At 50.1% G+C, this 55,991-nt stretch carries 56 protein-coding genes, 7 tRNA genes, 1 other RNA gene, 2 pseudogenes and 1 other annotated feature (1 of these 67 running past the window's edge); of the genes and pseudogenes, 53 read left to right on the forward strand and 13 right to left on the reverse strand.

Annotation, left to right across the window (positions count from 1 at the left end):
• The first annotated feature begins 186 nt into the window (after nucleotides 1-186).
• Nucleotides 187-1,062, forward strand: coding sequence for an RNA methyltransferase (locus Q0J41_RS00080; protein ID WP_296224518.1), 876 nt, complete (start codon nucleotides 187-189; stop codon nucleotides 1,060-1,062).
• 47 nt (nucleotides 1,063-1,109) lie between these two features.
• On the opposite strand, the gene asnB is transcribed toward Q0J41_RS00080, so the two are convergent.
• A complete protein-coding gene (asnB, locus tag Q0J41_RS00085) occupies nucleotides 1,110-2,702 on the reverse strand; it encodes an asparagine synthase B (RefSeq protein WP_296224519.1) in 1,593 nt (530 codons plus the stop codon).
• Nucleotides 2,703-3,232: 530 nt separating this feature from the next.
• On the opposite strand from asnB, the gene Q0J41_RS00090 reads away from it, so the two are divergent.
• The 14 genes and pseudogenes from Q0J41_RS00090 (at nucleotide 3,233) to Q0J41_RS00155 (ending at nucleotide 11,144) form a co-directional block, all read left to right on the forward strand.
• A tRNA-Asn gene (locus tag Q0J41_RS00090) sits at nucleotides 3,233-3,305 on the forward strand.
• A 3-nt stretch (nucleotides 3,306-3,308) separates the two neighbouring features.
• Nucleotides 3,309-3,382 (forward strand) — tRNA-Pro (locus Q0J41_RS00095).
• A gap of 13 nt (nucleotides 3,383-3,395) precedes the next feature.
• A tRNA-Gly gene (locus Q0J41_RS00100) sits at nucleotides 3,396-3,467 on the forward strand.
• Between the two features lie 30 nt (nucleotides 3,468-3,497).
• Nucleotides 3,498-3,571: transfer RNA gene (locus Q0J41_RS00105), tRNA-Arg, on the forward strand.
• Nucleotides 3,572-3,573: 2 nt separating this feature from the next.
• Nucleotides 3,574-3,646 (forward strand) — tRNA-Val (locus Q0J41_RS00110).
• Nucleotides 3,647-3,649: 3 nt separating this feature from the next.
• Nucleotides 3,650-3,721: transfer RNA gene (locus tag Q0J41_RS00115), tRNA-Glu, on the forward strand.
• Nucleotides 3,722-3,747: 26 nt separating this feature from the next.
• A tRNA-Asp gene (locus tag Q0J41_RS00120) sits at nucleotides 3,748-3,821 on the forward strand.
• Nucleotides 3,822-4,026: 205 nt separating this feature from the next.
• On the forward strand, nucleotides 4,027-4,401 hold the full coding sequence (locus tag Q0J41_RS00125) for a GntR family transcriptional regulator (RefSeq protein WP_296224520.1): 375 nt from the start codon (nucleotides 4,027-4,029) through the stop codon (nucleotides 4,399-4,401).
• Complete coding sequence (locus Q0J41_RS00130; RefSeq protein WP_296224521.1) at nucleotides 4,388-5,293, forward strand: ABC transporter ATP-binding protein; 906 nt, start codon at nucleotides 4,388-4,390, stop codon at nucleotides 5,291-5,293. Before Q0J41_RS00125 ends, Q0J41_RS00130 begins: the two co-directional genes overlap by 14 nt.
• Entirely contained in the window at nucleotides 5,265-7,043 is a 1,779-nt protein-coding gene (locus Q0J41_RS00135) for a DUF6449 domain-containing protein (RefSeq protein ID WP_296224522.1), read from the forward strand. The genes Q0J41_RS00130 and Q0J41_RS00135 overlap by 29 nt, the downstream gene beginning before the upstream one ends.
• A 116-nt stretch (nucleotides 7,044-7,159) precedes the next feature.
• On the forward strand, nucleotides 7,160-8,548 hold the full coding sequence (locus Q0J41_RS00140) for an amino acid permease (RefSeq protein ID WP_296224523.1): 1,389 nt from the start codon (nucleotides 7,160-7,162) through the stop codon (nucleotides 8,546-8,548).
• Nucleotides 8,549-8,626: 78 nt separating this feature from the next.
• A complete protein-coding gene (locus Q0J41_RS00145) occupies nucleotides 8,627-8,875 on the forward strand; it encodes a hypothetical protein (RefSeq protein ID WP_296224524.1) in 249 nt (82 codons plus the stop codon).
• A 209-nt stretch (nucleotides 8,876-9,084) separates the two neighbouring features.
• A pseudogene (locus Q0J41_RS00150) lies at nucleotides 9,085-10,464 on the forward strand (aldehyde dehydrogenase family protein); the annotation flags it as partial.
• Between the two features lie 176 nt (nucleotides 10,465-10,640).
• Nucleotides 10,641-11,144 carry an ECF transporter S component gene (locus tag Q0J41_RS00155; protein ID WP_296224527.1) on the forward strand — a complete coding sequence of 168 codons (504 nt, stop codon included), beginning with the start codon at nucleotides 10,641-10,643 and terminating at the stop codon, nucleotides 11,142-11,144.
• A 98-nt stretch (nucleotides 11,145-11,242) separates the two neighbouring features.
• Here Q0J41_RS00155 and Q0J41_RS00160 read toward each other — a convergent pair whose 3' ends face one another.
• Nucleotides 11,243-14,230: an EAL domain-containing protein gene (locus tag Q0J41_RS00160; RefSeq protein WP_296224528.1), complete on the reverse strand. Its 2,988-nt coding sequence runs from the start codon at nucleotides 14,228-14,230 to the stop codon at nucleotides 11,243-11,245.
• Nucleotides 14,231-14,387: 157 nt separating this feature from the next.
• A pseudogene (locus tag Q0J41_RS00165) lies at nucleotides 14,388-14,864 on the reverse strand (MFS transporter); the annotation flags it as partial.
• A 192-nt stretch (nucleotides 14,865-15,056) separates the two neighbouring features.
• On the opposite strand from Q0J41_RS00165, the gene Q0J41_RS00170 reads away from it, so the two are divergent.
• Both Q0J41_RS00170 and Q0J41_RS00175 read left to right on the forward strand, forming a co-directional pair.
• Nucleotides 15,057-16,763 carry a transposase gene (locus Q0J41_RS00170; protein WP_296224530.1) on the forward strand — a complete coding sequence of 569 codons (1,707 nt, stop codon included), beginning with the start codon at nucleotides 15,057-15,059 and terminating at the stop codon, nucleotides 16,761-16,763.
• Nucleotides 16,764-17,074: 311 nt separating this feature from the next.
• Complete coding sequence (locus Q0J41_RS00175) at nucleotides 17,075-17,644, forward strand: M24 family metallopeptidase (protein WP_296224532.1); 570 nt, start codon at nucleotides 17,075-17,077, stop codon at nucleotides 17,642-17,644.
• 56 nt (nucleotides 17,645-17,700) lie between these two features.
• Here the strand turns inward: Q0J41_RS00175 and Q0J41_RS00180 are convergent, their stop codons facing one another.
• Nucleotides 17,701-18,225, reverse strand: coding sequence for an NUDIX hydrolase (locus tag Q0J41_RS00180; RefSeq protein WP_296224535.1), 525 nt, complete (start codon nucleotides 18,223-18,225; stop codon nucleotides 17,701-17,703).
• 131 nt (nucleotides 18,226-18,356) lie between these two features.
• Entirely contained in the window at nucleotides 18,357-19,976 is a 1,620-nt protein-coding gene (locus Q0J41_RS00185) for a peptide ABC transporter substrate-binding protein (RefSeq protein WP_296224537.1), read from the reverse strand.
• Nucleotides 19,977-20,351: 375 nt separating this feature from the next.
• Between Q0J41_RS00185 and Q0J41_RS00190 the strand changes: the two genes are divergently transcribed.
• The 4 genes from Q0J41_RS00190 to gltX all read left to right on the forward strand — a co-directional run bounded on the left by Q0J41_RS00190 (nucleotide 20,352) and on the right by gltX (nucleotide 23,903).
• Nucleotides 20,352-20,720, forward strand: coding sequence for a GntR family transcriptional regulator (locus Q0J41_RS00190; RefSeq protein ID WP_296224538.1), 369 nt, complete (start codon nucleotides 20,352-20,354; stop codon nucleotides 20,718-20,720).
• A 1-nt stretch (nucleotide 20,721) separates the two neighbouring features.
• A complete protein-coding gene (locus tag Q0J41_RS00195) occupies nucleotides 20,722-21,420 on the forward strand; it encodes an ABC transporter ATP-binding protein (RefSeq protein WP_296224539.1) in 699 nt (232 codons plus the stop codon).
• Entirely contained in the window at nucleotides 21,420-22,256 is an 837-nt protein-coding gene (locus tag Q0J41_RS00200; protein WP_296224541.1) for an ABC transporter permease, read from the forward strand. Before Q0J41_RS00195 ends, Q0J41_RS00200 begins: the two co-directional genes overlap by 1 nt.
• A gap of 144 nt (nucleotides 22,257-22,400) precedes the next feature.
• Entirely contained in the window at nucleotides 22,401-23,903 is a 1,503-nt protein-coding gene (gltX, locus tag Q0J41_RS00205; protein ID WP_296224543.1) for a glutamate--tRNA ligase, read from the forward strand.
• An 82-nt stretch (nucleotides 23,904-23,985) separates the two neighbouring features.
• Here the strand turns inward: gltX and Q0J41_RS00210 are convergent, their stop codons facing one another.
• Complete coding sequence (locus tag Q0J41_RS00210; protein ID WP_296224544.1) at nucleotides 23,986-25,011, reverse strand: YeiH family protein; 1,026 nt, start codon at nucleotides 25,009-25,011, stop codon at nucleotides 23,986-23,988.
• 117 nt (nucleotides 25,012-25,128) lie between these two features.
• Here Q0J41_RS00210 and Q0J41_RS00215 point away from each other — a divergent pair, with 117 nt between their 5' ends.
• A complete protein-coding gene (locus Q0J41_RS00215) occupies nucleotides 25,129-26,004 on the forward strand; it encodes a LysR family transcriptional regulator (RefSeq protein ID WP_296224547.1) in 876 nt (291 codons plus the stop codon).
• Between the two features lie 48 nt (nucleotides 26,005-26,052).
• Here Q0J41_RS00215 and Q0J41_RS00220 read toward each other — a convergent pair whose 3' ends face one another.
• Nucleotides 26,053-26,901 carry a M20/M25/M40 family metallo-hydrolase gene (locus Q0J41_RS00220; protein ID WP_296224549.1) on the reverse strand — a complete coding sequence of 283 codons (849 nt, stop codon included), beginning with the start codon at nucleotides 26,899-26,901 and terminating at the stop codon, nucleotides 26,053-26,055.
• Nucleotides 26,902-27,166: 265 nt separating this feature from the next.
• Nucleotides 27,167-27,733, reverse strand: coding sequence for an NUDIX hydrolase (locus Q0J41_RS00225; protein WP_296224550.1), 567 nt, complete (start codon nucleotides 27,731-27,733; stop codon nucleotides 27,167-27,169).
• A 144-nt stretch (nucleotides 27,734-27,877) separates the two neighbouring features.
• Between Q0J41_RS00225 and cysS the strand changes: the two genes are divergently transcribed.
• The 5 genes from cysS to Q0J41_RS00250 all read left to right on the forward strand — a co-directional run bounded on the left by cysS (nucleotide 27,878) and on the right by Q0J41_RS00250 (nucleotide 31,439).
• Nucleotides 27,878-29,302 (forward strand): cysteine--tRNA ligase, encoded by a 1,425-nt coding sequence (cysS, locus tag Q0J41_RS00230; RefSeq protein WP_296224551.1) that lies wholly within the window; start codon nucleotides 27,878-27,880, stop codon nucleotides 29,300-29,302.
• Nucleotides 29,295-29,738, forward strand: a complete 444-nt coding sequence (locus Q0J41_RS00235) for a ribonuclease III domain-containing protein (RefSeq protein ID WP_296224553.1) — start codon at nucleotides 29,295-29,297, stop codon at nucleotides 29,736-29,738. Before cysS ends, Q0J41_RS00235 begins: the two co-directional genes overlap by 8 nt.
• Nucleotides 29,725-30,474: a 23S rRNA (guanosine(2251)-2'-O)-methyltransferase RlmB gene (rlmB, locus tag Q0J41_RS00240; protein WP_296224555.1), complete on the forward strand. Its 750-nt coding sequence runs from the start codon at nucleotides 29,725-29,727 to the stop codon at nucleotides 30,472-30,474. The genes Q0J41_RS00235 and rlmB overlap by 14 nt, the downstream gene beginning before the upstream one ends.
• Before the next feature lie 111 nt (nucleotides 30,475-30,585).
• Entirely contained in the window at nucleotides 30,586-31,155 is a 570-nt protein-coding gene (locus tag Q0J41_RS00245) for a sigma factor (protein WP_296224557.1), read from the forward strand.
• A gap of 68 nt (nucleotides 31,156-31,223) precedes the next feature.
• Entirely contained in the window at nucleotides 31,224-31,439 is a 216-nt protein-coding gene (locus tag Q0J41_RS00250; RefSeq protein ID WP_296224559.1) for a hypothetical protein, read from the forward strand.
• 120 nt (nucleotides 31,440-31,559) lie between these two features.
• On the opposite strand, the gene Q0J41_RS00255 is transcribed toward Q0J41_RS00250, so the two are convergent.
• Nucleotides 31,560-33,311, reverse strand: a complete 1,752-nt coding sequence (locus tag Q0J41_RS00255) for a 1-deoxy-D-xylulose-5-phosphate synthase (RefSeq protein ID WP_296224561.1) — start codon at nucleotides 33,309-33,311, stop codon at nucleotides 31,560-31,562.
• A 175-nt stretch (nucleotides 33,312-33,486) separates the two neighbouring features.
• Between Q0J41_RS00255 and rpmG the strand changes: the two genes are divergently transcribed.
• The 6 genes from rpmG (at nucleotide 33,487) to Q0J41_RS00285 (ending at nucleotide 36,957) form a co-directional block, all read left to right on the forward strand.
• Complete coding sequence (gene rpmG, locus Q0J41_RS00260) at nucleotides 33,487-33,636, forward strand: 50S ribosomal protein L33 (RefSeq protein WP_296224563.1); 150 nt, start codon at nucleotides 33,487-33,489, stop codon at nucleotides 33,634-33,636.
• Nucleotides 33,637-33,642: 6 nt separating this feature from the next.
• Nucleotides 33,643-33,813: a preprotein translocase subunit SecE gene (gene secE / locus Q0J41_RS00265; protein WP_296224565.1), complete on the forward strand. Its 171-nt coding sequence runs from the start codon at nucleotides 33,643-33,645 to the stop codon at nucleotides 33,811-33,813.
• Between the two features lie 91 nt (nucleotides 33,814-33,904).
• On the forward strand, nucleotides 33,905-34,459 hold the full coding sequence (gene nusG, locus Q0J41_RS00270; RefSeq protein ID WP_270449138.1) for a transcription termination/antitermination protein NusG: 555 nt from the start codon (nucleotides 33,905-33,907) through the stop codon (nucleotides 34,457-34,459).
• A 125-nt stretch (nucleotides 34,460-34,584) separates the two neighbouring features.
• Complete coding sequence (gene rplK, locus Q0J41_RS00275) at nucleotides 34,585-35,010, forward strand: 50S ribosomal protein L11 (RefSeq protein ID WP_296224571.1); 426 nt, start codon at nucleotides 34,585-34,587, stop codon at nucleotides 35,008-35,010.
• Nucleotides 35,011-35,093: 83 nt separating this feature from the next.
• Nucleotides 35,094-35,789 (forward strand): 50S ribosomal protein L1, encoded by a 696-nt coding sequence (gene rplA, locus Q0J41_RS00280; protein WP_296224573.1) that lies wholly within the window; start codon nucleotides 35,094-35,096, stop codon nucleotides 35,787-35,789.
• 163 nt (nucleotides 35,790-35,952) lie between these two features.
• A complete protein-coding gene (locus tag Q0J41_RS00285) occupies nucleotides 35,953-36,957 on the forward strand; it encodes a glycosyltransferase family 2 protein (protein ID WP_296224576.1) in 1,005 nt (334 codons plus the stop codon).
• Nucleotides 36,958-37,028: 71 nt separating this feature from the next.
• Here Q0J41_RS00285 and Q0J41_RS00290 read toward each other — a convergent pair whose 3' ends face one another.
• On the reverse strand, nucleotides 37,029-37,430 hold the full coding sequence (locus tag Q0J41_RS00290) for a hypothetical protein (protein WP_296224578.1): 402 nt from the start codon (nucleotides 37,428-37,430) through the stop codon (nucleotides 37,029-37,031).
• 98 nt (nucleotides 37,431-37,528) lie between these two features.
• Nucleotides 37,529-37,658: a sequence feature (ribosomal protein L10 leader region), on the forward strand.
• Between the two features lie 34 nt (nucleotides 37,659-37,692).
• Between Q0J41_RS00290 and rplJ the strand changes: the two genes are divergently transcribed.
• From rplJ to Q0J41_RS00320, 6 genes are all read left to right on the forward strand, one after another.
• Nucleotides 37,693-38,202 carry a 50S ribosomal protein L10 gene (rplJ, locus tag Q0J41_RS00295; protein WP_270449132.1) on the forward strand — a complete coding sequence of 170 codons (510 nt, stop codon included), beginning with the start codon at nucleotides 37,693-37,695 and terminating at the stop codon, nucleotides 38,200-38,202.
• Nucleotides 38,203-38,254: 52 nt separating this feature from the next.
• Nucleotides 38,255-38,620 (forward strand): 50S ribosomal protein L7/L12, encoded by a 366-nt coding sequence (gene rplL, locus Q0J41_RS00300; RefSeq protein WP_002876509.1) that lies wholly within the window; start codon nucleotides 38,255-38,257, stop codon nucleotides 38,618-38,620.
• Between the two features lie 256 nt (nucleotides 38,621-38,876).
• A complete protein-coding gene (locus Q0J41_RS00305) occupies nucleotides 38,877-39,077 on the forward strand; it encodes an RpiB/LacA/LacB family sugar-phosphate isomerase (protein WP_296224618.1) in 201 nt (66 codons plus the stop codon).
• A gap of 152 nt (nucleotides 39,078-39,229) precedes the next feature.
• Nucleotides 39,230-39,502 (forward strand): HU family DNA-binding protein, encoded by a 273-nt coding sequence (locus Q0J41_RS00310; RefSeq protein WP_002876514.1) that lies wholly within the window; start codon nucleotides 39,230-39,232, stop codon nucleotides 39,500-39,502.
• A 178-nt stretch (nucleotides 39,503-39,680) separates the two neighbouring features.
• Nucleotides 39,681-40,781 (forward strand): serine hydrolase domain-containing protein, encoded by a 1,101-nt coding sequence (locus Q0J41_RS00315; RefSeq protein WP_296224640.1) that lies wholly within the window; start codon nucleotides 39,681-39,683, stop codon nucleotides 40,779-40,781.
• Between the two features lie 101 nt (nucleotides 40,782-40,882).
• Entirely contained in the window at nucleotides 40,883-42,013 is a 1,131-nt protein-coding gene (locus Q0J41_RS00320; RefSeq protein WP_296224642.1) for a serine hydrolase, read from the forward strand.
• A gap of 114 nt (nucleotides 42,014-42,127) precedes the next feature.
• On the opposite strand, the gene Q0J41_RS00325 is transcribed toward Q0J41_RS00320, so the two are convergent.
• Entirely contained in the window at nucleotides 42,128-43,075 is a 948-nt protein-coding gene (locus Q0J41_RS00325; RefSeq protein WP_296224645.1) for a glycoside hydrolase family 3 N-terminal domain-containing protein, read from the reverse strand.
• On the opposite strand from Q0J41_RS00325, the gene Q0J41_RS00330 reads away from it, so the two are divergent.
• Nucleotides 43,074-43,265, forward strand: a complete 192-nt coding sequence (locus Q0J41_RS00330) for a hypothetical protein (protein ID WP_296224647.1) — start codon at nucleotides 43,074-43,076, stop codon at nucleotides 43,263-43,265. The genes Q0J41_RS00325 and Q0J41_RS00330 overlap by 2 nt on opposite strands.
• 386 nt (nucleotides 43,266-43,651) lie before the next feature.
• Here the strand turns inward: Q0J41_RS00330 and Q0J41_RS00335 are convergent, their stop codons facing one another.
• Entirely contained in the window at nucleotides 43,652-44,839 is a 1,188-nt protein-coding gene (locus Q0J41_RS00335; RefSeq protein ID WP_296224649.1) for an SLAP domain-containing protein, read from the reverse strand.
• Between the two features lie 133 nt (nucleotides 44,840-44,972).
• Nucleotides 44,973-46,076 carry an SLAP domain-containing protein gene (locus Q0J41_RS00340; protein ID WP_296224651.1) on the reverse strand — a complete coding sequence of 368 codons (1,104 nt, stop codon included), beginning with the start codon at nucleotides 46,074-46,076 and terminating at the stop codon, nucleotides 44,973-44,975.
• A 181-nt stretch (nucleotides 46,077-46,257) separates the two neighbouring features.
• On the opposite strand from Q0J41_RS00340, the gene Q0J41_RS00345 reads away from it, so the two are divergent.
• The 13 genes from Q0J41_RS00345 to Q0J41_RS00405 form a co-directional block, all read left to right on the forward strand.
• Entirely contained in the window at nucleotides 46,258-46,536 is a 279-nt protein-coding gene (locus Q0J41_RS00345; protein ID WP_296224654.1) for a hypothetical protein, read from the forward strand.
• A 56-nt stretch (nucleotides 46,537-46,592) separates the two neighbouring features.
• Complete coding sequence (locus Q0J41_RS00350; protein ID WP_296224656.1) at nucleotides 46,593-49,460, forward strand: hypothetical protein; 2,868 nt, start codon at nucleotides 46,593-46,595, stop codon at nucleotides 49,458-49,460.
• Nucleotides 49,461-49,550: 90 nt separating this feature from the next.
• Nucleotides 49,551-50,081, forward strand: a complete 531-nt coding sequence (pyrR, locus tag Q0J41_RS00355) for a bifunctional pyr operon transcriptional regulator/uracil phosphoribosyltransferase PyrR (RefSeq protein WP_296224657.1) — start codon at nucleotides 49,551-49,553, stop codon at nucleotides 50,079-50,081.
• A gap of 1 nt (nucleotide 50,082) precedes the next feature.
• Entirely contained in the window at nucleotides 50,083-50,685 is a 603-nt protein-coding gene (locus Q0J41_RS00360; RefSeq protein ID WP_296224659.1) for a class I SAM-dependent methyltransferase, read from the forward strand.
• Entirely contained in the window at nucleotides 50,685-51,194 is a 510-nt protein-coding gene (gene tadA / locus Q0J41_RS00365; RefSeq protein WP_296224661.1) for a tRNA adenosine(34) deaminase TadA, read from the forward strand. The genes Q0J41_RS00360 and tadA overlap by 1 nt, the downstream gene beginning before the upstream one ends.
• Nucleotides 51,195-51,206: 12 nt before the next feature.
• Nucleotides 51,207-51,304, forward strand: an RNA gene (ffs, locus tag Q0J41_RS00370) — signal recognition particle sRNA small type.
• 49 nt (nucleotides 51,305-51,353) lie between these two features.
• The gene (gene dnaX / locus Q0J41_RS00375; protein WP_296224663.1) at nucleotides 51,354-53,177 is read left to right on the forward strand and encodes a DNA polymerase III subunit gamma/tau; all 1,824 of its coding nucleotides are present in this window, start codon (nucleotides 51,354-51,356) and stop codon (nucleotides 53,175-53,177) included.
• Nucleotides 53,178-53,248: 71 nt separating this feature from the next.
• Nucleotides 53,249-53,578, forward strand: a complete 330-nt coding sequence (locus Q0J41_RS00380; protein ID WP_296224665.1) for a YbaB/EbfC family nucleoid-associated protein — start codon at nucleotides 53,249-53,251, stop codon at nucleotides 53,576-53,578.
• 1 nt (nucleotide 53,579) lies between these two features.
• Nucleotides 53,580-54,179: a recombination mediator RecR gene (gene recR, locus Q0J41_RS00385; protein WP_296224667.1), complete on the forward strand. Its 600-nt coding sequence runs from the start codon at nucleotides 53,580-53,582 to the stop codon at nucleotides 54,177-54,179.
• 1 nt (nucleotide 54,180) lies between these two features.
• Nucleotides 54,181-54,417, forward strand: a complete 237-nt coding sequence (locus tag Q0J41_RS00390; protein WP_296224670.1) for a YaaL family protein — start codon at nucleotides 54,181-54,183, stop codon at nucleotides 54,415-54,417.
• 129 nt (nucleotides 54,418-54,546) lie between these two features.
• The gene (tmk, locus tag Q0J41_RS00395; RefSeq protein ID WP_296224671.1) at nucleotides 54,547-55,185 is read left to right on the forward strand and encodes a dTMP kinase; all 639 of its coding nucleotides are present in this window, start codon (nucleotides 54,547-54,549) and stop codon (nucleotides 55,183-55,185) included.
• Between the two features lie 11 nt (nucleotides 55,186-55,196).
• Complete coding sequence (locus Q0J41_RS00400; protein ID WP_296224673.1) at nucleotides 55,197-55,523, forward strand: cyclic-di-AMP receptor; 327 nt, start codon at nucleotides 55,197-55,199, stop codon at nucleotides 55,521-55,523.
• Nucleotides 55,523-55,991, forward strand: partial view of a DNA polymerase III subunit delta gene (locus tag Q0J41_RS00405; protein ID WP_296224675.1) — the 5' portion only. The gene runs 404 nt beyond the window's last position; 469 of the gene's 873 nt are visible here — the first part of the coding sequence; it begins with the start codon at nucleotides 55,523-55,525; its stop codon lies beyond the right edge, outside the window. Before Q0J41_RS00400 ends, Q0J41_RS00405 begins: the two co-directional genes overlap by 1 nt.

Raw genomic sequence — 55,991 nt, forward strand, 5'->3', positions numbered from 1 at the left:
CCCATGCCGAACACAGCAGTTAAGCTTCTTAACGCCGAAAGTAGTTGGTGGGAAACTGCCTGCGAGGATAGGAAGCTGCCGCGCGAGTCAAGAGTCAGACGGAAGTCTGGCTCTTTTTGTTTTCCATAGTAAAATAGGTAAGAGTAAAAATACTAAGAGTAGAAGCACAAGGAAAGATATATAGACATGGCCAGAATCGACAGAGAAAATAATCTGATTAGAATTAGTGCTTTTGATGATCCCAGACTGAAGCTATTTACGGACTACAATGAAGCCCAGCTATTTCATTATTATGAGCCAGAAGTTGGTATTTTCATCGCTGAGAGCCCGAAAGTAATCGAGCGGGCAATTAGGGCTGGCTATGAGCCAATCGCCATGCTGGTGGAGGAGAAGGCCTTAGAACGTGATTTAGCCGACTTCGACAGGGAGCTGGCCGTTAACCACGATCACTTACCCGCTTTCCCGATCTTTGTCGCCCAGTCTGACCTTTTGGGCCAGCTGCCAGGCTATAATCTGCTGCGGGGTGCCATCTGTGCTTTTAGAAGAAAAAGGCGGCCAAGTCTGCGTGAATTTGCGACTGCCTTGCCCGAGCATGCCAGAGTCGGTGTCTTAGAGAGCGTCGTTAATCCCACAAACGTTGGGGCCATTTTCCGCTCAGCGGCGGCTTTAGGCATGGACGGGGTCTTGATCACGACCGACTCCAGTGACCCTTTATACCGGAGAAGCGGCCGGGTCAGCATGGGGACGGTCTTTCAAGTGCCGTGGACTTATCTGGATCAAAAACTTTGGCGGGAAAAAGGCGTGGCTAGCCTGCAGGAGTTGGGATTTAAGACCGCGGCTATGGCTTTAAGAGACAATACAGTAGACATTGATGACCCGGTCTTAAAAGAAGCAGACCGCCTGGCTGTCATTTTAGGTTCTGAAGGACCAGGCCTGTTGCCGCAAACAATCGCTGAGAGCGACTATACGATCAAGATTCCGATGGCTGAGGGGGTAGACTCTTTAAATGTTGCCGCCGCTAGTGCTTTAGCCTTTTGGGAAGTCAAAAAAGGACTGGATTAAGTTCCAGTCCTTTTTCTTTGTGTCTTGTATCTTACTTTGATTTTGTCTTATTCGCCGCTAGCACCGTAGTTGCTTAATACCCGGGCACTTGGGTCAGTGACGCCTTCCAGGCTCTTCCAGCTTCTGTTTGGCATCCAGTAGTCCTTGATCCAGTCCGCCTTACCTGGATAAAATTCTTCAAAAATCTCCCGGTAAAGAAGGGATTCCTTGGTAAATGGCGTCCGGTATGGGTACTTTTCGCCTGCTTTAGCCAGGTCTTCATCGTTGTACTTGCTTTCAGCATATTCCTTAAGGTCATCAACCATGGAGTGGCCCACGGCATCACTGAAGGCCGCTTTTTCCCGCATGAGGATGTCCCGCGGCAGCCAGTCGCCTTCTTCAAAGGCCTTTCGGAGCAGGTACTTGCCCTTGTGGTAGTGGTTCATCTTCAGGTCTGGGTCAACGCTCATGACATAGTCGACAAATTCCCGGTCTGCAAATGGCACTCTGCCTTCCAGGGAGTTGGCGGAAATGCAGCGGTCTGGCCGCAGGACGTCGTACATGTAGAGCTCTCTAAGCCGCTTAGCTGCTTCTTTTTGAAATTCTTCCGGGCTTGGAGCGAAATCAGTGTATTTGTAGCCAAAAAGCTCGTCAGAGCATTCACCAGTCAAGATGACCTTCAAGTCGGTTGTTTCATGGATCTTCTTGCAGAGGATATACATCCCGATTGAAGCCCGGATGGTGGTGATGTCCCAAGTTTCCAAAGTATAGATGACTTCCCTTAAAACTCCCAGCACGTCTTCTATGGTCATGATGAATTCCGTGTGGTCGGTCCCTAGGTAGTCAGCCACTTCCCGGGCATACTTAAGGTCGATTGGGTTTTGGTTCATCCCGATGGCAAAAGTTCTGATCTTGGTATCTGGCTGCAGGCGGGCAGCGATAGAGCAGACCAGGGAGGAGTCCAGGCCGCCTGAAAGGAGGTAGCCGACCGGAGCGTCAGAAGCCAGGCGCTGGTCAACTGATTCAACCAGAAGGTCATGGATCTTGTGAGTCGCCGTCTCAAAATCGTCAGTACTCATCTTCGGGGTGAGGTCTGGTTCATGGTAGGCTACGATCTTTTCCCCGTCATAGTAGTGGCCAGGCAGGAAGGGATGGATTTCGCCGCAGAGGTCAAGCAGGTTCTTGCCAGTTGAGGCAAAAGCAATCCTGCCGTCTTTTTTGATAAAGCCGTAGAACATTGGCCGGATACCGATGATGTCTCTGGCCGCGTAAATCGTCTTTGAGAGGTGATCATAGAGGACAAAGGCAAATTCCCCATCCAGCATCTTAACCATCGTCTTAATCCCGTATTTGCGGTAGAGGGGGATCAAAACTTCGCAGTCACTGCTAGAAGTAAATTCGTAGTCGGTTTCCAGGTTCTTTTTCAGTTCCGGGTAGTTGTAGATTTCCCCGTTGCAGACCAAGGTGCAGTCCAAGCTTTCAAAAGGTTGCATCCCGCTTTCCGTCAAGTCCATGATGGCCAGGCGGTTAAAGCCAAAAGTAACTTCCCGCTCATCAAAGACCCTGGTCATATCCGGTCCCCGGTCCTGGCACTTGGCCAGTGCTTCGTCAAAGATCTTTAAATCAAATTCTTTGGAGTCGATCGCTAAAAATCCGCACATGTTTGCTGCCTCTTTCTTTTTAAGCAAAAAATAATTTAAGTGACTGAAAAATGCTAGTTTATGAAAAAGGGGGCGCCAAGCAAAGAAAAAGCCCTTCGCTCCCCGGTAAGGGACGAAAGGCTTTGTTCCGCGGTACCACCCAAATTGCTCTGATAATAGAGCCTGCTTTTTGGGCACAAAGATGCTCATCCGGCGGTAACGGACCAGAACCGGCCAAGCCTACAGGAGCTAAGTCTTTCGGTTGGCAGCTGAAAAAGTGTTTTTCAAGGGGGGCAGAGCCTGCTAAATTTCCACTCTCATCAGCTCACTGAAGGTTGTCCGCCTTTACTCGTCTTTTTATGGCTTTTTTTAATTTAGAACTATTGTAATCATGATGAGAAATAAATCAAGACTAAATAAAAATGAATTTAAAAAGAAAAGTGGAGAAGGCTTTTCAATAAAGCTTTTGATTTTTTCGCTGAAAAGTGTTGACATTTTCCCTAAGCCCTGTAAAATATTAATTGTTGCGTCGCCGAGGCGCGACAGAAAATTCCGCCTTAGCTCAGTTGGTAGAGCGCTTGACTGTTAATCAGGATGTCGTCAGTTCGAGTCTGACAGGCGGAGTATCGGGAAGTGGCTCAGTTTGGTAGAGCACCTGGTTTGGGACCAGGGGGTCGCAGGTTCAAATCCTGTCTTCCCGATCAAACGAAAGATGCGGAAGTAGTTCAGTGGTAGAACATCACCTTGCCATGGTGGGGGTCGCGGGTTCGAATCCCGTCTTCCGCTTAGTATCAAGAGATGCTTAATTGAATAGATGCACCCATAGCGCAACTGGATAGAGTGTCTGACTACGAATCAGAAGGTTGTAGGTTCAAGTCCTACTGGGTGCATTGGAGGATTAGCTCAGCTGGGAGAGCATCTGCCTTACAAGCAGAGGGTCACAGGTTCGAGCCCTGTATCCTCCATCTGGCCCGTTGGTCAAGTGGTTAAGACACCGCCCTTTCACGGCGGTAACATGGGTTCAAATCCCGTACGGGTCATTGCCGGAAGGCAAAACAGAATATTTGGTCCATTGGAGCAGTGGTCTATCTCGCCTCCCTGTCACGGAGGAGATCGCGGGTTCAAATCCCGCATGGACCGTCACTGAGAAGCAGGTAGATACCTGCTTCTTTTTTGTCTTTGCATTTATTTTTTCTTTCTGGCTTATTCTGTTCTTTCTAAATTTCCTTAGCCACTTATTTTACTTTAGAAAGAAGCTATTTTCTTTTTGCGAAGTGCTTGTTATTTCGTTTTTAGTGTACTAGAATAAATAGTACAGTATAGACAGCTAGAAAGGAGTGAGCTAGTGGACTTTATTGACTATTTGGACAGCCGGCCGATTTACCAGCAGATCGCGGACAGGTACAAGCAGCTGATTCTGACCGGAGTCATGCTGCCAGATGAGCAGCTGCCGTCAGTGCGGAAGTTGGCCATGGAATTGTCGACTAACCCTAATACAGTGCAGAAGGCATACGCCGCGCTGGAACGGGAAGGATACGTATACAGCGTCAAAGGCCGGGGGAATTTCGTCCGGGCCAATGAAACGCTAAAGAGCAAGCAAAAAGAAGAGCTGAAAGGGAAAATGATTGATTTAATTAAGGAGATTCAAGCTGTGGGCCTGGATCCGCAGGAATTGTTTACTGAAGCCATGGAGGAGGCGGTAGAAGATGATCGAGATTGATGCACTAAAGAAGGATTATGGGCAGACAGAGGCCATTAAGAGCCTTAACCTGACCATTGAAGAAGACCGGGTCTTTGGCTTGATCGGGACCAACGGGGCCGGCAAGAGCACCCTCTTGCGGATGATCGCTGGCATCCTGCGGCCGACTTCTGGCTATATCACTATTGACGGGTTGCCAGTTTATGACAATCCTGCCGCAAAGAAAAAGTTTTGCTTCATTCCAGATGACCCCTACTTCTTCCAAAATGCCACGGCGGAGTCTATGGCCAGAGATTACGCGGCGGTTTACCAGAACTTTGACCAAGAACGTTTTGCCAGACTGCTGGCGGACTTTCGCTTAGAGCCTAAACGCCGTATACACGACTATTCTAAGGGCATGAAGCGGCAATTGGCGATCCTGCTAGGATTATGTACTAACACCAAGTACCTGCTCTTAGACGAAGTTTTTGACGGCTTAGACCCGGTTATGCGGCAGAGCATGAAGAGCCTTTTCGCCGAAGACATGGACCGGCGGCAATTGACTCCAATCATTGCCTCGCACAACTTACGGGAATTGGAAGATATTTGTGACCACATCGGTTTCCTGCACAGCGGCGGTCTGCTTTTATCAGAAGACCTGGCCGACATGAAACTGGAAATCCAGAAGCTGCAGTGCGTCTTTAAAGACGACCGGGACATGGAGGAAGTCCTGGGCAAGCTGAAGCTGGTTGACCACAGCAGCCGGGGCCGCCTGCACACTTTGGTCGTGCGGGGGAGCCGGAGCGAAGTCGAAGCGGTCTTTGACCATGTGCCGATGACCTTCTTCGAAATCCTGCCGTTGACCTTGGAAGAAATCTTTATTGCAGAAGCGGAGGCAGTTGGCTATGACACGCGCAAACTTATCCTTAAATAAATACGGTCTGCCGCAAAAAGAAATCCTGCGGCACCGGAAAGTACCCGTAGTCTTGGCGATCTTGATCATGGCCATGTTCTATATCATCGGGCCGGTTCTGGTTTTGATCAGCAACAAGGGTGTTGAGACAGCTTCCTTGCTGCATGACGCCCGGACATATTATATTTTTCAAAATACGAGCATGTCGGCTGCGCTGGCCGGGATCTTCGGCATCTACCTGGCCTTTGAAGGCTTCCGCTTCTTGCACGTGCCGCGGCAAGTGGACTATTACGAGAGCCAGCCGGTCAGCCGCAAGACCCGCTTCATCGGAATTACGGTCAACAGCTTGCTTATTTATAGCTTGCTTTACTTACTCTTTTTCCTGGCCGGAATGCTGATCTTGGCTACAGGCGGGGCTAATTTCCTGGCTGACGGTGAGGTCTGGCGGGGCTTTCTGGCTGACCTCTTTGCCTTTTCAGCTTGGTACGCTATCGCCTCTTTGAGCATGATGGTCACAGGGAATACCTTTGTGGCTGGCTTAGCCACAATCTTCTTCTCCTGCTTTGAATTTGGCTTGATTTTTCTGGATTCAATCTTCTATTCCACCTTGGCAACTACGGCTGGCTATGACAATCATGATTGGTTAGCATACACCAATCCTTCAACTCAGGTTTATAACTCGAATCACTGGCTGGGGATCGGGATTAACCTGCTTTGGACCGTGCTTTACCTGGCCTTAGCCTACTGGGCTTACCAGAAACGGGCTAATGAAAAGGCAGGCAGAGCTGTGGCTTTTGCCTGGATTGAACAGGTGGTTAAGATCATCGTGGTTGTCTACTTCGCGGCAATTGGCGGGATCATTGGCTACACAATGATCGGCTTAAACTTTGCTTGCGGCATTATTGGTGCCCTCATAATTGGTTTAATAACTGCCAGCTTGATGGAAATTATCTTCAAGTTTGACCTGGTTGCCTGGAAGCACAACTTTGTCCAAAGTCTGCTGTTAACCGTGGCCGGTTTAGCAATTTTTGCCGGCATGGTTTGGGGAGCCAAGCGCTACGATGATTGGCTGCCTGCAAGCAAGCAAGTAGCCAGTGTGGCAATTTCACAGGATGACGGCATCTATACCAACTATTACATGGGCAAAAAATCGGCCAAAGGTGACGCCAGCGATTATGCCGCGAAATACATGTATTTACCGGTAAACAGTGACTTCGTAAATCTGGTCAAAGCCGGCAGCAAATTTACCCAGAACCGGTCTCATGAACGGGAAGATTCAGTCCATATGCGCTTTGTCTTCAGAATGAAGAATGGCCGCGTCAAGACCAGGGTCTATGATGTGGATAGAAAGACCCTGAAGAAATACTTTGAACCAATCAGCAAGACCAAGGCTTACAAGCAGGCTTACTTCCAGATCTACCACGACCAGATGATTATGGATAATCTGGATAGCATGTCCTTTGCCTACACAAATGGCAAGGAAACGATCAAGCGCCAGGACAGCCAGCTTTACAAGGACTTCCGGGCAGCCTACAAGCAAGACTTAGCCAAGTGGGACTACCAGCAGGCCAGCCTGCAGAAGCCGATTGGCCAAGTCGCGGTTTCCTGGACGCGGGCAAATGGCAAGCGGGCCAAGATCTACTATCCGGTTTACAGCAATTACAGCCAGACGATTGTTTTCTTAAAGAAAAACAAATTGTATTCCGCAAAGAAAGTTAAATTGGAGTATCAACAGCCCTTAGATTTTTATCTTGAAGATCAATTCGGTTAAAGGGCGAAAATCAGCATAATTTGCTTAATAACTTTACTTTTCCGGCTATTTCCTCTATTATTAAAATATTAAAACAATTATAAGATTAATGTTGCTTTAATTATTTAGGAGGACAGATGGCGAAAAAACACGAAAACGCGGACGGAACGCTCCGGTCCTTATCGAACCGGCACGTACAGATGATTGCCATCGGGGGCACGATCGGGACAGGTCTTTTCTTAGGGACCGGCAGCACGATCTCGGCCACCGGACCGTCAGTCATTTTGATTTATGCATTCATGGGGGTCTTTTTCTTCTTCATGCTGCGGGCATTGGGAGAAATGTTTTACTCAGACCCCAACCACCATACCTTCGTCTCATTTATTACTAAATACCTGGGGCCAGCAGCCGGCAACTTCGCCGGCTGGTCCTACTGGATCGGCCTGCTCTTTGCCTGTATGGCTGAACTTACAGCAGTCGGGACCTACTTCCAGTACTGGTTCCCGCACGCGCCTCTTTGGCTGGTTGAGCTGATCTTCCTAGGAGCCTTGACCCTGCTGAACTTGACGGCAGCCCGCCTCTTTGGGGAAACGGAATTCTGGTTTGCCATGATCAAGATCATTGCTATCATCTCCATGATCTTGACCGGGATCTTCCTGGTGGCAACCCATGCTAAAACCCCAGTTGGCTATGCTTCTTTGGCCAACCTGACCAAGAACTTCAAGCTGGCGCCAAATGGCACTTATGCCTTCTTTACCGCCTTCCCAATGGTCTTCTTCTCTTTTGCCGGGATTGAATTCGTGACCATCACGATTGGGGAAGCTGAAGATCCCCACCAGGTGATCAAGAAGGCAGTCAACGAGACTTTGTTGCGAATCTTGATCTTTTACATCGGGACTTTAACTGTGATCATGTGCGTGGTTCCCTGGCGGTCAGTGTCTGCCTCCAGCAGTCCTTTCGTCCAGGTCTTCCAGTTAGCTGGCTTCACTACCGCGGCTTCAGTTCTGAACTTCGTGGTTTTGACCAGCGCGGCTTCAGCCTTGAATTCAACCATCTTCTCAGCTGGCCGGCACTTCTTCCAATTAGCGCAAGAAGCTAGCCAGGGCAGCTGGCTGAAGGAAAAATTTGCCAAGATTGCGCCAAATGGGGTACCGGCAAGAGGAATCGGGATCTCAGTTTTATTCGCCCTGATCGCGCCGATCCTCAGCTTCTCTAACACGGCAATTGAGGCCTTCAGCATGGTTGCCGGGGCAACCAGTGACATCTTCATCCTGGTTTACGTCCTGGCCCTGCTGGCCCACCGGAAGTACCGCAAGTCCAGTGACTTTATGGAAGACGGCTTCAAGATGCCTTTTTACCAGGTAACCAGTCCATTGACGATTGCCTTCTTCCTGATCATCTTCTTCAGCCTCTTCTTCGTCAAGGCGGATATCTTCGGCGCCAGCCTGGCTACGGCCTGGGTCCTCTTCTTCGGCAGTTTCTGCTACTTCCACCAGCGGGCCAAGGACAAGCGGGCCGATAACTAAAATTGAATTGAACAGATTGTACAGTCATGACGGAAGTCATGGCTGTTTTTTGTCCAGAAGGTTAGCCTTTCTAGCGAAATGCTTTTCTTGACTTTGTCTGGTAAAGAGAGTATTTTCTCTCAGTTTTTTCTCCTTTTTGCCCAAAAAACAGCTAACTTGCAGAGAGTAAGTGAAAAAATTATTGAACTACTAAAAGTTAAAATACCTTTTACCCAGGCTTATTTAGTGAAAAAAGGAGAATACAGGCAAGCAAATCTGTTTTTTATCGGCGAAAGAGCTGGAAACCCGCCTTTTAACTTTTGTGACAGAAATCGCTATCTTTTGTAAAAGTAGAAAAAAGGAATAAAACAATTTATTCACAATATCTAATCTTAGTTACCGCTTACATCGTTAATAAGGCAAAAGATAAGGGAAAAGCAGCTTCTTGTGTCATTAAAAAAGAGGGATTTTATCCTCTTTTCTTTTTCCTAAATGCTGTTATAGTAGTAATTGAGAAATATATCACAAGAAATAAACGAGGAGCAGGAGACGAAAGAATGCCTAAGCAAAGCACCATTAAAGTGGAAAAAGCAGTTGAAACTGAAGAAGAAATCTACCACAATGTCGATATTTTGGTTAATAAATCACATGAATCCTTAGCCCAAATGGAAAACTTCAGCCAGGAAGACGTGGACAAGCTTTGCCAAGTCATTGAAAAAGTCGGCGAAGACAATGCCCGTTACCTGGCCCAAATGGCAGTTGACGAAACTGGCCGGGGCAAGGTCGAAGACAAGGTGACCAAGAACACCTACGCTTCCCAAACTATCTGGGAAAGCATGAAGGACATGAAGACGGTCGGGGTGATCGAAGAAAACAAGCAGGAAGGCTTGATGAAGATCGCTGAACCGATCGGGGTCATCGCCGGGGTAACGCCAGTTACCAACCCGACTTCCACGGTTATCTTCAAGGCCATGATCGCCATGAAGAGCAAGAACACCATCATCTTCGGCTTCCACCCGCAAGCCCAAAAGTGCTGTGTGGAAACGGCCAAGCTGATCAAGGAAGCTACGGTTAGCGCCGGGGCGCCGGAAAACTGGATCCAATGGATCGAGCATCCAAGCCTCACGGCCACGACGGCTTTGATGAACAACCCAAAGGTTCAGATGGTTCTGGCCACTGGTGGCCCAGGCATGGTCAAGGCCGCCTACTCAACTGGCAAGCCGGCCCTGGGTGTGGGCCCAGGCAACGGCCCGTCCTACATCGAAAAGACAGCGGACATTGAACAGTCAGTAAACGATATCGTCTTGTCCAAGACTTTTGATAACGGGATGATCTGTGCCTCAGAAAACTCCGTCGTCGTTGACAAGGAGATCTATGACCAAGTCAAGGAAGCCTTCTTAAAGCGCCACTGCTACTTCTTAAAGCCTGACGAAATCAAGCTCTTTGAAGAACACTTCATCGACCCGCGCCGGGGGACGGTAGCTGGCCCGATGGCCGGCAAGAGCGCGGTCAAGATTGCGGAAATGTGCGGGGTGACCGTACCAGCCGACAGCCAAGTCATCGTGGCTGAATACAGCGGTGTTGGCCCGAAGTACCCATTGTCAGCTGAAAAGCTGTCTCCGGTCTTCACCCTCTACAAGGCGGAAAACAGTGCCCAGGCCTTCAAGATTTGCACCGACCTCTTGAACTACGGCGGCCGGGGCCACACTGCCGGCATCCACACCCAAAACAGCAAGGTTATCCGCAAGTTTGCCTTCGCCATGTCTGCCTGCCGCATCCTGGTCAATAGCCCGGCTGCCCTTGGCGGGATCGGCGGGGTTTACAACAACATGATGCCATCCTTGACCCTGGGAACCGGCTCATACGGGGCCAACTCAGTTTCTCACAATATCACCGCCAAGGACCTCTTGAATATCAAGACCGTGGCCATGAGAAGAAAGCCAATCTTATAAAAAATACCGTCATTAAAAATCAAGAATCCACGTCTAAATTAATTAAGCTGAGGCTATTGCCTTGGCTTTTTCTTTCTTCTTTTTTGTAAGAAAAAATGCCTTAAAAAATACTGAAAAAGTGTTAAAATAGAAGGCAAAGTTACAAGATGGAGGAAAATTACATGCAAAAATCATGGTCAGTCAAAAGAACCGCCGTCGTCGCCGTCTTGATGGCGATGAATGTTGCCTTGTCTTCATTCAGCATCCCTGTCCCGGGCGGCCACCTCTACTTCAACGATGTGGTCATCGTGGCGGCAGCCTTGCTTTTGTCCCCATCAGAGGCCTTCGTGGTCGGCGGGGTAGGGGCCTTCTTGGGCGACTTCCTTTTCTATCCGGCGCCCATGTTCGTCAGCCTCTTTTCTCACGGCTTTGAAGCCTTGATCATCTCTTACTTTGCCCACAAGTTTGCCGGCGAGAAAAAGAAGGTCATCTTGGGGATTCTTTTAGGCGCGACCGTGATGGTGACTGGCTACACTTTAGGCCGGGCCTTCGTCTACGCTACCCCGGCAATTTCCTTGGTCAAGTTTCCTTTCGAATGCCTGCAGGCGGCCGTTGGGGCGGGCTTAGGCTACAACTTGGTCTACCATGCCGGCATCGAAAAGCAGTTCCAGCACCGGCTGCGGTAAACGGAAAACAGCAAGAATAAAGAAATACAGAAAGCATTGCAAGCAAAAATCCACCCAGATGGGTGGATTTTTTAATGCACATTCAGTTAAATAGAAGGCTAATTATAGCGCGAAGGTCCGCCGTTGATCTGGTTGCGGCCATTCTCCTTACTCTGGTAGAGCATGTGGTCGGCTTCCCGGATCATCTCGTAGACCTCGTCTGGGGTCTGGGCCTGGCCATAGACATAGCCGGCAGAAATCTGGATGTCAAATTTCAAGTCCAGAATCTTGACCTGTTTCAAGTATTCCCGGACTTTTTGGTCATTCCTGCGCAGCCGGTCCCTGGATTCAAAGTCCTCAATGACCAAGAACTCGTCACCCCCGTAGCGGTAGCAGTGACCGATCCCGTAAACGTGCAGGAGGGCCTCGCTGATCTTCTTCAAGACCGCGTCCCCGTACATGTGGCCGAACTTGTCGTTAAAAGTCTTGAAGTAGTCAATGTCGATCATCATGACCGAAATGTCTCTTTGTGTCAAGTAGCCGAAATCCCGGTCAAAACTGCGCCGGTTCTTCAAGGTGGTCAAAGGGTCCTGGGTGGCTTCAACCTGCAGCTGGTTCAGCTCGTCCATCTGGCTGGTAACATCAATGATAAAGTCCAGGAGGCCGCAGATGGTGTTATCGTCGTAAATTGGCGAGAGATAGTAGTGGAAGGTCTGGTGGTTGTCGTTGACACTGAGGGTCAGATAGTCGTTTAAGGCTACCCCGTCCTTTAAGAGCTGCTTTTCCTGGCCTATGATTTTCTGCAAATCATCATGATCGTTATTTGGATACGGGCAGCCAATCTGGCCCAGGATATCCTTGAGCTTCAAGCCGAAGTAGTCCAAAAAGCGCTGGTTGGCTCCCAGGTATTTCAGCTGACCATTCTTCCAGAAGATCCCGACATTGCTGTTTTCCAAGAGAGCCAGGCGAACCTTCTCCTGGTCCAGGCCCCGGCCCTCCTTGATCAAGTGCTGGTAGTCCGTTTGCGGGGTCCGGTTCTTGACCTTATAGCCATCAGAGAGGAAGGCGGTCAGGTTGTCGGTCTTGGAGATCAGTTGCAGGCGGACTTTAAACTGTTCCTGGTCGGTAATCCAGTCAAACTGGGAGATCTCTTTAACCTGCCTGCATTGGTCAATGGCGGTCCAAAAACGGCTGTAGTTGCCAGCCGCCGCCCCGTTGCAGTTCTTGACAAAAGCCTCTGGATTAGCGTAGCCTAAGTGGCCGGTCCAGGAGCGGAAGGCACTGTTGCAGTAGACCAGCTTGGCCTGCTGGCTTTGGACGATGAAGATGGAATTAGGCCGGGGATTCTCAAAGTTGTTGTCCAGCCGGTCCCGGGTTTCCAAGTAGGGATCCAGGACGTTGATGTGGTTGAGGCCAGAGAAAAGGGCTCTTTCTTCAACGCTTTCAAAGTTATCTCTTTCCTGGCTCAGTTCTTCTTCCGGCATCTCTTTAGCCAAAAGCCGCCCTTGAGACAGCATGATTCCTAAGGAGCGGATGAAGTTGAGCATGGCCTTGTCCTCAACCCCCTTGACGATCGGGACGATCTCGAGCAGGCGGGACATGTTGATGACGGAAGCCAGGATGATCTTGGCCCTTTGCCGGTTGGTATTGAAGCTGCGGACGTCGACTTTAACATAGTCGAAATTGTATTCCAGCAGGGTTTCCGTTGACAAATTGTTGTTTTTCCCGCCATAGCGGTCCAGGCAGATCCTGAAGCCTTGCTTCCGCAAGTTGGCCGCCGCGTCCTTCAGCCGCTGCTGGTCAACCGCGACTCGTTGAGCCAGCAGGTCAAACTGGATCATATTGTGGGGAATCTGGTATTTCTGGGTGATCCCGAGAATTTGGTCGATGAAACCGTCGATGTTGAAGTCGCTAGGCGAGAGGTTGATGGAGACCGGAACGGTTGGCAGGTTGTCGGCCCGTCTTTGGTTCAGCAGCTGGCAGACATGGTCTAAGACATGGAGGTCCAGCTGGTAGACCAGGCCGCTTCTTTCCAGAACAGGGATAAAGCGGCTGGCCTTTAAAGCCGGCTTGCCTGGTTCCTGCCAGCGGGAGACGGCTTCAAAGTTGCAGATTTTCTTAGAATAGAGGTTGAAAATCGTCTGGTAGTAGACCTTGATCCAGTTCTGGCTGAGGGCTTCTTCAAAGTGGCCCATCAAGTAGTCCTGCAGCTCAAAGCGCTTCTTGACAGATGTATTGTAGACTTGGTAAGCCTTGTGCCGGTCATCGCCCATGTAGCGCAGGGCCAGGTAGGCCTTGTCGACGGCGCTGGTGGCTGCTTCCATTTCCTTGACCTGGTAGACGCCGGCTCTGACGGTCGTAACCTTGTCAGCGGAAAAATCCGCGACTTTCTTTTTGATCTCTGGCAGCAGCTTCTTGAGCTGGCTGGGAGCAGTGATGGTCAAGAAGGTGTCGTCGACATAGCGCAGGGTCAGCCCTTCCTGGAAGCTGTCCCGGATGATTTCCCCGCACTTCTTGATAAGCTGGTTCCCCTGCAAGAAGCCAAAGTGGTTGTTGTAAGAGTGCAGGGAGGAGATGTCGAAGTAAATAACGTCAACTTGCCCGGCCTGCTTTAAGAGCTTTCTTAAAAAGTCATCCCCGAACTTGCTAAAGTAGCTGACATTGGGCATGCCCGTCAGCAGGTCCATGTCGGGGGATTCACTTTGCTCCTTGCTCTGCTGGCTCTGTTCATTACCCAGGTCAAAGTAGGTAACCAGTAAAAGGATTGTGCCGTCCTCGGCCTTGATCTGCTTTGAGTGGACAAAAAGGGTGTGGTATTCGCCCTTGATGGACAGGTGGTAGGTCAAGTGGCACTCCGGGTACTTGATGGCAGACGCGGAAAAAGAAGCCAGGCGGACAACGTCAGCCGGGTAGACCCGGTCAAAGCTGTGGTGGTTGAGGTATTCCAGCATGGACTCACGGTCAGAGCCCACCATCTTGCAATATTCGTCAGAAGCTAGCAAGGCATGGTACTCCCCGTCGATGACCTGCATAACTAAAAGCGGCAGGGGTGTTTTCTCATATCGGGCGCGTTCTTGATCGGTAAATTGGTAAAGGGCTTCTGCCATAGTTCTTCCTTAATTGATTGAAGGATAATCAAGTGGGTGATTATCAGCTTAAGTTAATAGTTCTTTCGTGAAAATTATAACACTGATTGTTTCTTGCAAGGGCAGATGAAAGAACTTTCAAGCAAGAGAACTACTAAAAAATATATCATCTTACTTACTATTGTTTAGCATTAATTATCTTCTTTTTATCGTACGCGATAGAAATAACGGTAACCAGGAGGCAGGCTAAAATCCCGACAGCCAGGTCCCCACCAAAGGCCAGGCGGATATCAATGTCGGACAAGAGGCCGGTGATGATCGGAACCGTAAAGGAAGCAGTTGCCCCGAAGAAGTAGAAGATCCCGGTAGCCAGGCCCTTTTTGTCAGGGAAGAATTCCATGAAGGCGTTCAAGCCCGTCTGCATGATTCCGCTGGCCGCTGTCAAGCCAAACATGAAGGAAGCAAACTCAGACAAGAAGGCGGAATGGCTGACTAAAAGCAAAAGGACCATCAAAGTAGCTAAGACGTTCATGACCATAAGAATGGCGTAAGGGGAGACTTCCCGGCTGAGCAGTCCAAAGAGGATGAAGACTCCGATGATGGAGCCGACGCTATATAAGGAAAGAAAAAGGTGGCTGGTGGCAGTGGAGAAGCCCTGTTTTTGCCCGAAAAGAGTAAGTCAGCAGCTGTAATTATATATAGTCAAAAATAGCAATTTAAGACTACTAATGCTTATTTGTAGTCTTTTCTATTCTAGGTCATGTTATCAATGTATTTGGACGAGCTTCTGTGATATAATACAGCTAAACACGAACGTAAGATCGTAAGAAGAAAGTCGTTTCCCAAAATGACCAGAAAAAAGAGAAGAACTCAAACTAAGACAGTTAGAGCCTACACCGTAAAGTTAAATAGTAACGAACTAAAAGAATTGGATGAGCTGTTCACTGCTTACGGCAAATGCAGAGATTTCCTTTATTCACAGTTGTGTGGCATCAATCACATGACTGATGTTGCTAACTGGTATGGCCCTAGAGATAAAATCCGCGAGCATGACGGTGAAATCAAGAAAGCTCGCAAAGCGGTCAAAGACTGGAAAAAGATCTATAAGAAGAATAAAGCTCAAGGATTGAAGTCTCCCGATTCAAGAACGGTCAGACTCTCAAAGCAAAAGCTTCTGAGCGAGCAGTTTGGAATTCAAGGACGGCATGTAACAGAAGCGGTTAAAGACGTGTGTATGAATCTCAATTCCATGTGGTCAAATCTTGGCTTGAAACTGAAAAGGATGGTTCAAGCTAACGATACATTGGCTAATGCTGAGCGCCAGTACCTCGATTACGTCTTCACTTCTCCATATTACTGGCAACTTATTCTGCAGAGACGTGAGAATGAAGCACAGCCAAATGCAGAAATGAGCCAATATCCTGCACTAAGAGCCGCTTTATCCGAGAAACAGCTTCGGCACTGCTTTGCATATATCAGACGCCTCACCAGAAAACATAAGCCCCACCCTCATTCAACGGCTGCACGATGCATGCTCTATGACGAAGTGATGTGGCAAGTTGTTGAAGAAGATGGCTCAAGCTACTTAGAAATCATGACGGCAAAATGCAGAAAGAAAAAGCAGTTTAAGCTGACAGGGCCATACTGCTATGCCAACAAGAAGAAACGCGGCGATATCCAGCTCATTTTTAATCGAGACAAGAAGCGGCTGGAAGTTCATCGTGCTATTAAAGCTGTTGCCCATAATATTCGCAAGCCACAAAAGCAACTGGGTATGGACAAGGGATTGGCAACTCTCATCTCATGCAGCAGTGGTCAAGAATATGGAGCAGATTTCAGCAAGCTGGTAAGCGCTGAAGTTGAGCGGATCAATGACCGAAATACAAATCGCAATGAATACATCCAGTTAGCTAAGGAATTAAGAAAAGAAAAGTCTGCTTTGCAGGAAAAGTTAGCCAAGGATTATTCAGCTAAGACAAAGAAACGTATGAGACACCGCATTGGAAGTCTTGAGCGCCAAATTGCCCGTCTTGAAGAACACCATCTTGGCAGCAAGCTCTATCACCGCCAACATGAAAGAAATCAGCGCAACATGGAGCGGGTGATGAACACAAGCATTAGACAGATGCTTGTGGCAGAAGATCCAGATATTCTCGTCAAGGAAGATCTGACTTTTACAAAAGAGAAATTGCCTAAAGCATCAAACCGCTATGAAGCAAAAGTGAGACGCAAGCTGTCGTCATGGGCTAAAGGAAGACTGGATAAACGTATCGAGTATTTATGTGGCAGTCTGGGAATTCAAACTATCGACGTTAATCCGGCATATACGTCTCAGTTCTGTCCAAGATGTGGTGCGCATTTCAGTGAAAGAAAAGGCGCACATCATGAAACGGCTGTCTGTCCAAATTGTGGAGAAATGAACGCAAATACAGTAGCAGCGGTAAATATTTTGCAAAGAGCGGATGACAAAGAAATAACGAAATATATGCCATACAAGAATGTTAAGTTGATTCTTGAAGACCGTTACGCAAACAAACAGTTGGTGATGGCATAGTCTATCAATCAAAGCGTCACAAGCGTGGGTTCGTCCCTGCTTCAAGTCGTGGACTGGGCGCTGCCCTAGAGCTTCGGCACTAGGGAAACTTAGGACATATTCCTGCCCGTTTTGTGAGACTGAGTCTACGGGCTTTGTTAAGCAAAATATGGCGAACTCTTTGACTGTGCGTATGATAAAAGTATCAGAAGCTAAGGGAAACTTTAGTGGAGGTACATACAACTGAGCGCACAAGGCATTTCCCCGCGAAAAAGCCTAAAAAAATCTTCTAGCTTCAGCTAGAGGACAAGAATGTGTTCATTAGTGTTCACTTGAATATTAATGGATATGTTTTTGAATTCGGGATGGGGGACTTGAGCTTTCCATTGATTGTCCAGGCCGGGGAAAGCGCGGCCAGTGTCAGCGGCCTGCCCAGCCAAAAGGGAGTTCAAGCTGGGGACATGGTGATTTTTGACTTGGGGATCATGAAGGACGGCTATGCTTCAGATGTCAGCCGGGCGGTGGCCCTGGGCGAAATCAGCCAGGCAAAGCGGGAAATCTATGAGACGGTCCGGTTAGCCCAGGAGGAGGCGGCTAGGGCGGCCAGACCAGGGATGACGGCAGGTGAGCTGGACCAGGTGGCCCGCGGGGTTATCGAAGGAGCAGGCTACGGGCAGTACTTTACCCACCGCTTGGGTCACGGGATCGGGATGCAGGTCCATGAGCCGGTGAATCTGGAGCCGGGAAGCAAGCAGAAGCTGGAAGCAGGGATGTGCTTTTCCATTGAGCCGGGGATCTATTTGCCGGGCGTTGGCGGCGTCAGAATTGAGGACTGCGGGTGTCTTGATGAAGACGGCTTCCACCCCTTTACCAAGACCGGGAAAGATTTGTTGCTTTTGTGAGCAAAAAGGCCAAGTGCTTTCACACTTGACCTTTTTGCTTCTCTTGCTTACTAGTCTTATCTTCTCTCATTAAGCAGCCGCCACTTGAGCCAGGCTGCCTGGCCAGCCCCGTGGGCGAATTCACCTTTGACGATCAAATCTTCCAGCTGGTCGACAGAGACGATCTCCATCTTGATCTCTTCCAGAATCTCTCTTTTTGGCTGAGCCATTTTTTTGGCCCGGCAGGCAAAAAGGGTGATCTTCTCATTGGTTGATCCAAAAGAAGGGTAGGTGAAACCGAGTTCTGTCAGCTGGCTGGCCTCATAGCCCGTTTCTTCCAGCAGCTCTCTTCTAGCTGCCTGACTGGGCTCTTCTCCCTCATCAATGCCGCCGCTGGGGAATTCATATTGCCAGCTGCCAACGGGATGCCGGTATTCCTTTAAGAGCAAGACGTAGTCATCATCAACGAAGGGGATGATGGAAATCCCGAAGCCGATTGTAACGTAGGAATATGGGGCTATTTTCCCGTCCTTGGCCACCTGCTCCTGAATGACCGTGAAGCGGTCCGCCTTGATAGTTTCTTTCTTGACTACTTTGTACATTTTTTGCCTGCCACCAATCTCTTTAAAAATCAGTTCAATTGTAGCAAGAAAAACAGTTAAAGTACAAAAATAGCAGACCAGACGGTCTGCTATTTTCAGTGATTCAGTTTGTTAGCCTCTAGGGACGGACACTAGTTAATAGAAGCGTACTTGAAGTCCCAGTGGTCGCGCAGGTTTACCAAGCCCTTGATGCTTGGACGGACGATCCAGGCACTGGTGCTTGAGTAAAGTGGTGAAATACCAACGTCTTTCAGCAGAACACCTTCAGCCTTGGACAGGTCGCTCCAGCGTTCAGAGTCTGAGCCAGTAGTCTTTGAAGCCGCGATCAGCTTGTCGTATTCCTTGTTGGACCACTTGCCGCCGTTTTGGGCGTTGGTGGAAGTCATCAAGTCCAGGAAGGAGATAGGGTCGCTGAAGTCGGCACCCCAGGCAGAAACAACCATGTCGAAGTTAAGCGCGTCAGTTCTGGCCAGACGGGTCTTGAATGGCAGGTTCTGGGTGGTGATGGAGACTTGCGGCAGAGTTTCCTGGATGTTTGACTGCATTGCTTCAGTAGACTTCTTGGCACCGTCGGTGTCGTCTGACAAAAGCTTGAAGCTCAGCTTGGAAACGCCAAGTTCCTTCATACCTTGCTTAAGGTACTTTTGAGCTTCCTTCTTGTTGTAGTAAGTGTAGGCTTCGTCACTCTTGGAAATCAGGCTGGTGTAGTCCTTGCCGTTAACCGTGGTCAGCTTAGCTGGAGTGAAGGTGTGAGCTACAGTGTTGCTGCCGCCCAGGACCTTGGTCAGGCTTTCCCGGTTGATGGCCATGGAAAGGGCCTTGCGGATGTTGGCGTTTTGCAGGTACTTGTTCTTAGCCTGGTTGAATTGGATGTAGAAGGTAGTCCCACGTGGGTAGAGAGCATAGCCCTTTACGCTCTTAAGCTGCTTGCTTTGTTCAGCGTCCAGGGCTACAGCGTCAAGCTTGTTTGACTGGTAGAGGTTGTAAGCAGTTGACGGGGTCTTTTGCACGCTGTAGTTGACCGCGTCCAGCTTGACATTCTTCTTGTCCCAGTAGTATGGGTTCTTCTTGAGCTTCCAGGACAGGTTTGACCCGCTCCAGCCGCTCATCACGTATGGTCCGTTGTAGACCATGTACTTGGAGGCAGTACCGTACTTGGAGCCGTACTTCTTGACTGCCTTTTCGTTTTGCGGGAAGAAGCTCCCGAAGGCCATCAAGTTGTTGAAGTAAGGAATCCGCCGGTCCAGAGTTACGACCAGCTTGTACTTGCCAATGGCCTTAATCCCCAAAGTTTCCGGCTTCTTCTTGCCGTTTTGGATGTCCATGGCGTTCTTGATGCCTTCAAACAGGTAAGCGTATTGAGAAGCAGTCTTTGGGTCAACCGTTCTGCGCCATGAGTAGACGAAGTCTTGCGCGGTTACTGGGTCACCGTTGGACCACTTGTTGTCCTTACGGAGAGTAAAGGTGTAAGTCTTCCCGTCCTTAGACACCTTTTCGCTGGTTGCCATGGCCTTTTCCTGGCTGCCGTCAGACTTTGCCCGGTAAAGACCTTCCATGGTGTTGATCAATTGGGTAAAGCTGGCTGAGTCAGTGGCCTTGGACAGGTCCATAGTAGGAATTTCAGCTGATTCTTCCCAGTTCAGTTCTTTTTTGTTAGATGAAGAAGATGAAGAGTTGCCGCCGCAGGCCGTCAAGGCTAATGCAGCCGTTAAGATGCTGCCGGCAGCCAAAAAAGTCTTAGTCTTTTTCATGTTGTCCTCCTTGAAAAGTTTACATTATCAAACACTAATTGTAGTCTAACAGAAAATACACAAAAAGAAACGCTTTCTTGCGACTATGAGCTGAAGATGAGGCGGGGCTAAAACCGTTGTTAAAGCAACCAGCAAGAAATTGAAGATAACTTTAAGTATTAGTTCATTTGCTAGAAAACGATCTTAGTCTAACTTAAAAGCAGAATCGGCTGACTATTTAAAGGATGAAAGAAAACTAAAAAAGTATAGTAAAGAACTAGGCCAAAGATAAAGGGACAAAATTTTGCTTTTTCTTTGTTTTTACCTTGACGAAAGAGCTGATCCGTTATACACTAACAGTGTATTAGATTGCTAGTACAGCGAAGGGGTGCGTAAATGAAATTCAAAGACAACCTGCCGATCTACTTGCAGATTGAAGACTATATCTACTTGCAGATCGCCCAGGGCAAGCTGCAGGCTGGCGAGAAGCTGCCTTCAGTCAGAGCCCTGGCACTTGAATTAACGGTCAACGCCAATACAGTCCAGCGGGCACTTAGAGAAATGACGGCCAAGGGCTATATTTTTACCAAGCGCGGCGAAGGCAACTTCGTTACGACCGATGAAGGCCACCTGGAGGAAATGAAGAGCAAACTGCTGAAGCAGGAGCTGGCGGCTTTCGTCAGCCGGATGGAGAAACTCGGAGTCGAAAGGGAAAGCCTGACTGGATTATTGGCCAGCTACTTAGATGACACAAGGGAGGAATAGCATGAAGGCTTTGGAGATTAAGGATTTAAGCTACCACAAGAATTTAAAGACGATTTTGGAGAGAGTCAACTTGACTTTGGAGGCCGGTAAGATCGTGGCCTTAGTCGGGGCCAACGGGGCCGGCAAGACCAGCTTGATGCGGGTGATCGCGGGCCTGGCCAAGCAGTACAAGGGCGGCGTGGAGGTTTGCGGGGAAGCAGACGAAGACCGCCGCAAGCAGTACATTGCCATGACCGACAGCCTGTCCGCCTTCCGCGATTCCAGAAAGATCAAGGATGTCGCTGACTTTTACCGCCTGGTCTACCCGGACTTTGACGACAAGCAGTTTGCTGACATTCTGGAATTCATGAACTTGAATGAAGATGAAAGACTGGGCAGTCTGTCCAAGGGGATGAAAGAAAAATTGATCATCGCCCTGGTCTTCTCCCGCAAGGCCAAGCTCTACCTGCTGGACGAACCTTTCAGCGGAGTTGACGCCATGAGCCGGAAGAAGATTATCAAGTCCATGCTGCTTTGGAAGCCGGAAGAGGCGACCCTGGTCATCAGCGACCACGTCTTAGACGAAATCGCCCCGGTGATCGATGAGGTCGTTTTGATCAAGAAGCATTCAGTCTTAGAGCAGCGCAGCGCTGAAGAAATCCGGGCTGAACACGAAAGCATCGAAGAGTGGTATGAAGGATTTTACGAGGGGGAAGAGTAATGATCGGTTTTAAGCAGACATTCGCGGCCATGTTCAAGGAAAAGAGCCGGACAACCTGGCTCAGCCTGGGCATCGAGGCAGTTTTTATCCTCTTGGTCAGCTTGTATTTCGACATCAGATACGGCTTTGGCAGTGACTCTGCCGGAGTTGGCATCGGGATTAGCGCGATGGTGATCTTCTGCATGTGCATCTGGTACCAAATTGACGTGATTATGGCGGCCTACCGGATCAACCGGTCCCAGACCTGGCGGCAAGTGCCGGTAACGGCCGGCAACTTCTTGACGGCCAACGTGCTGACCGGGCTCGTGACCGCGGTTATCTTTGCCTTAGCTAACCTCTTGATCTTCGTAATTGTCCTGCTGCCATTTATTTTTGGCGGGGAGATGCGGATCGATTCTCAAGCAGTAGCGACTTTCCAGCCTTACGTCTCCAGCATCATCAGCTGGGGCCTTTACATGGCCTTGTTTGCCCTGGTCAGCTTTATCAGCGGCATCTGCTTCTGGCTGCTCATCACTGAATCAGCCAGTGTCTTGGGGGACTTCCTGCCTTTGAAGGGGAGAACGAGCAAGTTTGCCAAGGCAGTTATCCTGCTGGCCCTGCTGGCTCTCTTGTCCTGGGGCAGCAGCAGCATCTTGGGCGCGGTCATTCGCATGGTTTCAAATTTCGGCTTTGACTTCAACTTTGTCATTGACAATACTGGCCTGCACACGTCTCATACCGACCTGGGCTTGCCGGTCATCAGCTGGCTCTACATGCTGGCTCAAATTGTCTACGTGGCCGTCTTGTGGGCAGCGGAATACTTCGTCTTCAAGAAGGGCGTTGAAGCCAAGAAATAAGCAAATCAGATTAAATGACAAATGCCTGCCTTTGGCGGGCATTTTTGCTTGCCGTTAGGGCCGTATTTGCCGGTAAAGATTGAATTTTTTCCTTATTGCTAGTAAACTTAATAAGTTGAAGAATAGTAAGAAAGAGGCATAATTTTGGCTAATAAGAAAATCCGCGTGAGATACGCTCCGTCACCAACTGGCCACTTGCACATTGGTAACGCGCGTACTGCTCTGTTTAACTATCTGTTTGCACGTCACAACAAGGGGACTTTGGTTCTGAGAATCGAAGACACTGACACCGCCAGAAACGTTGAAGGCGGGGCTGAATCTCAAATCGAAAACCTGCACTGGCTGGGGATCGACTGGGATGAAGGCCCGGACGTCGGCGGGGACTACGGCCCTTACAAGCAGTCCGAAAGAAAGGACATCTACCAAAAGTACATCGACCAGCTGCTTGAAGAAGGCAAGGCTTACTACTCCTTTGAAACTGAAGAAGAACTGGAAGCCCAGCGTGAAGAACAGCGGGCCATGGGGATTGCTCCGCACTATGTCTACGAATACGAAGGCATGACTGCTGACGAAATCAAGCAGGCGCAAGACGAAGCCCGGGCCAAGGGCCTGAAGCCGGTTGTCCGCATTCACATTCCAGAAGGCGTGACTTACGAATGGGACGACATCGTTAAGGGCCACCTGAGCTTTGAATCTGATACTATCGGTGGTGACTTCGTTATCCAAAAGCGTGACGGGATGCCAACTTACAACTTTGCCGTCGTTATCGACGACCACTTGATGGAAATCAGCCACGTTCTCCGGGGCGATGACCACATCTCCAACACGCCAAAGCAGCTTTGCGTTTACGAAGCTTTGGGCTGGGAAGCTCCAGTCTTCGGCCACATGACTTTGATCATCAACTCCGCAACTGGCAAGAAGCTGTCAAAGCGTGACGAATCAGTTCTGCAATTCATCGAACAATACAGAGAACTTGGTTTCCTGCCAGAAGCTATGTTCAACTTCATCACTTTGCTGGGCTGGTCACCGGTTGGCGAAAGCGAAATCTTCTCCAAGCGCGAATTCATCAAGCAGTTTGACCCGGCCCGTCTGTCCAAGTCGCCAGCTGCCTTTGACCAAAAGAAGCTGGACTGGGTCAACAACCAGTACATGAAGACTGCTGACAGAGACGAACTTTTGGACTTGGCCCTGCACAACTTGCAAGAAGCTGGCCTGGTTGAAGCTAACCCGGCTCCAGGCAAGATGGAATGGGTAAGACAATTGGTGAACATGTACGCTAACCAAATGTCCTACACCAAGCAAATCGTTGACTTGAGCAAGATTTTCTTCACTGAAGCAGAATACCTGACTGACGAAGAAGTGGAAGAAATCAAGAAGGACGAAGCTCGTCCGGCGATTGAAGAATTCAAGAAGCAACTCGACAAGCTGGACAACTTCACGGCTAAGAAGATCATGGGCGCTATCATGGCTACCCGGAAGGGAACTGGCATCAAGGGCCGCAAGCTCTTCATGCCAATCCGGATTGCTACTACCCGGTCAATGGTGGGCCCTGGCATCGGCGAAGCTATGGAATTGATGGGCAAGGACACGGTCATGAAGCATCTGGACTTGACCTTGAAGCAGCTTAGCGAAGCTGGCATCGAATAAGATAAAGAACAAAGGAAAAGACTTTTACCGTTTTGGTAAAAGCCTTTTTTCATGCAATCGATTAAATTGTTTGTTTTATTTTTTACCACAGGCCTAAGATTTGCTGCAAAAGCAGGCTGACGGCTGTGATCCCGGCCCAGCAGGAAGCGCCGAGCAGGAGGGGCTTGGCCCCGGATTTGACCAGCTTGACGATGTTGGAGTTAAGGCCGATCGCGGCCATGGCCATGACGATCATGAACTTGCTCAGCTCCTTCAAAGGCAGGAAGACCTCGGCACTTACCCCATTGGCCAGGGCAAAGGTTGTGATTAAGGAAGCCAGGACAAAGTAGAGGATGAAGGCAGGGAAGGCCCGCTTCAAGCTGAAGCTGTTGCCTCTTTGCTCCTTTTTGGCGGTGAAATAGCCTAAGGCCAGGGTGATAGGGATGATGGCCAGGGTTCTGGTCAATTTGACGGTCACAGCCTTGTCCAGGGTTTGGCTGCCCAAATGAAACATGCTGTCCCAGGTTGCCGCCGAGGCAGTGACGGAAGAAGTATCGTTGATGGCTGTCCCGGCAAAGATGCCGAAAGAAGTCCCCGAAGTCTGGTCAAAGCCCAGGAGCTTGCCAAAGATGGGGAAGAGGATGGCGGCCAGGACGTTGAAAAAGAAGATAACAGAGATGGCCTGGGCCACTTCGTCGTCGTCAGCGTCAATAACCGGGGCGGTAGCGGCGATGGCGCTGCCCCCGCAGATGGATGAGCCAACCCCGATCAAGGTTGAGATCTTGCCGGGGATGTTTAAAGACTTGTGCAAAAGCCAGGCGAGCAAGAGAGAAGTAGAGATGGTGCAGATGATGATCGGCAGGGACTGGCGGCCAGTCTTGACGACCACCTGCAGGTCCATCCCAAAGCCCAGGAGAACGACGGCCGTTTGCAGGATATACTTGGACGTCCACTTGATCCCGCTGGCCGCGCCTTTCTTCTCTTCCCAAAAGAGGGTGATGATCATGCCAAACAAGATGGCGAAGACGGCGCCCCCGATGACTGGCAGGGCCTTGCCTAAGAACCAGGCGGGGGTAGCGATGGCCAGGCAGACCAGGATGCCGGTCAGATTCTTTTTAATCCAATTCATTTCTTTTTGCCTCCAGATATTTTTTGAACATGCTTTAGTATAGTAGTAAAATGGTAGAAAATAAAATTATAGATTATTATCTGTCGATAAAGCAAAATTATTATAAAGGGGCAGGGGATGCTGGATTTTCGCGTCAAAACATTTTTAACGGTCTGTGAGACCATGAACTTCACACGAGCGGCTGACCGCCTGCATGTGACCCAGCCGGCGGTGTCCCAGCACATCCGCTATTTGGAGAAGGAGTACCAGGTCAAGCTTTTCAGCTACCAGGGCAAGAAACTGATCTTGACCGCGGCGGGAGAGAAACTCCGCCAGGCCATGCGGCAGATGCAGAGCGATGAGCGCCTGCTTAAAGCAGAAATTGAGCAGGCTGACCTGCCGCCGGTCCGCTTTGGGGTAACCATGACCATTGGGGAATACGCCTTAGCCCGGCCCCTCAGCCGCTTTTTAAAAGACCATCCCCAAAGCAATGTGGAAGTCGTCTATGGCAACACCCAGTTTTTGACCAAGAAACTGGATGAGGGGGACCTGGATTTTGCCTTGGTAGAAGGAGACCCGGCCAGGGGCTATGCCAGCCTGCGCTACCAAAGCGAGGACTTCATCGCCGTCTGCTCGCCAGATTTGGCTTTTGCCAAGGAGCCGGACCAGATTGCTGACCTTTTTGACCAGCGCCTTTTGGTTAGGGAACCGGGCTCAGGGACCAGGAAGATCCTGGAAGACAGCTTAGGCGCCCAGGGGCGGGAACTGAGCGACTTCAAGCAGTATGTCCAGGTCGGCAACATGCAGATGATCACCCAGCTGCTTTTGGCCAACTGCGGGGTCTCTTTCTTGTATCAGACCGCCGTCAGTGACCTTTTAAAGACAGGAAAGCTGCGGAAGTTAAATTTGCGGGACTTCCAGATCTGCCATGACTTCACTTTTATCTGGGAGAAGAGCAGCCTCTACGCCGACCGCCACCGGCAGATCTGCGAGGAACTTAAGGCAAGCAGATAAGAAAAGGGCTTTTACCAAAATGAGGTAAAAGTCCTTTTTTCTATATAGCTACTTGGTCAGTTCGTAAATGGCTTCCGCGTAGATGGCCAGGCTTTTTTCCAGTTCAGCCAGGCTGACGGATTCGTCGATGGCATGGGCGGTGTCCAGGCTGCCGGGGAAGGCAGGCCCGTAGCCGACCCCGTTTTTAAAGAAGCGGCCGTAGTTGGCGCCAGCGGAGATGATGGCCTCACTGGCTTGGCCAGTCTGCTTTTCGTAGACGGAAAGGAGGGTCTTGACGAAGGGGTCGTCGCCAGCAACGAAGTGGGGCTTTTCAAAGTCTTGGTAGGGCTGGAAAGTCGTCTGACAGAAAGCGCCGAACTTGTCATTTAGCTGCTGGCACATTTTTTCCGGGCTGGTCCCCTGGCTATAGCGGATGTCGCTCTTGATATAGGCTTCGGCTTGGCCCTTTTGGTAGCGGAAGATGGCCGGGCAGTTGATGGACTTGCCCATCTCGGAGTCAGTATTGGCGATCCCGATTTTTTCCCCGTAGTAGTCCGCTAGCTCAAATTCACCGGCAAAGTCCAGGAAATTTTTAGCCCGGCCGGTGAAAGGAAAGGTCCGTAAGAAGCTGGCCAGGAGGCAGGCCCCATTTTTCCCTTCCCAAGGAACTGAGGCGTGGGCGCTGACGCCTTCTAAACTTATCTTTAAGCTAGTACCATTGTCGCCAGCTAATTCGTTGATTTCCCCAGTCAAGCCATTTTTGGCCAAAAAGTCCGGGAAAGCTGCCTCAATTTTCACAAGATTCTCGCCAGAGACAACGGCGGTCGCGGCGGCTGGAATCATGTTGGTGGCCTGGCCGGCAGTGAAGGACTCAAGGATTAAGCCAGTAGCTTCTTTGCCAATAAAATCTGTCTTCAAAACAGCTAGACCAGCCGTGGTAACGCTCGCTAGCGGGAAGGCCTACTTTATTTCGGCCAACCAGTTCTTAGATGTGTTTCGCCAGGCGGCTTTTGCTCAATCGCACCAACTTGAGCTCTCTGGAAAAAGCCGGACCTGGTTACTCTTCTAATCGATACTTCTCTTAAATTGTTTTAATTTTTAATTAATGTAGTCTTAAAGTGTAAATAAGTTTCTGTCAAGCGGCTTTTTGAAAAAAACTTTTTTCTTTTTCCCCCTATTCTATTTACTTTGCCGGATAGTCCTTAAGCTTGGCGTTCAGCTTGGAGTAGATCCGGTCGACAAACCAGGGCTCAGTTGACTTTTCCAGGGCTTCATCCAAGCCAAACCAGGCAACAGCCTTGTTTTCGTCGGCTTTCGGCCGGATAGGCAAGCTGTCGTCAGCCTCTAAGAGGTAGGTCACGTTTAAGTGCAAGTGTGACGGAACGTATTTGCCTTTTTTCTCATGCCCGTCCACGGTCAAAATCTCAGCAGAGTAAATTTGCTCCGTGACAGCTTTAGCTTTAACTCCGCTTTCTTCTTTGACTTCTTTTAAAGCCACCTGCAAAAGGTCCTGGTCGCCGTCCGCGTGCCCGCCCAGCCAGGCCCAGGAGTCGTAGATCCGGTGGTAGGCCATCAGAACTTTGTCCCGTTCCGGGTTGACTACCCAGGCTGAAGCGGTGAAGTGCTCGGCCAAATTGGACCGCAAGAACAGTTCTTCCCCGGTCTCCAGCCGGTGGATCATCTCTTTAACGTCGGCTGCTTCTTGCTCGTTAAAAGGGTGGTAATTTTGTAAATCAGTCAGTAAAGTCATTTATTCTCTTCTCTCTATTTTTTCTGTTTCGCTCTGTTCCCTCAGATTTTACCACGGGCGGTGATTGTCTGTTAAAATGTAGAGTGTTAAGTACTGAATTATTGCAGGTAAGGAAAAACTTGTAAAAGAAAGCAGGAAAATATCGTGAAGCTTTTCAACACTTTAACTAGGCAAAAAGAAGAATTCAAACCCCTGGTTCCCGGCCAGGTCAGCATGTACGTCTGCGGGCCGACGGTTTACAACTACATCCACATCGGCAATGCCAGAAGCGCCATCGCTTTTGACACCATCCGCCGCTACTTTGAATACAAGGGATACAAGGTCAACTACGTTTCCAACTTTACTGACGTCGATGACAAAATGATCAACGAAGCTAGAGCAGAAGGCACGACCGTGCCGGAATTAGCTGAACGCTACATCCAAGCCTTCCTGGAAGACACCCGGGCCTTGAACATCGAAGAAGCTACCCTTCACCCGCGGGCAACCCACGAAATCCCGGCCATCATCGACTTCATCCAGACCTTGATCGACAAGGGCTACGCCTATGAAGCAGACGGGGATGTCTACTACCGGGCTAAAAAGTTCGCTGACTACGGGCACTTGAGTGACCAGAACATCGACCAGCTGGAAGAGGGTGCCTCCCAGCACGTAAACGATGAAGAACAAGGCCGCAAGGAAGACCCGATCGACTTTGCCCTCTGGAAGGGGCAGAAGGAGGAAGACGAAATCGCCTGGGAGTCCCCATGGGGCAAGGGCCGGCCAGGCTGGCACATTGAATGCTCAGTCATGTCCACCAAGTACTTAGCTGACACCTTGGACATCCACGGGGGCGGGCAGGACCTGGAATTCCCCCACCACGAAAACGAAATCGCCCAAAGTGAAGCCAAGACGGGCAAGAAGTTCGTCAACTACTGGCTGCACAACGGCTTCGTGACCGTGGGCAAGGATGAGGAAAAAATGTCCAAGTCCCTGCACAATTTCGTGACCGTCCACGATATTTTAAAGACCGTTGATCCCCAGGTTCTCCGCTTCTTCATGGCCAGCGTCCAGTACAGAAGCCAGATCAACTACTCGGAAGAAAACTTGGAGCAGGCCGCCAACATCCTGGACCGCTTCAAGAACACCCTGGAAGGGATCAACTACCGCCTGGCTGACGCGACTGAATCTTTGCCGGACCCGGACCTGGCCAAGCTGATCGCAGAAACCACGGCCAAGTTTGAAGCAGCCATGGATGACGACTTCAACGTGCAAAATGCCTTGACCGCCATCTACGAAGCCCTGCCAGCCGTTAACTCTAACGCTAACGCTGAAAAGGCCGATAAGGAGAGTTTGCAGCTTTTTACTGAAAAATTAGCCGCCTGGCTCAGCGTCTTTGGCTTAGATGTTGACAAGCTCCTGGCCAAGGAAGCCGGCGATGATGAGGCCATAATCGAAGAATTGGTTGCCCAGCGGACAGAAGCCAGAAAGAAAAAGGACTGGACTAAGAGTGACGAACTCCGCGACCAGCTTAAGGAAATGGGGGTAGTCCTCAAGGATACCCCGCAAGGAACCAGGTGGAGCCGTGAATAAAGTACAGAAGTTAACTGAAAAGAAGATCGATCCCAACACCTTGAGCGGGCAGACTCTGGCCTACTTAGGCGACGGGATCTATGAAGCCGCCATCCGCCGGCACTTGATCAAGGGCGGGATGCTGAAACCGCAGAATCTGCAAAGAGCAGCAACCCACTATGTCTCAGCCAAGGCCCAAGCGGGCCTGATTGCCAAAATGCTGGACACCGGCTTTTTGACTGAAGAAGAAGAAACAGCCTACCGGCGGGGCAGAAACGCCAAGACTCATACCAAGGCCAAGAACACCAGCCTGGCCACGTATGAAATGTCAACCGGCTTTGAAGCAGTCTTTGGCTACTTGGACCTGTCTGGTGAAGAAGGCAGGGTCAATGAATTGATTGCCTGGTGCATTGATGAGGTGGAAAGTGAAGGGACAAGGGAATATGTCTTCAACTAACAAGGATTTTGTCTTCGGCCGCCATGCCGGAATCGACTTTTTGAAAACCCAGGACAGCGAAAAAATCAACAAGGTCTTCCTGGCTGAAGGGGTTCAGGAGGACTTTGCCAGAGAAGTCTACCGCTATGCCAAAAAGAAGCATTTGATCATCCAGCGGGTGCCGAAAAACAAGCTGGACAAGCTGACTGGCGGGGAAAACCACCAGGGCTTGGTTTTGGCTGTCGCTTCTTTTGAATATGCCGACTTTGACCAGCTCTTGGACAAACTGGACCAAGAAGAGGCCCCCCTTTTGCTCATGCTGGACAATATTGAAGACCCCCACAACCTGGGCTCCATCCTCCGCAGCGCCGACGCGACCGGGGTTAGCGGGGTGATCATCCCTAAGCGCCGGGCCAGCGGCCTGACCAGCGTGGTGGCGAAGACCTCAACCGGAGCCATCGACCACGTGCCAGTTGCCCGGGTGAACAACCTGGTTCAAACCTGCCAGGCCTTGAAGGACCGGGGTTACTGGATCTTCGGGACGGCCATGAAAGGCGATGACTACCGGAAGTGGAATGCCAATGGCAAGACCGTTTTGGTCATCGGCAATGAAGGCAAGGGAATCTCTCCACTGCTTCTTAAGCAAATGGACCAGACCTTGACCATTCCGATGATTGGTCACGTTCAATCCCTGAACGCTTCAGTAGCAACCGGGGTCCTGCTCTACCAGGCCTTTAACAGCCGCCACCCTTTGTAAAGCAAATCGTTTACAGTTTGCGAAAAGTGATTGAATCAAACAATGGTTCGATTCTGTCAAGGTAAAAAGTCCTTTATTCTGTGGGCAAACAGAATGAAAGGGCTTTTTATAATGGGATTGACAAAGGAAAGAGAGCGCCTGCTGATCAGCCGGATTCAAAAAGATGACGATGAGCAGGCCCTTAAAGAACTGTATTACAGCTGCCTGCCCGTGATTGGCGGCACCATCAAGCAGTATTTTGTGGAGTTATATGACAGCCAGGACTGGGAGCAGGAGGCCTTGATCCTCTGCTATAAGACGGCCAAGCGCTTTGACTTAAAGCAAGGAAAGCCTTTTGTTGGCTTTTACAAGGTCAGCCTGCACAACCGGGCCATCAACTTGATCAGACGAGGCAAGCGGAAAAAGCGCCTGTCGATCAGCGACCAGGTCTACTGGGAAGATGTGACTCCCGAACTTGAGCAGGCTTCCTGCTTGATCGCGAGTCCGCCGGCGCCTGTTCTGGACTGGCAGGATTTGGTTGAGTCTTTGAGCATGCTGGAATTGGAAGAATTGCTTTTGGAATTGGGCTATAAGCAGGCCGGGGAGATCAAGCGCCAGTACCAGGTCAATGAGATGGGGCTCAGACGGGCCAAATACCGGGTGAAGGAAAAAATCAAGCTAAAATTACGGATAGGTGCGTAAACATTTTAGCCAAATAGGACTATAATAACAGTTGTAGGATGAAAAAATTGTTTAGGAGGTAATCAAGAATGTCAGAAATTGTTAAGACAGCTTTGCTGGATCGTTCAATGAAAGAAGTTTTTGATTGGAGTGACTCAGACACCCCTGTAAGAGATGCCCTTTGGTACTACTTCATGGAGTCAAACGGCCACAACACCGACAAGACTGAGGAAGCCATGCTTCCATTCATGAGCGACTCTGACGACAAGATCATCGCATTTGTCAACGAAAACCTTAAGAAATAATCTTTTCCCTACATTCCCGACCTCTTGTCTCACATATGGGAGGGGAAGGGGCAAAAAAACGACGGCTCTACGAGCCGCCGTTTTTTTCTGTTAAAATAAGAATCTGGCTATAAATGCTGCTTAGTTAAATAAATGCTTGACGCTGGCAACGATTTGCTCAGCCGTCAATTGGTTGTGAACCAGGATCTGGTCATAGCTTTGGTCAACGTCGGTGTATTCCCGCTTTTCGCCAAAAGCCTTGACCAAAACCGGCCGGTCAGCCAGGTAGCCGGCCACCTTTTGTCCGAAGCCCCCGTCCAGGATATTGTTTTCTAAAGTAATTACGGCCTGGTAGTGCCGGGCTAAGTGGTCCAGGCAGTCAGTATCCAGGATATTGGCTGACAAAGGATTGTAGAGGGTAGCATCAAGTTCTTCAGCAACTTGGTTGCCTAATTCCTGCATGTCGCCTAAAGCCAGGATAGCAATCTTTTTGCCGGCCCGCCGCTTTTGGTAGTGGATGTGCCGGTAGCCTTCAAGAGCGGCTCCGCCGGCTGGAACTTGCCGGACTGGCAGCTTGATAGCTACAGGGCCGTCTTTTTGCTTCAAGGCCCAGTTGATCATGGCCGCTTCTTCAGTCAAGCTGGTCGGGGCCAGGTACTTCCAGTTAGGCAGGTTGCTGACCATGACCTGGTCAAAGACGCCCACGTGGGTCTTGGAGTTGGCCTGGATCCCGCCGCCAGCCACGATCATGACGACTGGCAAATTATTAGCCGCCACGTCATGGCTGAGCTGGTCAAAGGCCCGCTGCAGGAAGGTGGAGTTTTCAAAAAGGACTGGCCGGCCGCCGGCCTTGGCAAAGCCCGCCGCGAAGGCCACGGAATCCTGCTCGGCGATCCCGACGTCGACGTAGTGGTCCGGGTAAGACTTTTTAAAGGAGTCCAGGCCAAAGACGCCAGGGATGGCGGCAGTGACGGCCATGATGTTTTCCTGGCCGCCATCAATAGCGCTAGCCACGGTCTTAACGGCAATTTCCGCTGGAGTCGGGCTCGCGGCAACGGTCTTTGGTGAATCATCGCTTAAGTCGAAGGGGCGGACCCAGTGGTGCTTTTCTTCATCCTCAATAGCTGGCTCATAGCCCTTGCCTTTTAAGGTGTTGACGTGCAAAACCAGGGGATGGTCGACGTCATGGATTTCTCTGAAGGCCTTAATCATGCTTTCCAGGTCATTGCCGTCAGCCACATAGCGGTAATCAAAGCCGAAGGCCTTAAAAGGATTTTCCGGATCCTGCCCCTGGCTGTCTCTCAGCTTCTTCAGGGCCGTGGTCAAGCCGCCGACATTTTTGTCAATGGACCATTGGTTGTCATTGATGACGATGACCAGGTTGCCCTTTTCCAGCGCGGCGTTATTTAAGCCTTCATAGGCCATCCCGCCGGTCAAGGAGCCATCGCCGATGACGGCCATGATCCGCTCGCTGCCGCCTAAGAGGTCCCGGGCCTTGGCCATGCCGGTGGCTAAAGAGATGGAGGTAGAAGTGTGGCCAACGGCATAGTAGTCGTAGGGACTTTCATCGGGATTAGTGTAAGGAGTCACCTTGCCGTAAGCTTCCGGGTCCAGCCAGGCATAAGCCCGGCCCGTCAGCATCTTGTGGGGATAGGTCTGGTGGGAGATGTCCCAGATGATTTTGTCGCCGGGGGCGTCAAAGACATAGTGGTAGGCGATGGTCAGTTCCACGATCCCCAGGTCAGGACCCAGGTGGCCGCCAACCGCCGCGTCTTTCTCGATGATCAAGTGGCGGATTTCTGAAGCCAGCTGCTTCATTTCTTCCAGATCCAGGACCTTAAGGTCAGCTGGTGACTTGATTTTGTTGAGCAGGTATTCAGGATGTTGATTCATTTCTTCTCCTCATGGCCGGCTAACCGGCAATCTTGTAAACTGCGTTTTTACTAGTACCATTATGACACAGGGGCCGCTTAAGATGTGAAAATAAAGCCCGGCAAAGTCAGTCATATAATAGTTGCTTTTAGGGCGGATTTTTGCTAAAATCAAATGAAGTTTGAAGGTGAATATTATGGCAGTAAAGAAAGCAGCTTTGGCCTGCAGCGTTTGCGGGTCACGGAACTACTCAATCACTGCAAACAACAACCGCACCAAGCGCTTGGAACTGAACAAGTTCTGCAAGCACTGCGGCAAGAAGACTTTGCACAGGGAAACGAGGTAGACAGGGATGATTAAGTTTTTTAAGAGCGTTGGTCAGGAAATGAAACTGGTTCATTGGCCAAGTGCTAAGGAAAACCGGCACGACACGGTGAACGTGGTCGTAACTTCTCTGCTTTACGCGATTTTCTTGGGTGCCTTGGATTGGGCCTTTGCAAAATTGATTCAATTAGTTCTGTAAGAGCGACAAAGTATGTTATAATCATGCTAGTTTCTAGGAAAACCTCTTTAGCGAGGTTTTTTTGTTTGCCAAAAAGGAGATTAAAGAAATTATGGTAGAATCCGCCAAGAAGCAATGGTACGTCCTGCACACTTACTCTGGTTTTGAAGACAAGGTTAGATCCGACTTGCTGTCTCGGGCCCAGTCACTGGGGATGCAGGACTACATCTTCCGGGTTGTCGTTCCGCAAGAACCAAAGATCGAAGACGTGCGCGGCAAGAAGGAAGAAGTTAACGAAAAGGTCTTCCCTGGTTACGTTTTGGTTGAAATGGTCATGACTGACGAAAGCTGGTTTGTTGTCCGGAACACTCCTAATGTTACTGGTTTCGTTGGCAGCCACGGCGGTGGTTCCAAGCCTTCCCCGCTTTACGAGGAAGAAGTCAGAGCCATCCTGCAGATGCAAGAAGGCGAAGCAACTGAAAAGGTTGACTACGACTACGAAGTTGGCGAAAACGTCATGATCACCGAAGGTGCCTTCAACGGCATGGTCGGCAAGATCGCTGAAATCCAGGACGACAAGCAAAAGCTCTTCTTGACCATCGACATGTTCGGCCACGCTACCACTGCTGAACTGGACTTTGACCAAGTCAAGAAGATGGAAGACTAAACATAAAAAAGTCTTGCATTCTGCCGGTTTTCAGAGTACTATATTAAACGTACTTTATTATTGTGGGAGGAGAGTGTGGAAACTCTCCATTTTAACCGCATCACGGAATCAAGGAGGTTTTGACCGTGGCAAAGAAAGTTATTAACGTTGTTAAGTTACAAATTCCAGCTGGCGCTGCAACCCCTGCACCTCCAGTAGGTCCTGCTTTGGGTCAAGCAGGTATCAACATTGTTGGCTTTACTAAGGACTTCAATGCTCGTACTGCTGACCAAAAGGGCATGATCATCCCTGTAGTCATCACTGTTTACGAAGACCGTTCATTCGACTTCGTAACTAAGACTCCTCCAGCACCAGTCTTGCTGAAGCAAGCTGCTGGCCTTCAAAAGGCTTCAGGCGAACCTAACAAGAACAAGGTTGGTTCAGTAACCACTGCTCAAGTTAAGGAAATCGCTGAAACTAAGATGAAGGACCTTAACGCTGCCTCAATCGAAGCTGCTATGCGTATGGTTGAAGGTACTGCTAGAAGTATGGGTATCGAAGTAAAGGACTAATTTGTTAATTTTTACCAATTAACAAGTCAGGTGGGAGAGCAAAGAGAAAGCTCGTTTGACCACACATACAAGGAGGATTTTTCATGCCAAAGCATGGTAAGAAATACGTAGAAGCTGCCAAGAAGGTTGACAGCAACAAGTTGTACTCAGTAGAAGACGCTATCAAGCTGGTTAAGGAAACTTCATACGCTAACTTTGACGCTTCCGTAGAAGTATCTTACAACCTGAGCGTTGACCCAAAGCAAGCTGACCAACAAATCCGTGGCTCAATCGTTTTGCCAAACGGTACTGGTAAGTCTGTAAAGGTTATCGTATTTGCTGAAGGCCCACAAGCTGAAGCAGCTAAGGCTGCCGGTGCTGACGAAGTCGGCGCAGACGACTTGGTAGAAAAGGTTCAAAACGGTTACCTGGACTTCGACGTTGTCATCGCTACTCCAATGATGATGGCTAAGGTTGGTCGTTTGGGTCGTGTGCTTGGGCCTAAGGGCTTGATGCCAAACCCTAAGACTGGTACTGTTACTATGGACACTGCCAAGGCTGTTAAAAACGTTAAGGCTGGTCAAGTAGAATACCGTGTCGACCGTCAAGCTTCAATCCACACTGCTATCGGCAAGGTTTCATTCACTGAAGAACAATTGACTGAAAACTTCCGCGCTTTGCAAAACGCTATCTTGCGTGCAAAGCCAGCTTCAGCTAAGGGTCAATACATCAAGAGCTGCGCAGTTGCCGCAACCTTTGGCCCTGGGATCAAGTTGGACCCAATCGCTTTGATGGGCTAATTATCCCTAAGTTAAGCTAATTAAGCTCCCCGCCTTTTGGCGGGGAGTTTTTCTTTGCCCTAATTTTGCTTTAAGAAATTTTTAGTAGCCGAAAAGGCTTTCTTTTAAAAAATCTTGCTATACTAGTAGGGACAGATAGCCAAACTGAAAGAAGTGTATCAAGGTGGAAAAATTATTAACTCTTATCGTTCCCTGCTACAACTCAGCTGAATACTTGAACCGCTGCGTCGACTCCCTATTAGCCGGCGGAGACCGGGTGCAGATCATCTTGGTTGACGACGGATCAACTGATGAAACCGGCCGGATGCTGGATGACTACCAAGCTAAGTACTTAAACCTGGACCTGGAAGTCGTCCACCAGGAAAATGCCGGCCACGGCGGGGCCATCAACAATGGCCTGCGCCTGGCCAAGGGCAAGTACGTCAAGATCGTTGACAGCGACGACTGGCTGGACCAGGAAGCCTATAAAGAGGTGCTGGATTATCTGGAAAACAATCCGGAAGTCGACCTCTTTTTGGCCAACTATGTCTATGACAAGCCGGCATTAAACCGCCAGCGGGTGATCAAGTTCCCCCATCTGCCGGTCGGACGGACCTTCTCCTGGGATGAGGTCAAGCTGCGGATGGGCCAGTATTTCATGCTTCACTCCGTCATCTACAACCGGAAAGTCCTGGAGCGGGCCAAGGTAACCTTGCCGACCAAGGTATCCTACGATGACAATATTTTTGTCTTTGAACCGATGGTGCAGGTGCAGACCATGCGCTACCTGCCGGTCAACCTCTATCACTATTTTATTGGCCGGGATGACCAGTCGGTCAACGAAAAGGTGATGCTGAAGAAGATCGACCAGCAGATCTTGATCAACAAGCAGCTGATTGTTTTCTACGCTTCCCAAGTCAACAAGCGGGCACCTTATGCCAGATACATGAAGTACTTCTTAGAAGCCGTCACGGGCGTAACTAGCGTTATCTTGATCCGGGGCAAGAAGAAGGAATATATCGCAAAAAAGGACGAACTCTGGCAGTTCTTGAAGACTTACGACCTGGAGACCTACAAGTCCTTTAAACACCGCCTGGTGGGCCATTTCGTCTCCCAGGACGTCCTGCCTATGCGGCAGATGGTCAGCGGGGCCTACTTGATCCTGCAGCGACTGTATTCATTTAATTAGGGCAGGGGAAAACAGAGACAATATTCGACAAAAAAGCTTTGGCAAGAACGCCAAAGCTTAAAAAAACAGACTTAATTTTTGTCATCAAAACCGGTCTCGTCCCGGCGCTTGACGTGAAAGTTCTTGTCGTTGGCTTGTTCAGGCACGACGAAAGAGCAGAGCAGGAAGAGGACGAAGCCGGCCCAGCCCAGGACGTGGATGCCCAGCTTATAGCCGGTCAAGGTCAAGATGACGCCCAAGAGGAGCAAGGACCAGGCGATCCAGGAGAGGATCTGCCAGTTCTTGCTCAGCTTCTTGTTTTCAGATTCGATGTCCAGGAAGCCGCGGACAATGAAGTAGGCGCTGATAATGAGGAATAAGACGTCCATGGCGATGCTGCCAGCGGAATGGTCCTGGAACATGCTGAAGACGGCCAGGGTGCCGGAAATGCCGGCCAAGAAGAAGTAGAAAATGTCGATCAGTTTACTGCGCAAAGAAAGTACCTCCTAAAAGTCATTACAGTAGATTTTAGCAGATTTTTGCAAAAAGTGGCGAAAAAGGTTTGACAGATCTTGCTTTAGATGGTAATCTAGATAAAGTAAATTTCTAACCTAAGACGTGGGTGGCGTAAAGCCTCAATACAATCCCGCCGAGGCCAGAAGATAATGAAGATTATTAAACTCTCCATGTCTTTCTTGGCATGGAGTTTTTTTAGGCCTTGTAGAATTTTACAAAATTTTATGGAGGTGAATAATTTTGAGTCAAGCTATTATCGCTGCTAAGGCTAAATTCGTTGAAGAATTTGCAGAAGAACTTAAGTCAGCTAAGTCCATCGTAGTTATCAACTACCTTGGTTTGACTGTTGACGAAGTTACTGCTTTCCGTGCAGAATTGCGTGAAAGCAACGCCAAGATGAAGGTTGTCAAGAACACTTACCTTCGCCGCGCTGCTGCTCAAGCCGGCTTGGAAGATTTGGCACCAGTATTCGTTGGTCCATCAGCTGTGATCTACACTGATGATGAAGACAACGTTACTGCACCTGCCCGAATCGCTGCTGACTACGCTAAGAAGTTCGACGTTGTTGAAATTAAGGGTGGTGCACTTGAAGGTCAAGTTGCTACCAAGGAACAAGTCGAAGAACTGGCTGCAATTCCAGGTCGCGAAGGTCTGCTTTCAATGCTTCTTTCTGTATTGCAAGCACCTGTACGCAACTTTGCATACGTTGTTAAGGCTGTCGCTGAATCAAAGGAAGAATCAGCTGAATAGTCTGGTCATTTTAAATTAGATATTAAATTCCATATTTTCGGAGGATATTACAATGGCTTTGGATACTGCTAACATCATTGAACAATTGAAGGGTGCTTCAATTCTTGAATTGAACGACCTGGTACACGCTATCGAAGAAGAATTCGGCGTTACTGCTGCTGCTCCTGTAGCTGCTGCTGGTGCCGCTGGTGGTGCTGAAGAAGCTAAGTCAAGCTTCGACGTTGAATTGACTTCAGCAGGTACTGAAAAGGTTAAGGTTATTAAGATCGTTAAGGAAGTTACTGGCGCAAGCTTGCTGGACGCTAAGAAGACTGTTGACGGTGCTCCAGTTGTTCTTAAGGAAGGCTTGTCAGAAGACGAAGCTAACGAACTTAAGGCTAAGCTTGAAGAAGTTGGCGCAACTGTTACCCTTAAATAATTACGGCCTTCGGGCATTAATTATTAACGAAGAACGCGTTTGTGGACATCCACAGGCGCGTTTTTTGTCTGCTTTTTTAGCTTTTTGCCCCAAAAAGAGGCCCTTTGGCTTCTTGGTCCACGATTAAGCGTGGATATTGCTGTGTTTAGTTTTGTATTTACTTGCTTATTGCCAAGGTTAAAAAGGCCCGGGCAACCAAGGTAACCGTTTCTAAAGGCGGCAAGACCTAGACCTTCAACATCCGCAAGAATGCCAAATGGCCCAACGGCCAGACCTTGACCGCCAGCACACCGACTCCAACGTCCTTTGCTTAGGGGCCAAGATTATCGGGGATATGATGGCCGGCGAAATCGTCAAGACCTGGCTGAACACGGATCCTTTGATGGAAGAAAAGTACCGCCGGCGGGTGGACAAGGTCATGGCCATCAACGATAAGCACTGCGTGCCAGTGAAATAGAATATTTCACTAAAACGATTATGTTGTTCTGATATTTTTTCTTAGCCATTTCAGAGAAAGGCTGTTGCAGCGGCAAAGTTTTGCTATAATTAAGCATATGACTAAGCTTCGGCATATTGCTGAGCCTTTTAATAGAAAGATGAGGAAACAAGATGAATAAGACTGAACTTGTCTCAGTTGTAAGTGAAAAGACTGAATTCAGCAAGAAGGAATCTGCTCAAATCGTTGACGCTTTGTTTGCATCAATCGAAGAAGCACTTGCTAAGGGCGAAAAGGTACAATTGATCGGCTTTGGGACTTTTGAAGTTCGTGAACGCGCTGCTCGGAAGGGTCGCAACCCGCAAACTGGCGCTGAAATCGAAATTCCTGCAAGCAAGGTTCCAGCCTTCAAGCCTGGCAAGGCCCTGAAGGATGCCGTTAAGTAAGCTTGACCACTTTAAAAGACCATCGGTTGATTCCGGTGGCCTTTTTTTGCGGACAAAATCCTGTAATTAAAACGTAACACAGCTTCCCTTGATTTTAGTAAATATTATGGCTAACATAATTTGTAGTTATCTTTATGATGAGAAAGGGAAAAACAGTTTGAATTTTAAAGACTTCTTTTTGAAAAAATCCGCGAAAACTGCCGGCAAGCTGGCCTTAGCCGCCAGCCTCCTGCTTCCAGCTTTGGCGCCAGCTACGGTCCAGGCGGAAGCGACCAAGAGCGACGTCAACCGGGTAATGAGGGACAACCACCTGGCCGGGTCAGTTCTTTTAGTCCAAAACGGCAGCGTCAAGACCGTCAACTACGGCTATGCCTGGTTTGGCCGGCGGATAAAGAACGGGTCTTATAACGTGACTTATCCAGCTGCTTCCCTGCAAAAGGTGGTAACCGGAGCCATGCTGGTACAGATTATGAACGAAAAGAATCATACCAAGCAGCAATTCAGCCAGTACACCAAGATCTCCCGCTGGTACCCCAAGCTGAAGAATGCCCGCTACGTGACGGTCGGCAACCTCTTGACTCACACTAGCGGCTACCGGAAGGTTGGCTCAGAAAGCAACCAGAATCTGTCGGAAAACAAGGCCATCAACTGGGTGACCCAGAAGATCAACGGCAGCTGGCAGTATCAGATTGGCAGCTTCAACTACAGCGACACTAACTACATTTTGCTGGCCGGCATCATCCGCAAATTGACCGGCCGCTCCTATGCCTACAACTTTAAACACCGGATCGTTCATCCGCTGGGGTTGGCCCACACCAGCCTCAGACATGACATTCCTTGGACCCGGAGCCAGGCAGTATCATACGCTTATCTATGGCAGAGAAAGTACCAAAGACCGGTCTCCCTGCCTAAGTCCGTGGCTTCCCAGATCCCAGGCGCCGGCAACATGTGCACCACGCCAGTTGAATATTACGAGATCTTGCTGGCCCTGCAGAACGGGGCAATTTTGAACCAAAGCGACTTCAATTACCTGACTCACCTCAAGGCCAGAAAGACCACCTATAGCGGCGGTATGTACATGAAGCGGGGCGGCAAGGTCAAGTCTGCCTTTGGCGCGATTAGGGGTGAGCACTATGGGAATTATGTCCAGCTGACGGCGGACAACAGAAACGGGATCATCATGTTCGTAAATGAGCGCAGCCAGACTAAGCAGCAGCTCAAGGGCCTGGCCTTTGGCCTCTTGCAGAAGATCCAGCCGGGAACCTTTAGTTTGAATTAGTGAGTGATTTTTTTTATTTTTTAAAAAATAATAATTTTTCGCCCTTTTCCCCTGAATGGCCTTATAATGTTCATATGTATCCAAGGGAGGAAAGACCACTGTTGTTTAAAAAGGGAAGAAAAATCATCACAGCTCTGCTGGTCGCGGCAGTATGTGCCGCTATCTGCGCTTCAGCCTGGCCGGAAGAAACGGCCCCTGATCTGGTAACGGCGGCCGATATGCATGTTTTTGTCGAGAAGCTTTTTAAGAAGAAGCATGTGACCGGCAGCGTGGCTATAGTGCAAAAAGGGCATGTCCAGGTCGTCAACTATGGCTTAGCTAATGCTAAGCGGAAGGTCAAGAATGGGGCCAGCCAGGTTGTCTACCCGGCCGCTTCCATGCAAAAGGAAGTTACCGGGGCCATGATCATGCAGCTGATGGAAGAAAAGAAGGGGAGCTCAAGTGCTTTTAGTCAAAACACGAAGATCTCCCGCTGGTACCCGGCCTTGCGGAATGCCAAGAAAATCAGCGTGGGCAACTTGCTTTCTCACACGTCTGGCTTGCAGATTCCAGAAGTAGAAGTTGACCGCCACATCAACTATAGTGAAGACCAGGCAGTAAACTGGATTGTGAACCGGGCCAACCAATTGCCGCAGGACAAGGTGGGGAGCTACCACTACAGCGACGTCAACTATGTTTTGCTGGCAGGCATCATCAAGAAGGTGAGCCATAAGTCATATGCCTGGAATTTTAAGAAGCGGGTGGTCCAGCGGCTGGGCCTCAAGTCAACTTATGTAAGCAGCCAGCTGCCTAAGAATAAGATGCTGGCCGTATCTTACACCTATAAGCATGGCAAGAACTACCAGCAGGCGGCAACTTTGGAAAAGACACGGTTGTCTCAGCTGGTTGGGGCCGGGAACATGTTGACGACAGCCAGCGACTACTATCTTATCCAAGAAGCTTTGGGAACAGGGCAGTTCCTGTCGCCGAGCGCCTTTCACAAGCTGACCCACCTCAAGAGCAAGATCAATCAATATAGCGGCGGGGTTTACCTCAAGAAGGGGGAAAAGGTCAAGCTGGCCTACGGGGCAATTGGCGGCGCTCACTATGCTGCTTACTTCCAGCTGACGGCTGACAACAAGAACGGGATTATCCTGCTTCTCAACCAGCGTAGCTTTGGCGAAAACAAGGTTAAGGACGTTGGCTATCAGATCTTGAAAGAGATCATGTTTGATACTTTCTCTAAGATCTAAACAAAGTAAAAATAGACAATAAAATTACAAGCTAAAAAGGCAGATCTCCGGATCTGCCTTTTTTGTCGTTAAATTGCTGGTTAATTCTGAAATGTTACAGAGCTTTTTAAAAGCTTAAAGAGAATAATCGTCCTGCAAAGTTTGGACCCGGACCAGGGCGTCTTTGATCCGCTCTTTTGGCAATTCGCCGCTTTCTAGAGCTGCTTGCAGGATTGGCAACTTTTCCAAGCTGCCGCCTAAAAGGAGGTCGGCCCCGGCCTTTAAGGCTAAAAGCTCCGGGCAGCTGCTTTCTCGCGCTGCCGCCATGGCTAAGTCATCGGTGATGGTTACTCCGGAATAATGAAGGTCCTGCTTGAGCAGACGGTAGATTTCCGGGGAGAGGGAAGCAGGGCCAGGGCTATAGCAGGCAACTTCCAAGTGAGCCACCATGATGGTCGGCACGCCGGCCGTGATCGCCGCTTTAAAGGGCAAAAGATCAAACTGGGCTTCCTTAAGGCTTCTAAGGTCTTTAGCCGGAGCCTGGTGGGTGTCGCCGGCATCCCCGTAGCCAGGAAAATGCTTGGCGCAGCATGCAATCCCCAGCTGCCGGTAGAGCTTGATGAAGGCCGCGATCGCCGGCCCGGTTTCTTCGGCTCCTACTTGCAGGGTCCGGCTGTAGATGAAGCTGGCCGGATCAAGCGAAAGATCAGCCACCGGAGCAAAGTTCAAATTGATGCCTAAATCTTTTAATTCCAGGGTCGTCTTTTTACTTTCGCTTAAGAAATAGTCGGCTCCCTTTTGCAAAAGTTCAGCCTGGCTGGGGTAAGACCGGTTTGGATAAAGGGTGGACAAGCGGCTGACTAAACCGCCTTCTTGGTCAATGGCGAGCAGCAAACCTGGCCGGACATGCCGGTAAATCGCCAGCCGCTCTTTAACAGCCTTTTCGCTTAGGCCTGCCAGGTCTTTGGCAAAGAGGAGGAGGCCGGCTGGCTGGTACTGCTCCAAAAGGCGGAGGTTTTCAGTAAAATCGCCAGTGCTGTCGATTAGGAAAAGGCTGGCCAGTTTTTGACTAAGTGAAGACATGATGCACCTGCTTTCTAAAGTTAAAACAAAATGGATATTTTGTGAATTTTACCAAGTCTCTATAAATGATATTATTGGCTCTTTTTTACCCGCAAGCAAGGCAAAAGGGTTAAAAATATGCAAGAAAGCCCTGGCGGTTGCCAGGGCTTCTTGCCATCGAGATAGAGATTTGCGTGTTGTGAAAAAATAAGAAATTTAATGTAATGCAATGCTGGTTAAAGCGGTAGACTAGCAATTAGATAGAATTCAAATTCAAGGGAAAAGGGAAGTGTCACGAATTCTTAATTATGCCGCTGGTGGGCAGGAACTACTGACAATTTGCGGCGGGACCATCTGTAGCGGGTAAAGGCAAACATGGCCAATGAAATCGGGAGTAATTCGGTAAACAGTTTCAGCATAGTTTTTGCCTCCTTTGCTTAGTAGCAAGTTTTTCTGAACTTGTACTGTAAGGATAGCTGGCAAGCGTGGTCATTTGATGAACAGCTTGCTAAAAAAAGCTGTGGAAAAGCTAAAGAAAAGTTAAACGGCAGATCTTTGTTGATCTGCCGCTTTGTTTTTGTCTTGATAAGCTTGACTTTACCGGAAGCTGGACTTAGTCACGTATTGGCCGACACCAACGATGTAGTACTTCTTACCTTTGATTGATACGGCACCGCCATAGGTCTGCTTTTGGCTGTATTTCTTCAAGACATACTTCTTGTAGCGAACCGCCTTGCCATGTGATTTCTTGTAGATATAGGCATTCTTTTTCAAGGTCCGGCTTGTCCCATCAACGTTGGAAGCAGAGATGAAGGAGTTGTAGCCGGTTTGGTAGTACTTCTTATTCTTAATAGTCGTCCGGCCAAAAGTCAGGATCTTCTTACCTTCAGCGACAGAAGAAGTGGTCTTCTTCAAGTTCTTGCTGTAAACGGCAGAGCTGTGCATGACCTTAATGTAGCGGCCGTCAGCGCTCAAGGCGCTGATGTACTGGTCAGTGCCCAGCTTGTAGTACTTTTCCCCGCCTAAGATGGCATAGGCGTAGGCGTAGACCTTCTTGCCCTTCTTATAGCTAGTCCTGGTCTTTTCCAGGCTCTGGGTGTAAACGGTGGCCGCGTTTTTCAAAGTGATGTAGCGGCCATCAATGTCGGAAGACTGAACATACTTGCCGGAAGCCTTGGAGATCTTGTAGTATTTGACGTTTCCCCGGGTCAAAGTGCCGTAAGTGGTGACGGTCTTGCCAGCCTTGAGGGCCTTGCCCTTGGTCTTATTGCCGTTTCTGTCGTAAACGGCGGCGGTCCGCTTGACGACTTTCTTAACCGTAGCGGAAGTCTCAGTAACTGTCTCATAGGCTGAAGCCGGCAGGTCGCCAAAGGTGATGTTGCAGTATGATTGATCACCATTGATGTTAATATCCGCGTTTTGTAGGCCGTTCTTGTAGGCAGATCCATCAAAGGTTAACGTCTTCTTGTCACTGATTGCTACTTCATCATTTACTTGGACATAGTTCAAGCCCGCGTCATCAATGTCATCTACATCAATCGAGATGGACGAAATTTTATGTTTCTTGATCGTTACCGTGGCTGATGGAAAAAAGTTAAAAGGAATATCAATATTGTTGCCTAGATTCTCTACGGTGACCATTACCGTGTAGCTGCCGTCCTTGTATTCCTTGCTGGTCTTGGCCTTAGTCGCAGCTGCCTGGATGGGAGCTGCCTGAGGAATTACGGACAAGCTGGCCGTTGCCAGTGACAGGGCGGTTACGATGGATTTGCTTAACTTTTTCATTCTTGAATTTTGCCTCCTGGGACTAGTCAAAGTTTCTTTTTTGAGATTTTATTTTATTATCGCCCGATTTAATTTAAAAAACAATCAAAAAAGATTCTGCCCAAGCAGAATCTTTCCTGGTTTATCCTCAGTTTTAGCGGAAGTTAGACTTAACCACGTATTGGCCAACTGAGATGATGTAGTACTTCTTGCCCTTGATTGATACAGCGCTACCGTAAGTCTTGCGGTGACTGTTCTTCTTCAAGACGTACTTCTTGTAGCGGACCGCCTTGCCCTTGGACTTCTTGTAGATGTAGGCATTCTTCTTCAAAGTCCGGGTCGTCCCATCAACGTTGGAAGCAACGATGAACTTATTTTGGCCAACTTGGTAGTACTTCTTCTTGTTGCTCAAAGTGGTCCGGCCGAAGGTCAAGACCTTCTTGCCTTCGCTGTATGATGAGCCGGTCTTCTTCAAGTCCTTGCTGTAAACAACCGCGCCGTGCTTGACAGTGATGTAACGGCCCTTAGCGTTCAAGGCCTTGATGTACTTGTTAGTGCCGAGCTTATAGTACTTTTCCCCGCCCAAGATAGCGTAGGCATAAGCATAAACCTTCTTGCCCTTCTTGTAGCTAGTCTTGGTCTTCTTCAAGTCCTGGGTGTAAACGGCAGCCGCGTTCTTCAAGGTGATGTAGCGGCCGTCAACGTTAGAAGCCTTGATGTACTTATTTCCAGTCTTGGAAACCTTGTAGTACTTAGTAGTGCCCCGGGTCAAGGTGCCGTAAGTAGTGACAGTCTTGCCGGCCTTGATTGACTTGTACTTGGTCTTGGCGCCGTCACGGTTGTAAATAGCTGAGTTCTTCTGCACCTTCTTCTTAACAACTGCTGAAGTTTCAGTGACAGTTACAAAGGCTGAACTTGGTAAAGTGCTGAAGACAACGTCAGCACTGAACTTGCTGCCATTGACCGTGAAAGTGGCGGTCTTAGTGCTGGTTTGGTAAGCGCCGGCAGCAAAGGTGTAGGTTACGCTGCCATCTTTGCCGGTGCTGGTCTTAGCCTTGGAGCCGTTGATGGTCAAGTCACTGTAGACCGGGCTGTCCTTGGCCAGGGTGAAGGACACTGAAGAAATCTTCTTGCTCTTGATCGTGACCTTAGCAGCGGCTGCCGTCAAAAAGCTGGCTTCAGTTGAGTAAACCTGGCTGCCGCTGTCATAGAAGCTGGCGGCAACAGTGTAGCTGCCAGCTTTATATTCTTTGCACACTAGTTTATTATTGCCCTTATTTTATTAAAAAACAATAGAGCGTTTACCAAAATCTTGGTAAATAGTGGCTATTCATTGAGCGGGCGGGTAAATGGTGCTAAAATCAAATTAGAAAGTGAATATTAAGATAAGAATTCAGCGATTTGCTGTTTTACTTCTAAAAGGGTAAGGGGGCATGGCAATGACTAAGAGTCAAGCCAATAAGGCTTACCGGCGCGCCCGCCGCAGCCGGCTGCTGGTTTGTCCCAGCGGCAAGCGGGCCTTTAAGACAAAGTTCGATGCCGATCTGTTTCTTTATAAAGAAGAAGTGACCGTTCACCTTCGCGAAATCAACCATGAGCACTGGCGGCTAATGCCGATTCGGGCTTACCGGTGTCCTTATTGCAAGAATTATCATGTAACCTCAATGCCGCTGGAGCGCTATGAGCAGCTGCACGGCGAAGAACGGGAGCGGACCTGATGGCCCGCTTTTTTCTTGCTTTTTGCTAAAATGTAAGTAAACGACTGGAGGAAAAAATGAGCCGACTAAATTCTTATTTCTACGATATCGAATCTTTGACCAACGCCTTTACTCTGTCCTGCTACCGGCCAGACGACCAGCGGGTTGACATCTATTACCTAGTTGATGATCCGGCCTTAAACGAAGGTGACAGCCTGGACTTTAAGAAGGCTGCTGCCCAGCGGATCCGGGAGAAGAACCAGAACTTTACGGGGGATATCTACTACTACAATCTCTGCTCAAGTGCAGCTTCCGCCCGTCTGGCCCAGACCTTTGGGGTCTCAGATGCCCAATACGTCAATGATCCCCAAGCCCCGTCCTCTTTTCCAGGCCAGTTCCGCCCGGTCTGCGACACTGACGCCGGCTACCAGGAAGAAGAAGCGCCCTACCTAATGGGCTACAATTCCAGCAACTACGATTTGACCATGCTGGCCTATTACTTTACCCAGGCCTGGCAGCCTGGTGAAAGTGGCAAGCGGGACCGCTTTTCAGCCGTGACGGCCAAGGAGATGCGGGACTTTAACGATGAACTCTTCAGCCGCTATATCGGCAACATGCGCCTGCGCCTTTGGCAGGACAAGACCATGGGCTTAGTTGCCAAAAATTTCCAGATGTCCGGCCGCCATATTGACGTCGCCCAGCTCAATGAGCGGCAAAGACGGGTCGGCCTCAAGCGCCTTTTGGGGATGCTGGGCTGGCAGATTCTGGAAAGTGACAAATTAAAGCCCGGCCAGGACTACTTGACTAGTCCCGAAGAACTGGCTGATCTCATTGCCTATAATGTCTCTGACGTGGTTAACTTAAAGGAGCTTTTCTGCCATCCTTACTACCAGGGGCAGTTTATTTTGAAAAAGGGTCTCTTGGGTCAGTACCCGGACTTGATCTACCAAGAAGACGGGGACAGCTACCAGGCGAAAATTGGGTCAGCCTTTGTCAGAAAAGACCGCTTGACCATTGACTCGACTTCTGCCAATTTTGCCCGCAGGACCATCTGCCCATATGGCCGCTTAAAAGACGACCGGGCCGTTTCATTTTTGTATCCAGCCGCTAGCGTGGCGGAAAAAACAGGCGAAAAGCAGAGAGATATCCTAGAAGAAAGCCGGGACTTTTTCTACAAGCTCTTTGAAGATGAAAAATTGCGTAAAAAATTTGACCGGGTTTATGACTACTACAAGCAGTTTGCCGGCAAGAACTTCAATCCTTCAAAGGAATACCAGGAAGATTACGGGGACCAGGCCCTGCCGGTCAGCGACCTAAGTGAGGTCGAGAACGAAGATACCAACCTTTTCTACTACCAAAAAAACGGTCAGCCATCGACTTGCTACATCACTTTCTCCGTTGGCGGCCTGCATGGGTCAGAGTACAACAAAGAGCTTTACTTAAAAGACTATTCCCTTTGGGAGAAAAAGCAGGCTGACCTGGCTTATGTGCAAAAGCTTTACCCAGATCCTTTGGACCTGCGTAAGGCGAGGGAGGTCACCCTGCCAGACGGGCGGACGGAAAAGTACCAGACTTTCTTGACGGCTAAAGCAACGATCAAGTTGATGGAGCAGACGGATCCGGCTGACCGGGGGCAGTTTTGGCGGGACTTTAGTCAGGATGAACCGTCTGTTTTCAAAAAGCAGGGGAGCCGGGTCAGACTGGATGACCGCTATGCCTTTACCTCAAGCGACCTGACCAACCACGAGGACTTTACCTCCTACTATCCAAACATGCTCCGGCGCCTCAATGCTTTTTACAATGACCGCTTAGGCGAAGACCGGTATACGGCGATCTTTGAAAGAAAGCAGGAATTGGACAAAAAGCGGACTGATCCCCAATATAGCAGCGAAGAGCGGCGGATGTTCAATATCGAAAGAGAAGGGACCAAGCTGATCTTAAACTCAGCTACCGGGGCTGCTGATCCTAGAGAAGGGCGGGTGCCCTCTTCGATTAGAATGAACAACCGGATCCGGTCTATGCGGATTATTGGTCAGCTCTTCACTTATATGATCGGCCAGGCCCAGACTTATGCCGGAGCCCGGATCGTGTCAACCAACACTGATGGTCTTTACTCGGTCTTAGATGCTGACTTAAACCGGCAGATCCTGGCTAAAGAAGCCGCTGAAATCGGGGTGGAGATTGTCCCAGAAGAACTTTACCTGGTTTCTAAAGACTCCAACAACCGCCTGGAAGCCAGCCCAGATTTGACCAAGGTTCTGTCAGCTTCAGGCAGCCTGGCCTGCCGGAAGGACACCAGCCCGACCAAGTCCCTGGCCCACCCGGCTATCATCGACTGGGCCCTCAGCCGCTACCTGCTGGAAAAAAGGACAGACCTGGCAGCGCCCTTTGACCGGGACCTGGGCCGGCAGATCCTGGCGGAAGCTGAGGAAGCCTTCCCAGACCCGGCCCACCGGCTCAGAATGTTCCAAAACGTCCTCTCAGCCAACCACAGCAAGGAGCGGGCTAACTGCATTTTCGGCCGGGGGGATGCCGGCCAGCTCTTAATCTTGCAGCGCTACAACCGGGTCTTTATCTATCAAGACGGCCTGCCGAAGACGGTCCACCTTTATTCCGCCGCGGCTAAAAAGCTGACCCCGGCCATGCTGAACAAGCGCAAGAGAAGCGGGGAAGCCGCCATCCAGCATGACCAAGAAGCCCTGGCGGTTCTTAAGGCTAACGGCCTGGGCAACTTGGCAAAAGGCCGGGAGGCTACGGTCCAGAAAATTCCTAATTTGTCACCTGACTGGTCCATGCACGTGGAAAACCGGGCCGTCAACTTACTTGCGCTTGACGAGCAGGAAGCAATTTTGAATTCGCTTGACTATGACAAGTACCTGGACCTGGTGGCTAGCGCTTATGAAAAGAACTGGCGGAATTTGACTACATCCGGGCCAGTCTTATAAAATGGTTAGCGATGCTTTTTTACAGATGAAAGAAATTGCAACAGAAAAAATAGATATAGAGAGAAAAACTATAATACGGAGAGAAGAAAAATGAGCAAACAAATCATGGATGAAGCGGGGATCCGCCGGGCTTTGACCAGAATGAGCTACGAAATCGTGGAAAGAAACCAGGGGACGGAAAACCTGGTCTTAATCGGGATCAAGACCCGGGGCTGGTACCTGGCCCAGAGAATCGGCGACCGTCTGGCCAAGATTGAAGGCAGCCAGCTGCCAGTCTTGTCTTTGGACATCTCCGCCTACCGGGACGACCTCAGCCGAGAAGAAAAGGCCAAGGCCATTGCCAGCTTTGACACTTCCTTTGACTTGACCGGCAAGACGGTCATCTTGGTTGACGACGTCCTTTATACCGGCCGGACCATCCGGGCAGCCCTTGACGCGATCATGGACCAGGGCCGGCCAGCCAAGATTGCCTTGTCTGTTTTGATCGACCGGGGCCACCGGGAACTGCCGATCCGGCCGGACTTCATCGGCAAGAACATCCCAACCGCGGCCAGCGAAGACGTCCAGGTCCAGGTCAGCGAAATCGACGGAGAAGACGCCGTGAAGATCAGCGAGGCATAAGATGGCTGAACAATACTTTACTGAAAATCCCACGGTTGACCATGACGAGCACCATGTCAACTACCACCTCAACGGTATTAATTTGAACCTGACCACGGATGCCGGCGTTTTTTCCAAAAACCGGGTCGACTACGGCAGCGGGGTCTTGATTGAGCAGATGCTGGAGCAGGATTTGCCAGGCGGCAATATTCTGGATGTCGGCTGCGGCTATGGCCCGATCGGTCTTTTCGCTGCTAAAAAGTGGCCAGACCGCCAGGTCGACATGGTTGACGTCAACGAACGGGCCATGGACCTGGCCAGAAGAAACGCAGCGGCCAATGGGGCAGGCAACGTCAATATTTTTGCCTCAGACCGCTATCAAGAAGTTTCCGGCCAATATGCCATGATCGTGACCAACCCGCCTATCCGGGCCGGCAAGGCCATCTGGTCCAGCATTTTGGCGAAAGCCAAGGACCACTTAACTGACGGCGGGATTCTGCTAGTCGTCATCCAGAAAAAGCAGGGAGCACCGAGCGCGAAGAAGCTGATGGCCGCCAGCCTGGGCAACTGCGAAATCTTGACCCGGGACAAGGGCTACTACATTTTAAAGAGCGTGAAGAAATAATGTATTCAAGCGAAGAAAAAAAGACCTACATGGAGGCCGCCTTTGCGGAAGCGGAGAAGGCCCGCCGGCAAGACGAGGTTCCCATCGGAGCCGTTGTCGTGGGCCCAGACGGGCAGATCATCGGCCGGGGCTACAACCGGCGGGAGCTGGATGAAGACGGGACGGCCCATGCCGAAATCCTGGCCATTAAGGAGGCCTGCCAAAAGCTTGACTCCTGGCGTTTGATCGACTGCAGCCTGTTTGTTACCCTGGAGCCTTGCGCTATGTGCGCCGGGGCCATTATCAACTCCCGGATCAAGGAAGTCTACTTCGCGGCCATGGACCCCAAAGCTGGCGCCGCTGGCAGCGTGGTCGACCTCTTCAGCGTGGAAAAATTCAACCACCATCCCAAGGTCATCCGGGGCCTTTACAAAGAGCAAGGGGCCCAGCTTTTGAAAGATTTCTTCCGGGAAATCCGCCGTAAGCAAAAATCAGCAAAAAAAGCCCAGGAAAATTGCCAAAAGGATTAGTTTAGGTTACAATATTGGTTGGGCAATGTTCGACCTCCGAAGCGTGTCAGGACCGGAAGGTAGCAGCACTAAGGTCGCTTGGGCATGTGCCCTTTATTTAGCAATTAACAGGCTCTTAGCTCTTCGGGGCTAGGAGCTTTTTCATTACGGGGAGAATGTATGGCTTATCAAGCTTTGTATCGCAAATGGCGCCCGCGCACCTTTGATGATGTGGTCGGACAGGAAGCCATTACCGATACCCTCAAGAATTCACTTATCCGGGGCAAGGTCTCGCATGCCTTCCTTTTTGCCGGCCCGCGGGGGACGGGGAAGACCTCCTGCGCCAAGATTTTTGCCAAGGCCTTGAACTGTTTAAACCTGCAAGAGGGCGAACCTTGCAACGAGTGCAGCAACTGCCTGGCCGCCGACCAGGGGGCAATGCCGGACATCATCGAAATGGACGCGGCCTCAAACAACAGCGTTGACGAAATCCGCGACCTTTTAGACAAGGTTCACTACGCTCCAACTGAAGGCAAGTACAAGGTTTACATCATCGACGAAGTCCACATGCTGTCGATTTCAGCCTTCAATGCCCTTTTGAAGACTTTGGAAGAACCGCCGGCCAGCGTCGTCTTTATTTTGGCGACGACTGAACTGCAGAAGGTGCCGGCCACTATCATTTCCAGAACCCAGCGCTACAACTTCAAGCGCTTCTCAAATGAGGCCATGGTCAAGCGGATGGAATACATCCTGGGCCAGGAAGGGGTCGAATACGAGGACAAGGCCTTAAAGGTCATCGCCCAAGTCGCTGACGGGGGGATGCGGGATGCCTTGAGCATTTTGGACCAGCTCCTTTCTTTTGAAAAAAGCAGTGTCCGTTACGAGGACGCCCTGGAAGTCACCGGTTTCGCCGCCCAGGAGCAAGTCGAAAAGCTCCTTTTGGCCCTCTTAAACGGGGACAGCCAGACGGCCCTGGATTTGGCTAAGTCTGCCATCCAGGACGGGGCCAGCGCCCAAAACATTTTAAATGAAATTATCAGCTTGACCGTCCAGGCCATGCTTTTTACCAAAACAGGGCAGGGGGAATTCCTGACGGATGACTTTGCCCAGGAAATTGCCCAGCAAAGCCCGGACCGCTTCAGCCAGATCATTGACCAGGCTAATGACGCCTTGGGCAGCCTCCGCTTTACCAACCAGCAGCAGATTCCCTTAGAAGTCTTTTTAGTCCAGGCTGGCCAAGAGCGGCAAAACAGCCAGGCGGGCCCGCAAGTTGCTTCTGCGGCCAGCAACCCGGCCTTAGAGCGGCAGGTCAAGGCCTTGAAAGAACAAGTCCACCAGCTGACCCAGCAGGTTCAGCAGCTGAGTCAGCGGCCAAGCCAGGCCTTCAGCCCCCGCCATGTCTTCCAGCTCAACCAGCAGCTGTACACGCAAAAGGGCGGGGCAACCGAAGTGGCCCAGCAGGCAGCGGAAAAGCAGCAGCAAGCTGAAAGCCTGCAGGCTGAAATCACCAGCAGCCAAGAAGAGATCTACGCGGTCTTAAGCCAGGCCACCAAGCCCGGCTTAGCTGAGGCCCGCAACCTTTGGGACCGGGACTTGCCAAGCATGCTGGAAGAGCCGGCCAAGACGGTCTTGGGCTTCCTGCAGCCGATCGCGGCCAGCGACCGGGCACTTCTTTTGTCCAGCCAGTCCCGGGCCTGGCAGCTGGCCACAAATCCTCAGGAATTTTTAGCAACTCTCAAAGCTGACCTGGAGCAATTGACCAAGGAGAGCTGGACCATCGCTATCGTTGACGAAAAGGCCTGGCCAAAGATCCGCCAGGACTTCATCAAGGAACACGCCAGTCAGCTCCGATCTAAGGCCCAGCCAGCAGAAGCCCAGCCGGCAGAAGCAGCAGCTCCTGAGCCGCCTTTGCCGGACCAGGCGCCGACGGAAGAAGCGGCAGATGACGCGATTGTGACCAAGGCAGAAGAGCTTTTCGGCCCTTTGGCCCAGGTTAAGGACTAATATTCGCCAAAAAACTTTTTTCGCGTTAAAATTAAGCAGATAAAAAAGAAATAGTAAAAGGAGATTTTTTCATGAGCAAGAGACCAGCTTTCCCAGGAATGGGCGGCATGAACATGCAGCAGATGATGAAGCAAGCCAAGAAGCTGCAAGAACAAATGGCCCAGGAACAGGAAAACATCACGACCCAGGAATTCACCGGCAAGGCAGCTGACGACATGGTAGTGGCTACTTTCACCGGCGACCGGAATTTAAAGAGCTTGTCCATCAAGCCGGAAGCCATTGACCCGGATGACCCGGACATGCTGGAAGACCTGGTTATCGACGCTGTTAACAAGGGCTTGAAGCAGATCGACCAGGCAACCCAGCAGAGCCTGGGCAAGTACACGAAAGGCCTGATGTAATTTGCAATACCCATTGCCAATCGCTCGCTTGATCGATTCCTTCATGAAACTGCCGGGCATCGGTGAAAAGACGGCGACCCGCCTGGCCTTTTACGCCATGGATATGCCTAAAGAAGACGTGGACGAATTCGCCCGTTCTTTAGTCGACGTTAAGGAGAAACTGCGTCAGTGCTCAATCTGCGGCAACATCACCGAACAAGACCCTTGCGCCATCTGCAGCAATCCTGCCCGGGACCGGTCAACCATCATGGTGGTTGAGGAAGCCAAGGACGTGATGGCCTTTGAAAACATGGGCGAATATGACGGCCTCTACCATGTCCTGCACGGGGTCTTGTCCCCGATGGACGGGATCGGGCCGGAGCAAATCAACATCAAATCCCTGATCGTCCGCCTGCAGAAAAACGATGACGCCAAAGAAGTTATCCTGGCCCTCAATTCCACCCCGGAAGGGGAGTCAACCGCCATGTACATTTCCCGCTTGATCAAGCCGGCCGGCCTTAAGGTCACTCGTCTGGCCGCGGGGCTGGCGGTCGGCTCAGACATTGAGTACGCCAACTTGATCACTTTGAAGCGGGCAGTTCAAGGTAGAACGGAGCTATAGCATGAATAAGCACAACGACAAAATCAAGCAAGCAGAAGATGAGAAGCTGATGGCTTTGGTAGAAAAGCTGCAGCAGGAAATCAGCCTCAGCAAGGGTTTGGACAACACGACCCTGGACATGTCTGATGACAATATCGTGGCGGACAAGATTTTAAGAGCTGAGTATGCCTTTTTGTACGATGAGGCCCGCTACCGCCATGCTTCTTACACCGGCGTGACCAACGCCATTTCCCAATAGAAAAGTGCTAATCTCCCGGCTTCGGGAGATTATTTTTTTGCCATTTTTACCTACTAGATTTAGGGGGAAGTTAACTCTGTAAATACTAGCCTTAGTTCTGTAAAATAGATAGATAGGAGGCAAGTACAAATGCAAGGTTACTTTATCACTTTTGAAGGTCCCGACGGCGCCGGTAAAACGACAGTGATCAATGAAGTCGTCAAGGCCATCCAGGGCCAGTGCAAGCGGGAAATTTTAGTAACGCGGGAGCCAGGCGGGTCAAAAATCGCTGAAAAAATCCGCGACATCATCCTGGACCCGGCCAACACGGAAATGAACGCCAAGACCGAGGCCCTGCTCTATGCAGCCAGCCGGTCCCAGCATGTCAGCGAGATCATCAATCCGGCTTTAAAGCGGGGAGACCTGGTCATCTCCGACCGCTTTGTCGACTCTTCTTTGGCCTACCAGGGCCAGGGACGGGGACTGGGGATTGATGAAGTAGCCCAGATCAATGCTTTTGCCACCGGCCACCTGGAGCCGGACTTGACCATCTTTTTGGATTTAGACCCGGCCCAGGGCCTGGCCAGAATCGCCAAGGCCCGGTCAGGCAGCGAAGACCGGCTGGAACAAGAGAAGCTGGACTTCCACGAAAAGGTTTACCAGGGCTACCAAGTGGTCAACCAGGCTCAGCCGGACCGGGTAAAAGTGGTTGACGCGAGTCAAGATTTGCCACAAGTCGTGGCCGCAAGTGTTAAACTGGTGAAAAGCACATTTCCAGAATTGTTTTAGGGGGGATCAAGATGAAACTGATCATTGCCATTGTCCAGTCTGAAGACGCCAAGCGCCTGCAGGCAGCTTTTGTCGACAACAATGTCGGCGCCACTAAACTGGCGTCAACGGGCGGCTTTTTGCGTGAAGGCAACACCACCTTCTTGCTTGGGGTGGAAGATGAAGACGTTGACGGCGTTTTGAAGCTGATCAAAGAGCATTCCCAAACCAGAGAAGAAACAATCAACCCGGGCATTCACCCGGGCATTTCCTTCGAGCAGCCGATTGAACCGGTCAACATCACGGTCGGCGGCGCGACGGTCTTCGTCTTGCCGGTTGACCAGTTCCTGCACTTTTAATGCTGGATTTAAAACAAATTGGCGGGTCTGAATCCCGGCAGCTCAAGCAGGCCCAGGACCGGGGGCAGCTGTCGCATGCCTACCTGCTCTTGTCAAGCGATGAGGGGGAAGCTTTAAACACGGCCTACTGGCTGATCTGCTACGTGAATTGCACGGGCGAAGAGAAGCCGGACGGGACCTGCCCGGCCTGCCGGCGGATTCTGGCCGGCAACCACCCGGATGTCTTTTTGATTGATACGGAAGAAAACAAGCAGTCGATCGCGATTGACCAAATTCGGCCGCTTAAGCGGGAATTAGCTAAAAGCCCTCTGGAAGGCGACCGGCGCTATTTCGTGATTAACCATGCCCAGAAGCTGACCCTGCCGGCTGCAAACGCCTTGCTCAACCTGCTGGAAGAGCCAGCGGCACCGGTAGTTACCTTCTTGATTGCCAATAACGGCGGGCAGATTCTGCCGACGATCAAGTCCA

It is taken from the genome of uncultured Lactobacillus sp., from assembly GCF_944327175.1.
Lineage (GTDB): Bacteria > Bacillota > Bacilli > Lactobacillales > Lactobacillaceae > Lactobacillus.

Bases quoted from the DNA above. Each gene is read 5' to 3' on its own strand.
- Q0J41_RS00160 (WP_296224528.1), bottom strand. From the start codon at position 14,230: ATGGCAGAAGCCCTTTACCAATTTACCGATCAAGAACGCGCCCGATAT.
- secE (WP_296224565.1), top strand. From the start codon at position 33,643: ATGATTAAGTTTTTTAAGAGCGTTGGTCAGGAAATGAAACTGGTTCAT.
- Q0J41_RS00225 (WP_296224550.1), bottom strand. From the start codon at position 27,733: ATGACTTTACTGACTGATTTACAAAATTACCACCCTTTTAACGAGCAA.
- Q0J41_RS00130 (WP_296224521.1), top strand. From the start codon at position 4,388: ATGATCGAGATTGATGCACTAAAGAAGGATTATGGGCAGACAGAGGCC.
- Q0J41_RS00245 (WP_296224557.1), top strand. From the start codon at position 30,586: ATGGGATTGACAAAGGAAAGAGAGCGCCTGCTGATCAGCCGGATTCAA.
- Q0J41_RS00330 (WP_296224647.1), top strand. From the start codon at position 43,074: ATGATGCACCTGCTTTCTAAAGTTAAAACAAAATGGATATTTTGTGAA.
- Q0J41_RS00155 (WP_296224527.1), top strand. From the start codon at position 10,641: ATGCAAAAATCATGGTCAGTCAAAAGAACCGCCGTCGTCGCCGTCTTG.
- Q0J41_RS00345 (WP_296224654.1), top strand. From the start codon at position 46,258: ATGACTAAGAGTCAAGCCAATAAGGCTTACCGGCGCGCCCGCCGCAGC.
- Q0J41_RS00400 (WP_296224673.1), top strand. From the start codon at position 55,197: ATGAAACTGATCATTGCCATTGTCCAGTCTGAAGACGCCAAGCGCCTG.
- Q0J41_RS00135 (WP_296224522.1), top strand. From the start codon at position 5,265: ATGACACGCGCAAACTTATCCTTAAATAAATACGGTCTGCCGCAAAAA.
- Q0J41_RS00215 (WP_296224547.1), top strand. From the start codon at position 25,129: ATGCTGGATTTTCGCGTCAAAACATTTTTAACGGTCTGTGAGACCATG.
- Q0J41_RS00255 (WP_296224561.1), bottom strand. From the start codon at position 33,311: ATGAATCAACATCCTGAATACCTGCTCAACAAAATCAAGTCACCAGCT.
- tadA (WP_296224661.1), top strand. From the start codon at position 50,685: ATGTATTCAAGCGAAGAAAAAAAGACCTACATGGAGGCCGCCTTTGCG.
- Q0J41_RS00350 (WP_296224656.1), top strand. From the start codon at position 46,593: ATGAGCCGACTAAATTCTTATTTCTACGATATCGAATCTTTGACCAAC.
- Q0J41_RS00390 (WP_296224670.1), top strand. From the start codon at position 54,181: ATGAATAAGCACAACGACAAAATCAAGCAAGCAGAAGATGAGAAGCTG.
- rlmB (WP_296224555.1), top strand. From the start codon at position 29,725: ATGTCTTCAACTAACAAGGATTTTGTCTTCGGCCGCCATGCCGGAATC.
- Q0J41_RS00310 (WP_002876514.1), top strand. From the start codon at position 39,230: ATGAATAAGACTGAACTTGTCTCAGTTGTAAGTGAAAAGACTGAATTC.
- Q0J41_RS00335 (WP_296224649.1), bottom strand. From the start codon at position 44,839: ATGAAAAAGTTAAGCAAATCCATCGTAACCGCCCTGTCACTGGCAACG.
- Q0J41_RS00380 (WP_296224665.1), top strand. From the start codon at position 53,249: ATGAGCAAGAGACCAGCTTTCCCAGGAATGGGCGGCATGAACATGCAG.
- Q0J41_RS00360 (WP_296224659.1), top strand. From the start codon at position 50,083: ATGGCTGAACAATACTTTACTGAAAATCCCACGGTTGACCATGACGAG.
- Q0J41_RS00250 (WP_296224559.1), top strand. From the start codon at position 31,224: ATGTCAGAAATTGTTAAGACAGCTTTGCTGGATCGTTCAATGAAAGAA.
- nusG (WP_270449138.1), top strand. From the start codon at position 33,905: ATGGTAGAATCCGCCAAGAAGCAATGGTACGTCCTGCACACTTACTCT.
- Q0J41_RS00200 (WP_296224541.1), top strand. From the start codon at position 21,420: ATGATCGGTTTTAAGCAGACATTCGCGGCCATGTTCAAGGAAAAGAGC.
- Q0J41_RS00170 (WP_296224530.1), top strand. From the start codon at position 15,057: ATGACCAGAAAAAAGAGAAGAACTCAAACTAAGACAGTTAGAGCCTAC.
- dnaX (WP_296224663.1), top strand. From the start codon at position 51,354: ATGGCTTATCAAGCTTTGTATCGCAAATGGCGCCCGCGCACCTTTGAT.
- tmk (WP_296224671.1), top strand. From the start codon at position 54,547: ATGCAAGGTTACTTTATCACTTTTGAAGGTCCCGACGGCGCCGGTAAA.
- Q0J41_RS00080 (WP_296224518.1), top strand. From the start codon at position 187: ATGGCCAGAATCGACAGAGAAAATAATCTGATTAGAATTAGTGCTTTT.
- Q0J41_RS00185 (WP_296224537.1), bottom strand. From the start codon at position 19,976: ATGAAAAAGACTAAGACTTTTTTGGCTGCCGGCAGCATCTTAACGGCT.
- Q0J41_RS00305 (WP_296224618.1), top strand. From the start codon at position 38,877: ATGGCCCAACGGCCAGACCTTGACCGCCAGCACACCGACTCCAACGTC.
- Q0J41_RS00195 (WP_296224539.1), top strand. From the start codon at position 20,722: ATGAAGGCTTTGGAGATTAAGGATTTAAGCTACCACAAGAATTTAAAG.
- Q0J41_RS00140 (WP_296224523.1), top strand. From the start codon at position 7,160: ATGGCGAAAAAACACGAAAACGCGGACGGAACGCTCCGGTCCTTATCG.
- rplA (WP_296224573.1), top strand. From the start codon at position 35,094: ATGCCAAAGCATGGTAAGAAATACGTAGAAGCTGCCAAGAAGGTTGAC.
- Q0J41_RS00325 (WP_296224645.1), bottom strand. From the start codon at position 43,075: ATGTCTTCACTTAGTCAAAAACTGGCCAGCCTTTTCCTAATCGACAGC.
- rpmG (WP_296224563.1), top strand. From the start codon at position 33,487: ATGGCAGTAAAGAAAGCAGCTTTGGCCTGCAGCGTTTGCGGGTCACGG.
- Q0J41_RS00145 (WP_296224524.1), top strand. From the start codon at position 8,627: ATGCTTTTCTTGACTTTGTCTGGTAAAGAGAGTATTTTCTCTCAGTTT.
- Q0J41_RS00190 (WP_296224538.1), top strand. From the start codon at position 20,352: ATGAAATTCAAAGACAACCTGCCGATCTACTTGCAGATTGAAGACTAT.
- rplL (WP_002876509.1), top strand. From the start codon at position 38,255: ATGGCTTTGGATACTGCTAACATCATTGAACAATTGAAGGGTGCTTCA.
- pyrR (WP_296224657.1), top strand. From the start codon at position 49,551: ATGAGCAAACAAATCATGGATGAAGCGGGGATCCGCCGGGCTTTGACC.
- Q0J41_RS00210 (WP_296224544.1), bottom strand. From the start codon at position 25,011: ATGAATTGGATTAAAAAGAATCTGACCGGCATCCTGGTCTGCCTGGCC.
- asnB (WP_296224519.1), bottom strand. From the start codon at position 2,702: ATGTGCGGATTTTTAGCGATCGACTCCAAAGAATTTGATTTAAAGATC.
- Q0J41_RS00180 (WP_296224535.1), bottom strand. From the start codon at position 18,225: ATGTACAAAGTAGTCAAGAAAGAAACTATCAAGGCGGACCGCTTCACG.